The sequence below is a fragment of the Histidinibacterium aquaticum genome (assembly GCF_008710275.1).
GTDB lineage: Bacteria > Pseudomonadota > Alphaproteobacteria > Rhodobacterales > Rhodobacteraceae > Oceanicola > Oceanicola aquaticus.
Genome location: NZ_VYQE01000002.1, coordinates 297,522 through 353,513, shown reverse-complemented (window position 1 = coordinate 353,513; position 55,992 = coordinate 297,522). Strand labels below are relative to the sequence as shown.

Sequence of the window (55,992 nt, the reverse complement as noted above, 5' to 3'; positions counted from 1 at the left end):
TGCGAGCCGGTGGCCGAAGACGCCCCCTCCGACGAACCAGACAGGGAGACGACGCCATGAAGATGACCCGACGCGAGGCATTGAAGGCCCAGGCGGTCGCAACCGCCGCCACGGCCGCGGGCATTCCCTTTTCGGCCGAGGCCCAGAACCTTGTGACCGACCGCGACCTGACCGAGCTCAAGTGGTCCAAGGCGCCCTGCCGGTTCTGCGGCACCGGCTGTTCGGTGATGGTCGCAACCAAGGACAACCGGGTCGTCGCGACCCACGGCGACGCCAAGGCGGAGGTCAACCGCGGCCTGAACTGCGTGAAGGGTTATTTCCTCTCCAAGATCATGTACGGACGGGACCGCCTGACCCGGCCCCTCCTGCGCAAGCGCGACGGCGTGTTCGCCAAGGACGGCGAGTTCGAGGAAGTCAGCTGGGACGAGGCTTTCGACGTGATGGCCGAAAGGTTCAAGGCCGCGTTGGCCGCCAAGGGCGGCGACGGCGTCGGCATGTTCGGATCGGGCCAGTGGACCGTCTGGGAAGGCTACGCGGCTTCCAAGCTGATGAAGGCCGGCTTCCGCTCCAACAACATCGACCCGAACGCGCGTCACTGCATGGCCTCGGCCGTGGCCGGCTTCATGCGGACCTTCGGCATCGACGAGCCCATGGGCTGCTACGACGATTTCGAACACGCGGACGCCTTCGTCCTCTGGGGAGCGAACATGGCGGAGATGCACCCCATCCTCTGGACGCGGCTCACCGATCGGCGGCTGTCGCATCCTCACGTCCAGGTCGCCGTGCTCTCGACCTTCGAGAACCGCAGCTTCGGCCTCGCCGACATTCCGATGGTCTTCACACCGCACACGGACCTCGCGATCCTGAACTACATCGCGAACCACATCATCCAGACGGGGCGCGTGAACGAGGACTTCCTGCGCGACAACGTCCGGTTCCTCCGCGGTCAGACCGACATCGGCTACGGTCTCCGCCCCGACCACCCGCTCGAGGTTGCGGCCTCGCACGCCGATGCCGCCGGCGCGTCCGAAGAGATCGACTTCGATACCTTTGCCGAGTTCGTCTCGGACTACACGCTCGACTATGTCAGCGAGCTCACGGGCGTATCGCCCTCCAAGCTGGAAGCCCTGGCCGAACTCTACGCCGATCCGGAGACGAAGGTCATGTCGCTCTGGACGATGGGGTTCAACCAGCACACGCGCGGCGTCTGGTGCAACAACCTCGTCTACAACATCCACCTGCTGACCGGGAAAATCTCGACCCCCGGGAACTCGCCCTTTTCCCTGACGGGTCAGCCCTCCGCCTGCGGCACGGCGCGCGAGGTGGGCACGTTCGCCCATCGGCTGCCGGCCGATCTCGTGGTCACCGACCCCGAGCACCGCGCCACGGCAGAGCGCATCTGGAAACTGCCCGAGGGGACGGTGCCCGAAAAGGTCGGCGCGCATGCCGTCCTGCAAAACCGGCAGCTGAAGGACGGGATCATCAACGCCTACTGGGTGCAGGTGAACAACAACATGCAGGCCGCGCCCAACATGATGGAGGAAACGCTCCCCGGATACCGGAACCCGGAGAATTTCATCGTCGTCTCAGACGCCTATCCGACGGTCACCTGCGAGGCCGCCGACCTTATCCTTCCCACCGCCATGTGGGTCGAGAAGGAGGGCGCCTATGGCAACGCCGAGCGCCGCACCCAGTTCTGGCACCAGCTGGTGGACGCACCGGGCGAGGCGCGCTCCGACCTGTGGCAGCTCATGGAGTTCTCGAAGCGCTTCACCACCGACGAGGTCTGGCCCGCCGAGCTTCTGGATGCCAACCCCGAGTATCGCGGCAAGACGCTCTACGAGGTCCTCTACGAGAACGGGCAGGTGAATGCCTACCCGCTCGATGACACCTCCGATGACTATGCCAACGATGAGGCGCGGCACTTCGGTTTCTACGTCCAGAAGGGACTCTTCGAGGAGTATGCCCGGTTCGGTCGCGATCATGGTCACGATCTGGCGCCCTTCGACCGGTACCACGAGGAGCGCGGATTGCGCTGGCCGGTGGTTGACGGCGAGGAGACACGCTGGCGCTACAATCGCGACTACGATCCATACGTGAGCGAGGACCGCCAGATCGAGTTCTACGGCAAGCCCGAGGGCCGCGCGAACATCTTCCAGCTCCCCTACGAGCCACCGGCGGAAAGCCCTGACGACGAGTATCCCTTCTGGCTCTCGACGGGGCGCGTCTTGGAGCACTGGCATTCCGGCTCCATGACCCAGCGCGTACCGGAGCTGCACAAGGCGGTGCCCAACGCGCTCGTCTACATGCACCCTCTCGACGCGCGCGAACTGGGGTTCAATCGCGGCTCCGAGGTCCGCATCGTCTCGCGCCGCGGATCGATCCGCAGCCGGGTGGAGACCGCCGGCCGCAATCGTGTCCCGCGCGGGCTGATTTTCGTGCCCTGGTTTGATGCGACGCAGCTCATCAACAAGGTGACGCTGGACGCCACGGACCCGATCTCGAAGCAGACCGACTTCAAGAAATGCGCCGTCCGTCTGGAGGCCGTGTGATGCGTATCTCCAATGCACCGCTCCACGCCGCGCTGATCGTCGTCATGACGGCGGGCGCCGCGCTCACCCAGACCGGTGGTGGCGGCGTCGCCACACTTCGCGGCGCGCCTCTCGACCAGAACGCCGAAGCGCCGGCGATGCGGCCGCAGGTCAACACCGACATACGGCAGGTCCGCAACTATCCCGAGCAGCCTCCGGTCATTCCGCATGCGATCGAGGGCTACCAGGTCGATATCAACGCGAACCGCTGTCTGACCTGTCACGCCCGCACGCGCATCGGGGACAGCCAGGCGCCCATGGTCTCGGTTACGCACTACGTGGACCGGGAGGGTCAGGCGCTCGCCCAGGTCTCGCCGCGTCGGTACTTCTGCACCCAATGCCACGTGCCGCAGCATCCCGACGAGCCGGGCGTCGAGAACGTGTTCATCGATATCGATACGCTCCTGTCGCAGGAGTTCGAGGGCGCCGGCGACTGAGGGGGCAGACATGTGGAAACTGATCAAACGCATCTGGACCGCGATGCGCCGGCCGAGCGCCTATTTCTCGCTCGGATTCCTGACGCTCGGCGGCTTCATCTGCGGCATCCTCTTCTGGGGCGGCTTCAACACCGCGCTCGAGGCGACGAACACCGAGCAGTTCTGCATCGGCTGTCACGAGATGGAGGCGAACGTCTATGCCGATCTCCAGACGACCGTGCACTGGAACAACTCCTCGGGCGTCCGGGCGGGATGCCCCGACTGCCATGTGCCGCATGACTGGGTGAACAAGATCGGGCGCAAGGTCGCCGCGTCAAAGGAGGTCTGGGGCTGGCTTTTCGGCACGATCGACACCGAAGAGGAGTTCGAGGCCCATCGTCTGACCATGGCGCGCCGGGAGTGGGCGCGGTTCCGGGCCAACGACAGCCTCGAATGCCGCAACTGCCATTCCTACGAGGCGATGGACTTCGCCGAGCAGAGCCAGCGCGCGGCCGACCAGCACGAAAGGTTTCTCGCGACGGGCGAACGCACCTGCATCGACTGCCACGCAGGTATCGCTCACAGGCTGCCGGACATGAGCGAGCAGGCCATGGGAACGACGCCCGAGCGGGTGGCCGGCCGGCTGCGAGAGGTCTCAGCCTATCATCCGGACCGTCAGGAACTTGATGCCTATCTGTCCGCCAGACAGTAGCGCGAAGGAGCGGGCAGCCGGATAGCATCGACGAGAACCAGACCTTGGGCCATGTGAAGATGCGGCGCGACGCATCGAAAGCGGGTCATATCCTGGCATCTCGGACGCGGCCTCGCGACACGAGTTGGCATTTTCACTGTCGGCTATGGGCCGGGAGCGGCAAAGCAACAGGCGGGGCGGCTACCTACTACGATCCACCACGAGCCCGCCTGGGGACTTTGGGCTGCCGCTTGGGGGTGCCCGCCTTGCTCCGGGTTATTCCTGCCCCTTTGCCGGATGCGGCTGCCGCCGCGCGAGCGCGGTTCTTCTTGCTGCTCGGCTTGCCCTTGGGCGGGGGCGAACCCTTGGGTTTGCGCTTTGGTTCGGCGGCGATGTGGGGCTCGACAGGAGCCCGGTCGACCGCGTCCTTGCGGCCATGGCTCGGCCGGTGCTCTCGCGCTCGATCGGGCGTCGTCGCCTGAGCAGGCTCCTGCCCGGCTGGCACAGGCGCCTCAGGGCGATGCGATTTGGCGCTGGCGGTCTTGCGTCCGACGGTATCTCGCTCGAGCGCCGATCCCTTGGTCGCGAGGTCTGGTGGCGCAGCGAGTCGGGTGAGCTGCGCGCCCTTTTCCAGCACCATGCTCTCACCGACGGTCGCCAGGAAACCTGCGACTGCCTCGTCGCGGATCTGCACGAAACTCTGGTCTTTCTGAACCCGAATTGCGCCGACGTCGTCTCTCGACAGGCCGCCCGCCTTGCAGAGCATCGGCAGCAGGCGTCGCGGCTCGGCGCCCGCGTCGCGACCGCCCGACACGGCAAACCACGTCGCAGGGCCGAAATCCTTGACGGGTTCAGGCTTTGCCCCCAGCTCGGCCAGCTCCTCCGGCGGGGCACGCAACGTGTGCAGCAGGCGCAGGTAGCCGGCGGCGATCTGCTCGGGCGAAAATGCATCGAGAAGCCGCTTTGCGCTCTCCTGCTCTTCCTCGGTTGCCGGCTCCTGCCAGGCGGGATCGGAAAACAGCCGCTCTTCATCCATCGCGCGGACCTCGGCGGCTGACGGAGCGCTGCCCCACTCGGCCCTGACCTTGGCCCACCCCAGCAAGCGCTCGGCCTTCTTGCGCGTGCGCGGCGTGACCATCAGCACGCTCACGCCCTTGCGCCCGGCCCGGCCCGTGCGCCCGGATCGGTGCAGCAGGCTTTCCTGATTGGATGGCAGCTCGGCATGAACGACGAGATCGAGCCTCGGCAGGTCGATGCCGCGCGCCGCCACGTCGGTCGCGACGCAGACCTGCGCGCGCCCGTCGCGCATGGACTGCAATGCGTGGGTGCGTTCGGCCTGCGACAGCTCGCCCGACAGCGCGACCGCGTTGAACCCGCGGTTCGACAGACGTGCGGCCAGCCGGTTGACCATGGCGCGTGTGTTGGCAAAGACCAGAGCATTGGGAGCTTCGTGAAACCGCAACGTATTGATCACCGCGTTGTCGACATCCCGTTCGGCCACCATCGATGCGCGGTATTCGATATCGTCGTGCTGTGGAGTTTCGGACTTCGCCACGATCCGTTCGGCGTCGTTCTGGTAGCCTTTCGCGAGAGCGGCGATGGCCGGCGGAACGGTCGCCGAGAACAGCAGGGTCTGCCGTTCGGAGGGCAACTCGTTCAGGATGAATTCAAGCTCCTCGCGGAATCCGAGGTCGAGCATCTCGTCGGCCTCGTCGAGCACGACGGCGCGCACGGCGGAGAGGTCGATGGAGCCGCGACTGATGTGGTCGCGCAGCCGTCCCGGCGTGGCGGCAACGATATGTGCCCCGCGTTCCAGCGCGCGGCGTTCGTCGCGCATGTCCATGCCGCCGACGCAGGAGGCCAGGACGGCCCCCGCTTTGGCATAGAGCCACCCGAGCTCTCGTTTGACCTGCAAGGCCAACTCACGCGTCGGGGCAATGACCACGGCAAGAGGCGTGGCGCCCGGCGCGAAGGCATCATCGTCATCCAGAAGCGTGGGCGCGATGGCAAGGCCGAAGCCCAGCGTCTTGCCCGAGCCGGTTTGCGCCGAAACCAGCAGGTCTCGACCCTTCAAAGCAGGGTCGAGTACCGACGTCTGAACAGGTGTCAACGTGGTGTAGCCACGGTCATCGAGGGCCGCGCGAAGTGCAGGGTGCATGGGGGAGCTTTACTCTCGGGAACTGCTCGGGGCCATCCGGGCCGGCGAGCGGGCAGATTTCGCGCCGGCAAGGGCGCCCAACTCGGTCCACTTAGGGCAATCGCGAACGCTTGTATAGGTTCGAGAACGGCCAGGTGCACGCTCTGGCGGGCATGTGCGGGCAATGGTCTAGTATGGGCAGGTGCGGCCTTAGCTGTGTCGAACCGGCAATTATCCATGCCGCCAAGGGCCTGGAATCGCAGTCACTTCTGGGGCGTCGCCCCAAATCCACCCCAAGATTCGGTGAGGGCTTGCGTAAGATTATGGGAGCATCTAAGAAAATCTGGCGCGGGTGTAGCTCAATGGTAGAGCAGAAGCTTCCCAAGCTTACGACGAGGGTTCGATTCCCTTCACCCGCTCCAGTCTCTCCTGCCTTTCCGTAACGGCCCCGATCCTCGCCGCATTCCGGTCAAACGACGGCTTGCCGACCGACGCGGGAGGCGGCACATCTGCGGCATGTTGCGCCTCTCCCAGTCCCCGACCGACCCCGCCTTCGTCGCCGACCCCTACCCGTTCTACGACCGAGCCCGGGAGGGCGGCGATCTCTTCTACTGGGAGGATTACGGCCGCATCTGCGCCGTCTCCCATCGCGCGGTCACGGCCCTGCTGAAGGACCGGCGGCTGGGCCGCGAGGTGCCGGCCGAGCAGGCCACCGAGATCCCGCCGCGCCTGCAGCCCTTCTACGACATCGAGGCGCACTCGATGCTCGAGCTGGAGCCGCCGCGCCACACCCGCCTGCGGGGGCTCGTGCTGCGGGCCTTCACCTCCCGCCGGATCGCGGGGATGGAGACCGAGATCGAGGCGCTCTGCCACCGCCTGATCGACGACTTCCCGGAGGGCCCTGTCGACCTGCTCGACGCCTATGCCCGGCCGATCCCCATCGTCGTCATCTGCCGCCTGCTGGGCGTGCCGGAAGAGCGGGCCGAGGACCTTCTCGCCTGGTCCAACGCCATGGTCGCCATGTACCAGGCCCGCCGCACGCCGCAGATCGAGGAGGCCGCCGTCGCCGCCTCTCGCGACTTCCGCGCCTTCGTGGTCGAGACCATCGAGGCCCGCCGCAGCCGCCCCGGCCCCGACCTGCTGACCGATCTCATCGCTGCGGAATCGGAGGGCGCGAAGCTCACGACCGACGAACTGGTGACCACCGTAATCCTGCTGCTCAACGCGGGACACGAGGCGACCGTCCACTCCATGGGCAACGCGGCCAAGCTGCTGATGGAACAGGGAAATCCGCCCGTCGACGAAGTCACGGTCGAGGAATGCCTGCGGCTCGACCCGCCGCTGCATCTCTTCGACCGCTGGGTCTACGAGGAGATGGAAGCCTTCGGACAGACCCTCCGCCGCGGCGACCGTGTGGCCTGCCTTCTCGCCGCCGCCAACCGCGACCCGGCGGCCTACGAGGATCCGGCGGCTTTCCGGCCCGGTCGCACCGGCCCGCAGGGTGCGAGCTTCGGCGGCGGCATCCACTTCTGCGTCGGCGCCCCGCTCGCGCGGCTGGAACTGCTCATCGGCCTGAGGGTGCTCTTCGAGCGCCTGCCCGGCCTCCAGCCCTCGGAGCCGCCGCAGTACGCCGACGTCTACCACTTCCGCGGCCTGACCCGGCTGATGGCTCAGCGCACGAGCGGGTAGCGCGCCAACTCCTCGTGCCAGGCCCCGTCGCCGGTCAGCACGGATTCGTAGAGCGCGAAGCTCCCCGCCGACCAGGGATCGAGCCTGAACCGCGCCTCGGCCTCGAGGAACCGGCGCAGCCGCTCCAGGTCGGGGCCCATCACCTTATACCGGAACCGGGCGAGCGTGACGTGCGGCTTGAACCGCCGCCGCTCCAGCACGATCCCGGCCCGCCGGGCCGCGCTTGCCACCCGGGCCTGCAACTCGTCCAGCGCTTCGGTCCGGGGCACGTCGGCCACCAGCACCGCCGGATGCTGCGCGCCGAAGGTCGAGAGCCCGCGCAGCTCGACCTCGAAATCCGGCGCACGCAGCGCCGAAAGCCCGTCGTGCATCTCGGCGACCCGCTCTTCCTCGAGGTCCTCGCCGAGGAAGGCCAGCGTGATGTGAAAGGTCTCCGGATCGGTCGGCTTTCCGACCGGCATCCGTTCCTGGAGCCGCTCCAGCACCGCCTCCGCCTCGGGAGGCACGTCGATCGCGACGAAGGCCCTCACCGGCCCTCGTAGACCGGCGCCCGCTTTTCGAGGAAGGCCACCACGCCCTCGCGGAAGTCGCGGGTCTGGCCGCAGGCGCCCTGGGCCTTGGCCTCCACCGCCAGCTGCTCTTCGAGCGTGCGCTCGGACGAGCCGCGCATGGCCTCCTTGAGGTGCCGGTAGGCCACCGTGGGCCCCTGCGCCAGCTGCGCCGCGCGGGCCTGCCAGTGCGCGGCGAAGCCCTCGGCCGGGGCCGTCTCGTAGATCATGCCCCAGTCGCGGGCCTGCGCGGCCTCGATCCGGTCGGCGAAGAGCGCGGCGCCCATGGCCCGCGCCAGGCCCACCTGCCGCGGCAGCAGCCAGGTGCCGCCCGCGTCGGGGACCAGGCCGATCCGGGTGAAGGCCTGCACGAAATAGGCCTCCTCCGAGGCGATCGCCACGTCCGCCAGGAGCGCGAGGTTCGCCCCCGCCCCCGCCGCAGGGCCGTTGACCGCGGCGATGGTCGGCACGGGGCAGTCGACCACGGCCTTGAGCATCGGCACGTACTCGTCGCGCAGGACCCGCTCGAGATCGAGATCGTTGGCGCGCCCGTCGCCAAGGTCCTGGCCCGAGCAGAACGACCGCCCCGCGCCGGTCAGGACCGCCACCCGCGCCTCGCCGCCCGCGCGCTTGAGCGCATGGGTCAGCTCGGCCCGCATCTGGGCATTGAGCGCGTTCATCTTGTCCGGGCGGTTGAGCGTCACGACAGCGATGTCGTTCGACAGCTCGTAGGCAATCGCCTTGTACTCCATCGCGGTCCCTTTCCTCACTCGCGCGGCCAACTTGGGCGAGCCGCGCGAGAATCGGAAGGGGGACACTGCGTCACGCGAGGATCCGTGCGATGAGCGCCCGCTCCGTAGGCCCCGGCTTCTGCTCGACGCGCCGGTATTCCGAGCCGTCGAGCCTGCGCCGCAGCATCTCGTGGTTGACCATTTCGCGCCGGATCCGGGCCGCGTCGCGGAAGGTGCAGAGCGCGTGGATCCGGTCCGAGATCTGCCGCTCGGTCATCGCCTCGCGGGCGGGCAGTTGCGCCCAGATCGGCCAGAGACAGAGCATCTGGACAGAGTACTTCGCCGGCCAGGCGGTGAAGTGCCCATCGGCGTCGAACCAGGCCGCCGCGCGGTCCACCGCACGCCGGTCGGGCTCGGGCTCGCGCGGGGCGGCGCTCAGGGCCTGGAAGTTCGGGTATCCCGCCGCCCGGGCGACAGCGTTCAGCATGGACTGGTGCCCGGTCTCGCCCGGCAGCTGCGCGCGCAGCGCCTTCGCGAAGAGGCTGATATCGGGGATGGTCAGGGGAATGGCCTGACGGGTCATGGCATGTCTCCCGCCGTCATCGCTGTCCCCTCGACGGGGCCGGATGGCCGCCCTTGTCCGTGGATGCGGCGAAAGCTGCACGACAACTCTCTCGTCTGGCAGGTTCAGCATCCCTTGCGGGTGGCGGCGCCTCGGTGAACTGCGGACCGTGGCGCTGCTTTAGCGCCGGGCGGCCGCCCTGGCAAGTCAGTCGCCGGTAAGCTCGCGCAGCCGGGCCTCTTCCTCGTCCGAGAGCCCCTCGGGCGGCGCGGCCCGTCCGCGTCCCCGGATCGCCGCCCAGGCGATACCGAGGCCGAGGATGAAGAGCACCGGAGCCGACCACCAGAGGACGAGGTTGGCCCCCTCGCGCGGCGGCGAGAGCAGGACGAACTCGCCGTAACGCTCAACGATGTAGTCCACGACCTCGGCGTCGCTGTCGCCCTCCACCAGCCGTTCGCGCACGAGCAAACGCAGGTCGCGGGAGACCGGCGCGTTCGATTCGTCGATGCTCTCGTTCTGGCAGACCGGGCAGCGCAGCCCCTGGCTGATCTCGCGGGCCCGCGCCTCGAGCGCGGGATCGTCGAGCATCTCGTCGGGCTGCACCGCCCAGAGCGGCGCGGCCAGCAGGCAGAGGATCAGAAGGAGCCGCTTCATTCGGCGGGCACCTGTCGCACGGAGCGGGTCTTGGCGGCGGCCACGCCGATCCGCAGGCGGCGGTCGGACAGCGAAATCAGCCCGCCCAGCGCCATGAGGATCGCCCCGCCCCAGATCCAGTTGGCGAAGGGCTTGATGTAGACGCGCACCGCCCAGCCGCCGTTATCCTGCTCGTCGCCGATCACGACATAGAGGTCGCGCAGCACGCCGTTGTCGATCGCGGCCTCGGTCGTGGGCATGGCCGCGACCGGGTAGACCCGTTTCTCCGGGTAGAGCAGCGCGACCTGCCGGCCATCCCGCATCATCTCGATCTCGGCCATCGTGGTGCGATAGTTCGGGCCCCGCCCCTCCTGCACGTCGTTCAGCGTCACCTCGTAGGCACCGACCTCGTAGGTCTCGCCCTCCTGCGCGACGCGGATGTCCTCCTGTTGCCAGGCAAGCATGGCGGCGATCCCGAAGATCGTCACGCCGAGCCCGGCATGGGCGACGGTCTTGCCCCAGTCGCCGCGCGGCAGACGCGTGAGCCGCCCGAAGCGCTGGCCGAGAGGCCCGCGCCCGGTCCGCGACCAGAGGTCCGCGAAGGCGCCGCCCACGACCCAGACGCCGAGCGCCACGCCCACCGGTCCTAGCGCCGACCGCCCGGTCTGCAGCGCGAAGGCCAGCGCACCGAGCGCCACGGCCAGCACGGCCACGGGCCAGAGCGGCTGCGCCGCCCGTCCCAGCTTGCCGCGCTTCCAGGCCACCATGGCCCCCACTGGGAGCACCAGCGCGATGGCTACGAAGAAGGGCGAAAAGGCCGCGTCGAAGAAGGGCGCCCCGACCGAAAGCGTCCGGCCCAGCACCATCTCAGCGAAGAGCGGCCAGATCGTGCCCACGAAGACCACGAAGGCCGAGACCGCCAGCAGGACGTTGTTCAGCACCAGCGCCGATTCCCGGCTGACGGTGGAGAAGGCCCCGGTCGCCCGCATCGTGTTCGCCCGCGCCGCGTAGAGCGTCAGCGCCCCGCCCACGAACACGCCGAGGATCGCGAGGATGAAGACCCCCCGCTCGGGATCGTTGGCAAAGGCATGGACGCTCGTCAGCACGCCAGAGCGCACGATGAAGGTTCCGAGTAGCGAAAAGCCGAAGGCCAGGATCGCCAGCAGGATCGTCCAGCTCTTCAGCGCCTCGCGCTTTTCCACGACGATCGCCGAGTGCAGCAGCGCCGCCGCGATGAGCCAGGGCATGAAGCTCGCGTTTTCCACCGGGTCCCAGAACCAGAAGCCGCCCCAACCGAGCTCGTAGTAGGCCCACCAGGACCCCAGCGCGATGCCGACCGTCAGGAACAGCCAGGCCGCCAGCGTCCAGGGCCGCACCCAGCGGCCCCAGGCGGCGTCCACGCGCCCTTCGATCAGGGCCGCCACGGCAAAGGAGAAGGCCATGCTCAGCCCGACGTAGCCCAGGTAGAGAAACGGCGGATGGAAGGCGAGGCCCGGATCCTGCAGCAGCGGGTTGAGGTCCTGCCCGTCGAGCGGCGGCACGGCCAGCCGCAGGAAGGGATTCGAGGTGAAGAGGATGAACGCGTAGAAGGCCACCGAGATCGCCGCCTGCACCGCCAGCACCCGCGCCTTGAACGAGGGCCGGAGCCCGCCGCCGAACCACGAGGCGAAGGCCCCGAAGAGCACCAGGATCAGCAGCCACAGGAGCATCGAGCCCTCGTGGTTCCCCCAGACGCCGGTGATCTTGTAGAGCATCGGCTTGGCCGAGTGCGAGTTCTCGAAGACCAGCCGCAGCGAGAAGTCCGAGGTGACGAAGGCCCAGGTGAGCGCCGCGAATGAGAAGCCCACGAGGATCACCTGCGAGGTGGCCGCCGGGTCGGCCACGGCCATCCAGCCGCGCCAGCCCTTCTCCGCGCCCCAGAACGGCACCACCATCTGCACAAGGGCGATGGCGAAGCCGAGGACCAGCGCGAAATGTCCGAGTTCGGTAATCATGCCCTCTCCTTAACCGATCGGGACGCCTCCCGACACTCAAAAGCCGTTGAGAGACCGGGACGAAACGCCCTACCCGACCAGCACCAGCCCGCCGCCCAGCATCCAGGCCAGGGCGGCGAGCAGGATCGAGCCGATCACGAGCCGAACCAGCCACTTGAGCGTGTCCTCGATATGCCCCAGCCGACGCTCAACGTTCTCGCGGTGGACGTCCTCCACCGCCGAGCGCGTCTCGAGCGCGGCGACCCGGGCCTCGAGCGCGGGGTGCCGCTCATCCATGCTCCCGCCTCCAGTCCTCGAGCGCGGGGTTCGCGGGCGCGGGCGGAGCGGCCATCCGCTCCAGCCGCTCCACGTTGCGCGCCACCGTCCCGGCCCGCGCCATGGTCTCGGCCACCGAGCGCTGGAAGTCCTGACCCTTCGCCTGGTGGCGCGCGCCGAAGTAAAAGCTGACGATCGCCCCCATGAGCCACCAGAGCGGCTCGGGCACCAGCTGGATCCCCTCCATCCGGCTCGCGAACCAGATCGGATCGACCATCGCCGCCCCGAAGAGCCCCAGCGTGCCGAAGGCGAGCAGCGGCCGAGGCAGCCTGTTCAGCCCGTCGATCAGCCGGTCGAAGAGCCCGGCCCGCGGCCGCGCGAACTCCTCGGCGAGCTGCGCCAGCGCCGCGTCCTTCATCCCCGCCTCACGCCGGGCCGCGGCCTCGGCGTTCTCGCGGAAGATGCCCGCGGTCTCGGCCACGACGTTGCGCCCGTCGCCGAAGACCCAGTCCAGTCCCCTGCCCATCAGCCCCATGCCGCGACCCTTTCGCGGTGCTCGGCGGCACTGAGGTGATAGCGCGGCGAGATGAACTCCTCGGCCCGGCGGATCCAGCCGCCCTTGCCGCCGTCGCGCGCGCGCGCGTACTTGCGGCTCGCCGGGCGGCGGTCGGCCAGGTCGTAGTAATAGCTGCGCCGGGCGATGCCGTAGGCATCCACCAGGTGATCCGGCGCCGCCTCCATGGCCTGCTCCGCCACCCTCAGCGTCTCCGGCCCGATGAGCCCGTCCACCGCGCAGTCGAAGCGCATCTGCCGGAAGAGCCGCTGCAGGATGCGGACGGCATTGGCGCCGGCGTTCACCTGCATGTCGAAGACCGAGGGCTGCAACGCTGCGGGAAGTCCGTCGATCCGCGGCCGCCGGAAGTAGTGCTCGAGGAAAATCCCCACGGCCTCCTCCCGCGAGAGCCGCCGCACGTCCCGCGCGTCGATCCTGCCGTCGCCCGACAGGTCGAGCCCGAGCCGCCGCATGGTCCCCAGGGTGACACCGTGCTTCGTCGCCCCCCCGGGATCGTCGGGGTCGTTCACGTAGCCGCCCTCGCGGTCCACGATCTCCACGGCCATCCGTCGTATCTCGTCCATCTCGGCCCCCACCTTGAAAACGCGAGGGAGCGAGACTGCCGCGGCGTGGTTAATTGGTGGTTACCGGCGCGTCCGCAGGCGTTGCGTCCTCCGCCTCCGGCTCGCGGTAGACGCCCTGTTCGCGCAGCGCGTCGGTGACCTCCTTGGGCATGTAGGTCTCGTCGTGCTTGGCGAGGATCTCGGTCGCCTCGAAGGTCCCGTTCACGTAGCGGCCCTGGCCCACCATGCCCTGGTTCTCCGCGAAGAGGTCGGGAAGGATTCCGGTATAGGTCACCGGGATCGAGGCGCCGCCGTCGGTCACGGAGAACCGAACCGTCTCGCCCGCGCCGCGCACCAGGGTGCCGCTCTCGACGAGCCCGCCGATGCGGAAGGTCTCGTTGGGCGCGGGCGGCGCCTCGGCCACCTCGGAGGGCGAGCGGAAGAAATTGATCCCGTCCCGCATGGCGTAGCCGATCAGCCCGGTCGAGATCGCGAGCGCCACGAAGGCCAGCACGATGACTTGGATCCGGCGTTTCTTCTTCAGCGACTTCATGGCTCTTCGCCCCTCTCTTCATCTAGCCCCCAAATACCCTCGGGGGGGCCGAAGGCGGGGGGCAGAGCCCCCCTCCGCCGCCGGTCCTACGGAAAGACCGGCGCCAGTCTCAGTCCTGCGCCCTCTTCCAGGCCCAGCATCAGGTTGGCGTTCTGCATCGCCTGCCCCGACGAGCCCTTCGTGAGGTTGTCCAGCGCCGCGATCACGATCGCCCGTCCCGGGATCCGGTCCGCGACCACGCCGATATGACAGTAGTTCGATCCCCGGATATGCCGAATCGACGGGTGCTCGCCTTGAGGCAGGACAAGGACGAACTCCTCTTCCGCGTATCTCTCGCTCAGCGCCCGGTGAATCGCTTCGGCCTCGCCGTCCACGTAGATCGTGGCGAGGATGCCCCGGTTGGCGGGCAGCAGGTGCGGCGTGAACTGCACCTTCACCTCGCGCCCGGCGATGGCCGAGAACTCCTGGTCGAACTCGCCGAGGTGCCGGTGCACCCCGCCCACGGCGTAGCCATGCGCCCCTTCGGAGAGCTCCGCGTGCAGCAGGTTCTCCTTGAGCGAGCGTCCCGCGCCGGAGACCGCGGCCTTGAGGTCGATCACGATGCGGTCGAGGTCGATGACCCCGGCCTCGATCAGCGGGCGCAGGGCGTACTGCCCCGTGGCCGCGTTGCAGCCCGTGCCGGCCACCAGCCGGGCGCCCGCGATCTCGTCACGGTAGAACTCGGTCAGCCCGTAAACGGCCTCGCTCTGCAGGTCGGGGGCAGAGTGGTCCTTGCCGTACCAGGTCTTGTAGGCCTGCAGATCCCGCAGCCGGAAGTCGGCGGAGAGGTCCACGACCTTCACGTCGCGCGGCAGCTCCCGGATCACGCTCTGCGAGGTGGCGTGGGGCAGCGCGCAGAACACCAGGTCGATGCCCTCGAAGCTCACCTCCTCGATGGTGGTCAGCCGCGGCAGGTCCAGGTGGCGCAGGTGCGGAAAGACCTCCGCCATCGACATCCCGGCCTTCGAGTTGCCCGAAAGCGCCGCGATCTCCATCGAGGGATGGGTCGCGATCAGCCGCACGAGTTCCGCGCCGGTGTAGCCCGAGGCTCCGAGAATGGCGATCTTCTGGCTCATGCGCTCTCCTTCGTCCCTGCCGATCTAGGTCCCCGGCCCGCGCCGCGCAATCGCTGCGACGAAATGGTCAACAGTCCGGGGATCGAGCAAGGTTTTCTTTGCTTTTCCGTAACTTGTCCCGGCGTCCAAATTTGGACACCGGCGCTCAGGCCGCCTCGAAGCTCACTTTCCGGCGCATGAACTGCGTCGCCCGGTTCGAGACCTTCTTGGGATCTCCCGTGGTCAGAAAGCCCCCCTCCTGCCCCGGCCCCAGCATCTGCGGGTGCCGCTCCAGGTAGTCGGCGAGGCTATCGGCCACCAGTTCCGCCTGGCTGAAGACCCGCACTTCCGGTCCCAGCGCGTCCTGGAAGATCTCCGCCATGAGCGGGTAGTGGGTGCAGCCCAGCACCGCGGCGTCCGGCGTCGGCATCTTCCGCTTGAGCGCGTCGACATGGCTGCGGACCAGCGCCTCGGCGAGGATCGTGTCCCCCTCCTCGATCGCGTCCACCACGCCGCCGCAGGCCTGTGCCTCCACGTCGACGCCGATGGCGCGGAAGGCGAGTTCCCGCTGGAAGGCCCGGGACGAGACCGTCGCCGGCGTCGCGAAGAGCGCGACATGCTTCACGGCCACCTCGCGCGGCGGGGAGTTGTCGCCCCATTCCCGCTCGGTCAGCGCCTCGATCAGCGGCACGAAGACCCCCAGCACCCGCTTGCCCTTCGGCACCCAGGATTCCTGCATCCGCCGCAGCGCCGCCGCCGAAGCGGTGTTGCAGGCCAGGATCACGAGGTCGCAGCCCGCGTCGAAGAGGCGCGAGACCCCGGTGGTCGTCAGTCCATAGATATCGTCCGCCGCGCGCACGCCGTAGGGTGCGTGCGCCGAGTCGGCGTAGTACTGGAACGGCACCTCGGGCAGACGCTTCTGCACAGCCTCCAGAACCGTCAGCCCGCCCAACCCGCTATCGAAGATCCCGACCGCCATCGCGTTCCCTGCCCTTCTTCCTGGCCTTCTCCCTCGACCTGTACTTCTCCCCGAAGTCGAAGCCCAGAGTCTCCGTGGCGAAGGGCCGGGGCGAGAGCGCGTAGGTCCGGGCGCGCAGGTACTCCATGCAGGCCTTGCTGTCCCCCCGCCGCGCGATAAGCTCCTCCTTCGGGATCGGATCGCCGATCACGACCCGCACGGGAGTCCCGGCGCGGCGGCGGAACTCGCGGATCAGCATGCCCATCCGGAGCGTCGTGTGAAGGTGGCTCGCGATCTGGAACAGCCGCGAATTGGCGCCGTCGAAGAAGATCGGGACAACCGTCGCGTCGGAGCGCGCGGCCATTTTCGCGGTGAAGGTCCGCCAGGAGGGATCCATCGCCCGGCCAAAGGGCTTGGGCGCGGTCGAGACCGTCCCGCCCGGGAAGATGCCGATGGCGCCCCCTGCCCCGAGATAGCGCAGCGCCTCGGCCCGGGTCTCGAGGTTGAGCTTCGCGGCCTCCTTGGTCTCCTCGAAGGAGATCGGCAGGATCACACGTTCGAGGTCCGGAGACCTGCGGAACACCTGGTGCGCCAGCACGCGGAAGTCGCCGCCGCGCCGTTCCGAGAGAATGCGGCCCATCACCAGCCCGTCGAGAACGCCGTAGGGATGGTTCGCCACGACGAGCAGCGGCCCCTCCGCCGGGATGCTCTCCAGCGAACCCCCGACGACCTCGAGCGTGATCCCGTAGCGGTCGGTGATGACCTGCCAGAAGTCTCGTCCCCCGGCGACCTCCTGGTCGTAGCCGCGTGCCTTGCGGATCAGGGATAGGCGGCCGGTGGCATTCTCCATCATCCGGATCACGGCGCGGCCGCCCCGTGTGACGGCCGAGGTGGCGTAGCTGATGTCGCGGGCGACGTGGCGGTCGCGCATGTCGTCTGGCCTTTCTGCGCCGCGGCGGCGGTCCGGTGACGACGGCAGACTATCCTCACCCGCAGCGCCACGAAAGAGCCTGCGGATGCCGCCGGACCGGGCATTCGCCCGCAGTTTCACCATTTTTCATCTGTCCGGGGTGCTCTTTAATTTGTCACGGCCGCCTTCCCCGGTCTATGAGGAGCGCCATTGGAGGGCGGCTGCGATCATGGACTGGGACAAACTGCGGATTTTTCACGCCGTCGCGGACGCGGGCAGCCTCACGGCGGCCGGCGACACGCTGCATCTCAGCCAGTCCGCGGTCTCCCGCCAGATCCGCGCGCTGGAGGAGAGCCTGAACACGGTCCTCTTCCACCGCCACGCCCGCGGCCTGATCCTGACCGAGCAGGGCGAGCTACTGTTCGACGCCACGCGCTCGATGAACAAGCGGCTGGAGGCCGCGGCTGCCCGGATACGCGACAGCGAGGAAGAGGTCTTCGGCGAGCTCAAGGTCACGACGACCATCGCCTTCGGCCTGCTCTGGCTCGCGCCGCGGTTGACCAAGCTCTACGAGCGGTATCCCGACCTCAAGATCGACCTGATGCTGGAGGAGCGCGTGCTCGACCTGCCCATGCGGGAGGCCGACGTCGCGATCCGCATGAAGGAACCGAGCCAGGCCGACCTCATCCGCAAACGCCTGATGTCGGTGCACATGCGGCTCTACGCGAGCAAGACGTACCTCGAGGACAAGGGCGAGATCGCCTCGATCGAGGATCTTCGCAAACTGCGACTCGTCTGCCAGAATCCCGGCAGCACGCAGGTCGCGGCCTCCGCCTCGCTCACCCGTGAGTTGTTGAGCCACGATCTGCAGTCCCTGCTCACGATCAACAACTACTTCGGCGTGCTCCAGGCGGTGAACAACCACCTCGGCGTCGGCATCCTCCCCGACTACGTGGTCGAGGACTTTCCCGAATTGGTCCGCGTCCTGCCCGAGATCGAAAGCGCCGAAGTCCCTGTTTTCCTGGCTTTTCCCGAGGAGCTGCGCCAGTCCAAGCGGGTCGCGGCCTTCCGCGACTTCGTCCAGGAAGAGATCATCGCCCACCGCCGAAAGCTGCGCGACGCGGCCCTCGCATGAGGGCGTTCCAGGTCTCTCGACGCTGAGACATGTCCGCAACGCATGGCGGGAATGTCGCCCTGCGGTAGCAAATGAACTTGATCGTTCACATCGTGCCGCTTAATTGATCAATCGAAGCGGATGACACGAGAGTGACATCATCTTCATACCTCCCTGTTGGACTTCGCCGGGCCTTTGGCCCGGCTTTTTTTATGCTGGGAACCGGGGGCGGTTGCCCAGTGGGCGGTCGTGTGGCTGTCTTGCGGGCGCGCCACTCCGGTCAGGCCTCGAATTCCAATCTGCAATCCCGGGCAGGAAATCGAATGGGACGGCGCGCCACTATTTAACACCGGAGCAGTGTCTCTTTTTCCAACCAATGGCTGACGCTATCCAAATCGGTATTTCGCGAATACAACCACTCCAATTCGGATGCGGCACCGACGGACTTGGAGACGGGGTTACTTGACCGGAATCTCTGGCGGGTCGAGCAACTCCAGCGGATCCGATGACCGGTCGGCGCGTTTAAGCGGCGGACGGGGCAGCGATGCACCTGACCCTTGCTCGTCAGGCCCGCGGTCACACTGAAACGGCAATTCGGACAAGTGATGCCCGAGTTTCGGGAACCCGCCCCGGCCTCGGTGGCCGCACAGCAACTCCGCGCGCGAAACGTCTATTCCAGCGACTCATTCCTTCCCGGGCGGATACTGGACGTCGATGATCGGGCAACTCGGACTGCGCAACATCCGCGCCCAGGTCCAGGTCTAGCCCGAGGGGACCTGGTTGCAGATGACCGCCGATGCCTTCTCCAGCCACTTCGACTGACCCCCCGGGGCCGGGCTGCCGACGCGCGGTCCGGCCCCCGCTTTCCCCCGACCGGGTGTCGCGCTATGGAAGCGCGCGAACGGACCGGGACCCCCGAATGCAAGAGCCAGAGATCACCGACGACCTGATCGCCGCGCACGGCATCAAGCCCGACGAATACGCCGAGATCCTGCGGATCCTGAACCGCCCGCCGAGCTTCACCGAGCTCGGCATCTTCTCGGCCATGTGGAACGAGCACTGTTCCTACAAGTCCTCCAAGAAGTGGCTGCGGACCCTGCCCACAAGCGGTCCGCAGGTCATCTGCGGCCCCGGCGAGAACGCTGGCGTCGTGGACATCGGCGACGGGCAGGCCGTGGTCTTCAAGATGGAGAGCCACAACCACCCCTCCTACATCGAGCCCTACCAGGGCGCGGCGACCGGCATGGGCGGCATCTTGCGGGACGTCTTCACCATGGGCGCGCGTCCGATAGCGGCGATGAACTCGCTGAGCTTCGGGTCGGTCGACCATCCCAAGACGCGCCAGCTGGTCCATGGCGTGGTCGAGGGGATCGGCGGCTACGGCAACTGCTTCGGCGTGCCGACCGTCGGCGGCGAGGTGCGGTTCCACCCGGCCTACGACGGAAATTGCCTGGTCAACGCCTTCGCCGCGGGCCTCGCGGACGCGGATTCGATTTTCTACTCGGCCGCCTCCGGCGTGGGCCGGCCCGTGGTCTACCTCGGCGCGAAGACGGGCCGAGACGGCGTGGGCGGCGCGACCATGGCCTCGGCCGAGTTCGACGAGAGCATCGAGGAGAAGCGCCCGACCGTCCAGGTCGGCGACCCCTTCACCGAGAAGCGGCTGATGGAGGCCTGCCTCGAGCTCATGGCCACCGGCGCCGTCGTCTCGATCCAGGACATGGGCGCCGCCGGCCTCACCTGCTCGGCCGTCGAGATGGGTGACAAGGGCGGCCTCGGCATCCGGCTGGACCTGGAGCGAGTCCCGGTGCGCGAAGAGAACATGAGCGCCTACGAGATGATGCTGAGCGAGAGTCAGGAGCGGATGCTCATGGTGCTCGACCCCGCGAAGGAGGCCGAGGCGCGAGCGGTCTTCGACAAGTGGGACCTCGATTTCGCCGTGGTGGGCGAGACGATTCCCGAGGACCGGTTCCTGATCCTTCACGAGGGCGAGGTGAAGGCGGACCTGCCGCTGCGCGCGCTGTCTGGCAACGCGCCGGAATACGACCGGCCCTGGGAGCCTCAGTCGATGATGCCGGAGGCGCCCGAGGTGCCCGAGATCGATCCGATCGAGGGGCTGAAGTCGCTGATCTCCTCGCCGAACTACGCGGCGAAGTCCTGGGTCTACGAGCAATACGACCACATGGTCATGGCCGACACGCTGCAGGCGCCAGGGCTCGGGGCGGGCATCGTCCGGGTCCACGGCACCGGCAAGGCGCTCGCCTTCACCTCCGACGTCACCCCGCGCTACGTTGCGGCGAACCCCAAGGAAGGCGGACGGCAGGCGGTTGCCGAAGCCTACCGCAACCTCACGGCGGTGGGCGCCCTGCCGCTGGCCGCCACGGACAACCTTAACTTCGGCAACCCCGAGAAGCCCGAGATCATGGGCCAGTTCGTGGGCGCCATCGAGGGCATCGGGCAGGCCTGCGAGGCGCTCGGCATGCCGATCGTCTCGGGCAATGTCTCGCTCTACAACGAGACCGACGGGCGGGCGATCCTGCCCACGCCGACCATCGGCGCAGTGGGCCTCATCGCCGACGCGGAACGGGCGATCACCGGGCTGGTGCGCGAGGGGCATTTCCTGCTGCTGGTGGGTGAGACCGAGGGCCACATGGGCCAGTCCGCCCTGCTCGCCGAGCATTTCGGCCGGGAGGAAGGCGACGCGCCGGCGGTGGACCTGGTGGCCGAGAAACGCAACGGCGACTTCATCCGCGCGCAGGCCGAACACATCCGCGCCTGCACCGACGTCTCGGACGGGGGCCTCGCACTCGCGGCCTTCGAGATGGCCGATGCGGGTGGCGTCGGGATCGTGCTCGACGTGACGGATACCGCGACGCTCTTCGGCGAGGATCAGGGCCGGTACCTCGTGGCCTGCAACTTCGACCAGGCGGAGTACCTGATGCTGGCCGCCGGCCGGGCGGGCGTGCCGATGGCGACGGTGGGCCGGGTCACCGGCGACCGGGTCCGCATCGGCGGCTCCGAGGCGCCGCTCGAGGAGCTCTCGGCGATCTACCGGGGAAGTTTCGAAGAGGCCTTCGGCTGAGAGGCCGGGGCCGAGGTGTTGCGGCGCCCCGGCGCCGCGCCTAGATTCCGCAGACAGACGAACGAGGAGAGGTCGCGCATGGCCATCACCGCCCACGAGATCGAGACGCTGCTCCGCGAGAGCTTTCCCGACGCCCGGATCAACGTCCAGGGTGACGATGGCGCGCATTTCGCGGCGGAGGTCATCGACGAGAGCTTCCGCGGCAAGAACCGGGTGCAGCAGCAGCGCGCGGTCTACTCCGCCCTGAAGGGCAAGATGGACGGCAGCCAGGGCGAGTTGCACGCGCTGGCCCTGACCACTCGCGCGCCCGACTGACCAACCGACCCAGAGACACCCAGGACCGGCCCCGCCGGGACAGAGAACGGAGACAGGCATGACCGCGACCGTCGAAGACCAGATCAAGGACACCGTCACCCAGAACGACGTGGTGCTCTTCATGAAGGGCACCAAGACCATGCCGCAGTGCGGGTTCTCCTCCCGCGTGGCGGGCGTGCTCAACTTCATGGGCGTCGAGTACCAGGACGTGAACGTGCTGGCCGACGAGGGCATCCGCCAGGGGATCAAGGACTATTCCGACTGGCCGACGATCCCGCAGCTCTACGTGAAGGGCGAGTTCGTGGGCGGCTGCGACATCATCACCGAGATGACGCTCTCGGGCGAGCTCGACCAGCTCTTCGAGCAGAACGGCGTCACCTACGACAAGGATGCCGCCGACAAGATCCGCGAAGCCAACGCCTGATCGGGCTGTGACGGCGCTTCGAAGCGCCGTCACGCGGGGCTTGCCCCGCGTGCAAGGGCTTTCGAAAGCCCTTGCTCCCTGACCGCCGGGCGCTCTGACGGGTCGACGTGGTCCGAAGGGCTTTCGAAAGCCCCTCATGACCCCCGGAATTATTTGGACGCAGTGCCCTTTTCCTCGATTTCGTCTGCCAGCGCCTCGGCGCGGGCGGCGAGTTCGGCCAGGGTCTCGGTCACTTCCTGGGGCACCACGGGCACCTCGATCCGCTCGGGCTCGGGCGGGGGCCGGTCCTGCATCTCGTCGAGGCGTGCGCGCATCTCGCCCAGGGCCCTGTCGCCCTCGCGCAGACGCTCTTCCAGTCCGGCGGCCTTGTCGGCCAGCATCAGGCCCGCCATCAGAAGCATCCGGGATTCCGGCAGGCGTCCGACCTGGTCGGAGAGCGCCGAGGCTTCCAGGTCCAGCATTTGGGCGGCATTGCGCAGGTAGGCCTCTTCGCCCTCCTGGCAGGCGACCTCGAAGGAGCGGCCCCCGATGGTGATCTCGACCTGGGGCATCAGGCCTCCTCCCCTTTCAGCGGACGCAGCTCTGCCAGCACGGCCTCGACCTCGGCCGCGTCGGCGCCGCGGAGGGCGCGCAGGGCGTCGAGTTCGGCCAGCATGGCCTTGTTGACCAGGTGGGGCTCCGCCACGTCGCGGGCTGCGGCCTCGCGCAGGGCCTCGGAGCTCTCGACGAGCTCCGCGTTCACCTGGCGCAGCTTCTGCATTTCCTCGTCGAGGGCCGCCAGACGGGCGCGGCCGGAGGAGACCTGGCTCTCCAGACGGGCGATGGTCTGGTCCTGGCGATCCTTGAGCTTGACCACCCGCTCTTCGAGCTGGGCGTTGGCGGCCTGCTCCTCTTCGAGGCGGGCGCGCAGGGCGGTGACCTCGGCCTCGAGTTCGGAGGTGTCGGTCGTAGCCTCGACCTCTGCGGCGGGGGCTGCGGGGCCGAGCCCCTCGACCCCGGCGCGAATGCGGTCGAGCGCCTGGGCGATCCGCCCCTCAAGCGCCGTGACGTCGTCCATCTGCCCGCTCCTGTGTCTGCCCTTGCCCCGGTCTTTTTCGGCGGGGCTGCGCTCGAATCGCGCCCCTTGCGGGAAGGGTATGCGATCCCCCCTGCCCCGGCAAATGCGCGGCCCCGCGCGCTTGAATTCGACCCCTCGGCTGGTAAAGACGCGGGGAACCGTAGTTTCCTTGCCGAAAGGACCGCCCCTTGGATCTCGCTGCCCTGCGCGACGCGCATCCCGACCACTGGAAGATGGCGACCGCCATCCGCACCCTGACGCTCGACGCCGTGATCGCCGCCCAGTCCGGGCACTCCGGCATGCCGATGGGCATGGCCGATATCGCGACGGTCCTGTGGCGCAACCACCTGAAATTCGACCCCAAGGAGCCGCACTGGCCCGACCGGGACCGGTTCATCGTCTCGAACGGCCACGGCTCGATGCTGCTCTACTCGCTGCTGCACCTCACGGGCTACGAGCAGATGACACTCGAGGAGCTGAAGAACTTCCGCCAGTGGGGCTCGCGCACGCCGGGCCATCCCGAGCATGGCCATGCCGAGGGTATCGACACCACCACCGGCCCGCTGGGCCAGGGCTTCGCCAACTCGGTGGGCTTCGCCATCGCCGAGGAGCATCTGCGCGCGCGCTTCGGCAAGAAGCTCGTCGACCACCGCACCTGGGTCTTCGCCGGTGACGGCTGCCTCATGGAAGGCGTCAGCCAGGAGGCGCTGGCGCTCGCCGGCCACCAGAAGCTGGGCAAGCTCACGGTGTTCTTCGACGACAACAAGATCACCATCGACGGCGACCTCAGCCTCGCCGACAGCACCGACCAGATGAAGCGGTTCGAGGCCTCGGGCTGGCACGTCCAGACCATCGACGGCCACGATCCCGAGGCGATCGACGCCGCGATCGAGGCGGCGAAGGCCGACCCGCGCCCCTCGGTCATCGACTGCAAGACGCATATCGCCCTCGGGCATGCCGCGCAGGACACCGGCAAGGGGCACGGGGCGCTGACCGACGAGGACGCCGCGAAGGCCGCCAAGGAGGCCTACGGCTGGTCCTACGGGCCCTTCGAGATCCCCGCCGACATCAAGTCGGACTGGGAGGCGCTCGGCGCCCGCGGTGCCGAGGAGCGCAAGGCCTGGCAGGAGCGGGTCGACGCGATGGCCGCGGGGAAGCGCGCCAAGTTCGACCAGGCGATGCTGGGCACGGTGCCCAAGAAGCTGACCTCGACCATCCGCGCACTGAAGAAGCAGATGAGCGAGACCGCGCCCAAGCTCGCCACCCGCGCCGCCAGCCAGAAGGCGCTGGAAGTCATCAACCCGGTGATGCCCGAGACGCTGGGCGGCTCGGCCGACCTGACCGGCTCGAACAACACCAAGACCGAGGGGCTCGAAGTCTTCTCCCCCGAGAACCGCGGCGGGCGCTACGTGCACTTCGGCATCCGCGAGCACGGCATGGCCGCCGCGATGAACGGCATGGCGCTGCACGGCGGCGTGCGGCCCTACGGCGGCACGTTCCTGGTCTTCTCGGACTACGCCCGCGCCTCCATGCGGCTCTCGGCGCTGATGTCGATGCCGGTGGTCTACGTGATGACCCACGACAGCATCGGCCTCGGCGAGGACGGCCCGACCCACCAGCCGGTCGAGCAGCTCGCCGCGCTGCGCGCCATCCCGAACATGCTGGTCCTGCGCCCCGCCGACCCGGTGGAGGTCGCAGAGGCCTGGGAAATCGCGCTGGAGCGGACCGACGGGCCCACGGTGCTGGCGCTCTCGCGCCAGGGGGTGCCGACAGTGCGCGAGCAGCACAAGAGCAAGAACCTTTCCGCCCAGGGCGCCTACGTGCTGGCCGACGCCGAGGCCAAGCGCCAGGCGATCCTGATGGCCACCGGCTCCGAGGTCGCCATCGCGCTCGAGGCGCGGCGGCAGCTCGAGGCCGAGGGGATCGGTGTGCGCGTGGTCTCCGTGCCCTCCATGGAGCTCTTCGCCCAGCAGGAGGAGAGCTACCGCCGCCGGGTGCTGCCGGGCGGCGCGGTGCGGGTGGCCATCGAGGCCGCCGTGCGCCAGCCCTGGGACCGCTGGCTCAGCGGCGAGCGTGGCCGCGAGGCCAAGGCGGGCTTCATCGGCATGGACCAGTTCGGCGCCTCGGCCCCCCAGGAGGTGCTCTACAAGGCCTTCGGCATCACCGCCGAGGCGACGGTCGCCGAGGTCAAGCGGCTCCTCGGCTGAAGGGATGCGATCCAGCGGTCTGCGCTGACGCGCAGCCATGATCAGCCTGAGGCGCGCCCGCGGGCGCGCCTCAGGCGCATTTGGGGGCTCTGCCCCCGTCGCCGCGGGACGCGGCGCCTCCCCCGCGGTATTTCAGGCTAGATGAAAGGTCAGAGGCGCCAGCGCCCGGGACCCAGGGCCGAGAGCGCGAGGCAGCCGCCGGCGATGGCCCAGTTCTTGACGAAGATGGTCATCTGCCAGGGCTCGTCGGGCTGGAAGTGGAAGAGGCTGGTCACGGCGCAGTAGGCGGCCAGGGCGAGCGCGGTAGCCGGAACGAGGCGGCCGGCAAGGAGCAGGAGGCCGGCGGCGAGGTTGAAGGCGAGCGCGGGCCAGAGAAGCCACGGCGGCCAGCCGCGCAGGGCGAGCAGGTCGCTCGCCGGTCCGGGGTCCGCGACCTTCTGCGCGGCGCCGCCGAGGAAGAGCAGCGCGATGAGCAGCCGGGCCGTGAAGGCGGCGGCGTCTTTCCAGGTCATGGTCCCTCCTGAGGTTCGCGGGTGACACTAGCGCGCGAAGGGGACGGGGCGACGGGACGCGGGCTTGTCGCGGCATGGCGGCAGTGACAGCCTCGCCCGCATGTTACGCTCGGCGACATTCTGGACGGCGTCCCTCCTCCTGATGGCCATCGCCGCGGATCTCTATTTCCGGGAGGGCACGACGCTGATCTTCCTGTCGCGCGAAGGGCTCGACCTGATCCGCTACATCGCCTTCTGGCGATAGTCCCTCCGGGGGCCGATCGGTTGACTACGCCGCCCAATTGCGGAAGGTGGCGCCCGACGGGCCCGGTCGCTGCCGGGCCACCCAGCATCATCGGAGGACGCACGCCATGGCAGTCAAGGTCGCAATCAACGGCTTCGGCCGGATCGGACGGAACGTGCTGCGCTCGATCATCGAGTCGGGGCGCACCGACATCGAGGTCGTCGCGATCAACGATCTCGGCCCGGTCGAGACCAACGCCCACCTGATCCGCTACGACAGCGTCCACGGCCGCTTCCCGGGCGAGGTGAAGACCACCGAGGACACCATCGACGTGGGCCGCGGTCCGATGCGGGTGACCGCCATCAAGAACCCCGCCGACCTGCCCTGGTCGGACGTGGACGTCGTGCTGGAGTGCACCGGCATCTTCACCTCCAAGGAGGCCTGCCAGGCGCACCTCGAGAACGGCTCCAAGCGGGTCCTGATCTCGGCCCCCGGCAAGGACGCCGACGCCACGGTCTGCTACGGCGTGAACCACGAGACGCTGACCTCCGACCACATCGTCGTCTCCAACGCCTCCTGTACCACCAACTGCCTCTCGCCGGTGGCCAAGGTCCTGCACGAGACCGTCGGGATCACCCGGGGCTTCATGACGACGATCCACTCCTACACCGGCGACCAGCCCACGCTGGATACGCTGCACAAGGACCTCTACCGGGCCCGCGCCGCGGCGCTCAGCATGATCCCGACCTCGACCGGCGCGGCCAAGGCCGTGGGCCTCGTCCTGCCCGACCTCAACGGCAAGCTCGACGGCGTGGCGATCCGGGTGCCGACGCCCAACGTCTCGGTCGTCGACCTGACCTTCGAGGCCTCGCGCGAGACCAGCGTCGAGGAGATCAACGACGCAATCCGCAAGGCCGCGGACGGCGAGCTGAAGGGCATCCTCGGCTACACCGACGAGAAGCTGGTCTCGACGGACTTCAACCATGATCCGCATTCCTCGGTCTTCCACACCGACCAGACGAAGGTCATGGAGGGCACCATGTGCCGGATCCTCACCTGGTACGACAACGAGTGGGGCTTCTCGAACCGGATGTCCGACGTCGCCGTCGCCATGGGCAAGCTGATCTGAGACCTTCGCCAGACACGTGATACTCGAACGCCCCGGCGACATCGCCGGGGCGTTATTCGTCAGTGGAGGCGGATGTCGCCGAGCCTCAGGCCACCCTTCGGGAGGGCCGGCAGGCGGGACGTGTCGAGCTCGGGGGGCGGGTCCGGCCCCCGCCAGGCGAGGCGTTCGGTGAATATCTCGAGGAAGGCGATCATCAGCCGCTCGGCGATCCATTCCCCCGCGCAGCGATGGCCTGTGCCGAAATCGCCGCCGCCCTGGGCGACGAAATCGAACGGCCCGGGGTCGCGGCCGTCGAACCGCGAGGGGTCGAAGCGGTCGGCCTCGGCCCAGGCGGAGCGATGACGGTTGGTGCCCTGAACCTCGAGCAGGAGCCGGTCGCCGGCGCGGACCTCGCCACCGAGGGCTCTGGTGTCCCTCCGCGCGACTCCGCCGATGACCGGGAAGAAGGGATAGAGCCGCCGAACCTCCAGCGCGTACCGGCGCCGCTCGGCCTCGTCGGCGGGCCGTCCGCCCTCGACCGTCAGCGCATGCAGCAGGAACAGCCACCAGACGGCGACGGCCACGGTGGGCCGGATGATGTTGAGCAGCTCCACCGCCGCCACCTCTTTGGGCAGTTCCGCGCCCTGGGGGTCGCGCCAGTCCGCGATGACGGCGAGCGCCGTGCCGGGAGGGGCCGTCCGCCGGCCCGAGCGGTGGTCGGACACGAGCCGTGCCGCCCAGCGGTCGCACCGACGGCGGGTCCGGGCCGTGTGCCAGTAGCGCGGCCCGACGGAGGCTGCGCCCGAGAATAGTCGCGTGAGGTCGGCGGAGGTGCGGTCCAGGTCCGAGTCGTCGAGCGGGACGCCGCACCAGTCGAGCGTGGCCCGCGTCAGACTGCGTTCGAGGGCCGGCAGCATCTCGACGCTTTCCTGGCGCTGCCAGTCCTCGGCATCTGTGAGGAGCGAGGCGGTCGCCTTTTCGACCAGCGCGGACATGTTGTCCGGCGTCATGAGCGAGAGCAGCATGGCCTTCCGCGCCCGATGCGGCGCACCGTCGAGTTGCTGCACACCGCCCTTGCCGAAAAGCACGCCCGCCACGCGCGGAGGTACGGCGCCGTCACGGGTCACGAGATCCTCGTCATAGAGCAGCCGGGCGGCCTCTGGCCCGCGCATGCAGACCGTCGGCGCGAGCATCAGGCGGGTCCGCACCGCGTCGCCCCCCGTCTCGTCGCAGTGCTGACTGATGAAGCGGTAAGGATCGCGACGGAACGCGAGGGTGGCATCCGGGAGTCCGGCGGGAGAAATCACGTCCATATTTCAGTGCCCTCACTGCTGTTCCTCCTGGTCAACGCGGGGTCGAGCGGGCGGTTTCGGCCATGCAGTGACGACAAGCCAGTTACCGCAAACAGTCAGTTGTGCTGCACCGCAGCGTGACTAATTCTGGGCCATGGGAGACATAGACCAGCTCGAGAGGATACGAGCCATGACCATGTTCAGCACCGTCCGCACCGCCATCGCCAAGCGTGCGCAATACAACCGGACCGTCCGCGAGCTCCGCTCCGTCCCCGCCGGTCTCGCCGTCGAGGATTTGGGGTTCTTCCCCGGCGACGCGAACCGGATCGCCCGCGACCTCGTCTACGGCCGCTGAGGCCTCAGGGCCTCACTGGCAGATCCGGTAGTTGCCCCGGCGCTCGGCCACGTCAAAGTGGAAGTGGTCGTCATGCGCCGGGTCCGTGCCCGGCCCGAGAACCGTCGTGTAGAAGAGGCATCCCGCCGCGCGGGTCGCCCTTTGCACGGCTTCCAGCAGATCGGCGTCGCCGTTCCGGTTCTGGATCGGCAGGGGATCGGCTCCCTCGAGCTCGATGGCCGAAATGTCGATGGCGTTGCCGAAGGAATGCTCCGAGGGCTGTTCCTGCGGATCGCCGACGCGCCGCCGGCACACGTAGCTCGACGCGTTGGTCAGGCCGGTGACCTCCGGGCTGTCCGGCAGTTCGGCCACCGAGGGCCGAACGTGGTCGCGCGTCCAGCGGGCGAGCGCCAGGGCGGTCTCGCAGCGCATGGTGCCCGCGGGCTCCAGCGTGACGCCCGGCAGGACCTCGGTGAGTTCGATGGGACGGAGGATGCCGCAGTCGCGGTCGTCTTCCTCGGTCACCATCTCGATTTCCTCGAAGCTGGCGCCGATCTCCTCGAGCTCCTCGAGGCAGGCGGCGTGTTCAGGGTAGCTCGAGGCCACGGCCCGGAAGACGGGCTCAGCCTCGGGAACGGCCTCTTCGGCCTCTGTCGGGGTGGCCCCGGGCATGGTCTCCAACTCCCCTTCCTCTTCGCCTTCGGCCTCCGCCGCGGGGGTTTCATCCGTCAAGGAGTCGGGGCGCGCGGGTGGGATCGGCGAGCTGTCCGGCGCGGCCTCGGTCTGAGCCAGGGCAGACGTGGCGAGAAGCGAGAAGATGATCGCAAGTCTGGTCATTGGGTAAACACCACCGGCACGCCGGGCTCGACCATTTCGGCGAGCGCCAGCGCGTCCCAATTGGTCATGCGCACGCAACCATGGCTGCGCGCCTGGAACAGCGAGGATGGATCTGACGTGCCGTGGATGCCGTAGGTCGGCTTCGACAGGTCGATCCAGACGAGACCGACCGGGCCGTTGGGGCCGGGCGGCAGGGTGAGCGGCTCGGTGTTGTCCATCTGGGTGAAGTTCTCGTCAGGCTTGTAGGAATAGGTCGGCTCGGTCGCGATCGCGACAACGTCGTGCGTGCCCGAGGGTGAGGGCAGCTGATCCGAGCCGACGGTGACCGGGTAGTTGGCGACCATGGTCCCTGCGTCGTTGAAGGCCGCGAGCCGGCCCACGTCCTTGCGGACCTCGATCCGGGTCACGTCGTGGGCCTGGCCCGAGCCGGGCGTGGTCACGGTGATCACTTCGCCCGGGGTGAAGCTCGCCTCGGGGTTCAGCGCGACGAGGAAGTCCTGGTCCATGTGGAAGGCCTCGGCGATCTTCTCCTCGACGCTGGTGAAGCCGAGCCAATCCATCTCCGCCAGGTCCGAGTAGTCCTGCGGCAGCGGCTCGGAGAGGTTCTGGGTGTCCTCCTCGGACACCGTGTAGTCGCCGAGCACCGTCGCATGGTTTCCGCCACCGAGCGCGCGCCACACCTCGGCATCCATCGCCCCGTCCTGCGGCAGGCCTTCGCGGGCCTCGAAGGCCCGGATCGCGGAGCGGGACATCGGTCCGCGGTAGCCGTCGACGATGCCGGGCGAGATCCCGGCCCGGTCCAGCAGGACCTGGGCGACGACCGTGATGCCGGACTGCCCTTCCGGCAGCGGCCCGGAGTCATAGGTCGCGGAGGTAATATCCTGGGGCGTGGGCTGCGCTGCGGCGGAGAGCGGCAGGCACAGCAGTGCGGCAAGGCCGGAGGTAAGACGTTTCATGCCCGGAGAACGGCCCCCGGTCGGCGGCGGTTCCGCTCACTCGAACTTGGCGCGAAGGGCCCGGTCCACGGCGGAAGGGACGAACTTGGAGACGTCGCCCCCGAGCCGGGCGATCTCCTTGACGAGCTTGGAGGCGATGGCCTGGTGCTGCGCCTCGGCCATCAGGAAAACGGTCTCGACGCTGTCGTCCAGCTGCCGGTTCATGCCGACCATCTGGTATTCGTACTCGAAGTCCGCGACGGCCCGCAGGCCGCGGATGATCAGGCCTGCGCCGACGTCATGGGCGCAGTCGATCAGAAGGTTCTCGAAGGGATGAGGCACGATCTCGGTGCCCGTCTCGGCGCTGAGCGCACGGCATTCCGTCTCGATCATCGCGACGCGCTCCTCGAGCGAGAAGAGCGGCCCCTTGTCGCGATTGATGGCGACGCCGATCACGAGCCGGTCCACCAGGACGCAGGCCCGACGGATGATGTCGACGTGGCCGTGCGTCACCGGATCGAAGGTGCCGGGATAAAGACCGATGCGCATGGACCGCTCCTGTCGTCACGTGCTGCGGCGCACGCAACGATATTGCGGCCCGGGATGCAAGGGCGGCGGGGCGTCAGTGCCCCATGATCATCCCCTCGAGGGCATCCTTCTCCATCGAGAGCTCCGCGAGCCGCGCCTTGACCACGTCGCCGATGGAGATGAGCCCCACCATGGTCTCGCCCTCCATCACCGGCAGGTGACGGAAGCGGCCCGTGGTCATCATCTCGAGAACCTGGTCGGCGCTGTCCTTCGGCGTGCAGGTCACGAGCTTGGAGGTCATCATTGCATCGACGGCATCGCTCAGGCAGGTGGAGCCGCGCCGCCCCATCTCGCGGACGATGTCGCGCTCGGACAGGATGCCCAGGGGCGCCGTGCCGTCGGACGAGATCACCACCGCGCCGACCTTGTGCTCGGCGAGGAACTTCACGGCCTCCTCCACCGTGGCCTCGGGCGGCATGGTGAGAACCTCTTCCGAGGGCTTGGACTTCAGGATCTTCGAGACGAGCATCGGCACCTCCTCTGCCTGCTGCAATGACCCAGCGTCGGCGGGCGCTGCCACACCTGTCAAGTGAAACGGACCGGAGGAGGCGGCAAGCCGCTTCGAGGCGGCTTGGCCCAATCGGCTTCGAAGCCGACTGGACCGGATCTCGAAACCGCGGGGCAAGGCATTTCGAAATGCCGTTCCCCTGCCCCGCTTCCGTCTCGCGCCGCCCGGCGCTATTGAGGAGGCAATCAAGGAGACCCCCATGCACGACATCAAGCACTGGATCGACGGCGCCTACGCCGCCGGCACCTCGGACCGCCACTCGGAGGTCTTCAACCCCGCGACGGGCGAGGTGCAGGCCCGGGTTCCCCTGGCCACCGCCGCCGAGATCGACGCTGCGGTCGACCGCGCCGCCGAGGCGCAGGTCGGCTGGGCCGCCACCAACCCGCAGCGCCGCGCCCGGGTCATGATGAAGTTCGGCGCCCTGATCCAGCGAGACATGGACAAGCTCGCCGAGGCGATCAGCCGCGAGCACGGCAAGACCCTGCCCGACGCCAAGGGCGACGTTCAGCGCGGGCTCGAGGTCGTCGAGGTCTGCATGGGCGCGCCGCACATGCTCAAGGGCGAGGCCATGACCGACGGCGGGCCCGGAATCGACCTCTACTCCATGCGTCAGCCGCTGGGAGTTGTCGCGGGCATCACGCCCTTCAACTTCCCCGCCATGATCCCGCTATGGAAGATGGCCCCCGCCATCGTCAGCGGCAACGCGATGATCCTGAAGCCCTCGGAGCGGACGCCGACCTGTTCGCTGCTGCTGGCCGAGCTGCTCAAGGAAGCGGGCCTGCCAGACGGCGTGCTGCAGGTCGTGCACGGCGACAAGGAGGCGGTCGACGCCATCCTCGACAACGAGACCGTGCAGGCCGTGGGCTTCGTGGGCTCCACGCCTATCGCGCAGTACATCTACGGCCGCGCCGCGACCAACGGCAAGCGGGCCCAGTGCTTCGGCGGCGCCAAGAACCACATGATCATCATGCCCGACGCCGATCTCGACAAGGCGGCCGACGCCCTCGTCGGCTCTGGCTACGGCGCGGCCGGCGAGCGCTGCATGGCGATTTCCGTCGCCGTGCCCGTGGGCGAGGAGACTGCCGACCGCCTGACGGAGAAGCTCATCCCCCGGATCGAGAAGCTGAAGGTCGGCCCCTACACCGGCGGCGACGACGTTGACTACGGCCCGCTCATCACCGGAGCGGCCAAGGAGCGGGTCGAGGGGCTCATCTCCTCGGGCATCGACCAGGGCGCCGAAGCGCTCGCCGACGGCCGCGGCTTCTCGCTGCAGGGCTACGAGAACGGCTTCTTCCTCGGGCCGACCTTCTTCGACAGGGTCACCCCCGACATGGACATCTACCGCGAGGAGATCTTCGGACCCGTCCTCAGCCAGGTCCGCATGGGCTCCTACGAAGACGCGCTCGATCTGGTGATGAAGAACCAGTACGGCAACGGCACCGCGATCTTCACCCGCGACGGCGACGCGGCGCGCGACTTCGCGGCCCGGGTGAACGTCGGCATGGTGGGGATCAACTTCCCGATTCCCGTCCCGCTCAGCTACTTCACCTTCGGCGGCTGGAAGAAGTCGGCCTTCGGAGATCTCAACCAGTACGGACCGGACGCCTTCCGCTTCTACACCCGGACGAAGACGGTGACCGCACGCTGGTTCTCCGGAATCAAGGACGGCGGCGAGTTCCACTTCAAGGCGATGGACTGACCCGGACGCCTCTGCTTTCCTATTCCGGCGGAAGGCGGAGGCGTTAATGGAGAACCCGGAGTTCAGCCTGGGCATCGAGGAGGAATACCTCCTCGTCGACCGCGACAGCCTCGCCCTGCGCGAGGCGCCCGCCGGGCTGCTCGAGGCCTGCCAGGAAGAGCTGCAGGACCAGGTGAGCCCGGAGTACCTGCAGTGCCAGATCGAGGTCGGCACCCGGGTCTGCGCCACCATCGGCGAGGCCCGGGACGACCTGAAGCGGCTGCGCGAGTGCATCTCGCGCCACGCGGCGGACCACAACCTCTCGCCGATCGCGGCCTCCTGCCACCCGCTCGCGGACTGGAAGCAGCAGCACCACACCGACCGGGCGCGCTACAACCAGCTGCGTGACGACCTCGGCGGCGTGGTGCGGCGAATGCTGATCTGCGGGATGCACGTCCATGTCGGGCTGGGGTCCGACTCGCTCCGGGCCGATTTGCTCAACCAGATGGCCTACTTTCTGCCGCACCTGCTCGCGCTCTCCACCTCGTCGCCCTTCTGGCAGGGCGAGGATACGGGGCTCGCCAGTTACCGGCTCTCGGTCTTCGACAACCTGCCCCGTACCGGGCTGCCGCCGCGGATCGACGCCTGGGAGGAATACGAACGGTCGGTCGGCGCGCTGGTCGACCTGGGCGTGATCGAGGATGCCACCAAGATCTGGTGGGACCTGCGCCCCTCCTTCCGCTTCCCGACGCTGGAGAGCCGGATTTGCGATGTCTCTCCCCGGCTGAACCATGCGATCTCGCTCGCCGCCGCGACCCAGTGCATCGCCCGGATGCTCTGGCGGCTCAGGGCCAACAATCAGCGCTGGCGGCGCTACGAGAACTTCCTGATCTCCGAGAACCGCTGGAGGGCCCAGCGGTACGGCGTCGGTGGCGGTCTGATCGACTTCGGCCGCGGCGAGATCGTGCCGGTCCCCGCGCTGGTCGAGGAACTGATTGCCCTGGTGGGCGAGGACGCGGATGCGCTGGGGTGCGAGGCCGAACTCGAGGGGCTCAGGGAGATCCTTGAGGAGGGCACCTCGTCGGAGCGGCAGCGCGCCGTGCGCGAAGAGGCGGAAGCCTCAGGCAAGGACCGCGACGCGCAGATGCAGGCGGTCGTGCGGCACCTCATCGAGGAATACCACGCCGATCTCTAGGCCTCAGTCCGAGATCACCCGGTCGTAGAGGCGGCTCGATCCACCGAGCGCGGCTCTTAGCCATCCCACGCCGACACCCACCGAGCGGATGCCCCGCAAGCCGGTGTAGCTGCCCGCCACGGGCCAGAGCGCGACGCGAACAGCACCGCCCAGGCCCTTGGTCAGGAAGTGGAAGAGCGCCTTTCCACGGGCGCCCGCACCGGCCTTGCGGTACTTCAGGTGGTACTTCGCCATGGTCTGGTCGCGCGCGCGCCGGAAGCAGTACCCGGCGGAGAGCTTGTCCGCCGGAATCACCTCGCTCACCCGCGCGTCTGGCACCCAGCCGAGGCGGAAACCGGCGCGTTCGGCCCGGATCGAGAAATCGGTGTCGGAGCCCCCGGTCAGCCGCATCCCCTCGTCGAAGCGCAGCCCGTGATGCCGCAGGACATGCGCGGCGCAGAGCCAGTTGTTCGTGGCGAGGTGCAGAGTCGCCTGCCGGCCCTCCGTGCGCTTGGCCTCGCGCTCTCGCGCCATGCGGGTGAAGTAGTCGAAGACCGCCTGCTGATGGCGCGTGAGCGGGCCGGAAGGCGCGCGCTGGTCCACCGGGCCGCCCACGAGGTCGTAGCCCCCTGCCCGCGCGCCCTCCACGAGGCGCGCGATCCAGTCCGGCTCCGGCGTCTCATCGTCGTCGATGAAGGCCAGCCAGTTCGCCCCCGCGCCGAGCGCCGCCTCGACGGCGGCGTTCCGGGCCTGCGGGATGCCGAGACGCGGCTCATGCACGGCCTCCGCAGGCCGGCCGGTCCGGGCGGCGAACGCCTCGACGTCCTCACCGATGGTGAACTCCGGGTCGTTCTGGACGAAGACGAAGCGCAGAACTGCGTCCTCGGGAGGCGAGAGCTCTCCCAGCGACGCCAGCAACTGCCGGAACATGCGCGACCGGCCCCGCGTGGCCGCCGCGACGACAATGGTCTCGGGCTCATCCGTCATGCCTCAGCCCTAGCGCCCTGCGCGGCCCGGTGCACCTGGAAACAGCTCTCCCGCGGCATCGGCAGCCCGCCGCTCGGGCCGGGAACCCGCCCGGGACGGCGCGGTTTGCAACCGGACAAGTGAAGTGAGGATCAGCATGAAACGCTATCTGGCCGTGGCCCTGACCGCGGTGATCGCCCTCTCGCCCGCCCTTGCTGATGCCAAGCCCGGCAACAACGGGAATGGCAACGGAAACGGCAACTCCGCCAGCGCGCGCGGCAACGGGAACGGCCAGGGGAACGGGAACGGAAACCGGGCCTCCAGCCGACCCGAGGCACCGGGGAATTCGGGATCGGCCCGTGGCACTGGAAACGGCAGAGGTAACGGAAACGGAAACCGCGCGGATGCGACCGCGGCGGGCGCCGGCGCCTTCGCCAACCTCGGCGCGGTCTTCGACTGCCCGCCGGGCCTCGCCTTCCGGGACCCGCCCTGCGTGCCGCCGGGACAGGCGGACAAGGGCGTCACCTTCCAGGAATGGACCGGCGTGAGCGACGAAGAGCTCGACCGCCTCTTGGAGGAAGCCGCACTGGCCTTCGAGGAGACCGAGACCGTCGACGAAGAGGTCCAGGAAGACGCGGTCGATGAGCTCCTGCTGACCGAAGCCGAGATCGTCGACCTCTTCGATCTCGAACCCGCCCCTGCCGGCATGCGCTATGCCGTCATCGACGGGCAGCCGGTGACGCTGACCGAGGAAAACTACGCGATGCTTCAGCAAATTCGGCGGCTCGCCTCCGTGCCCGAGATCGCAGAGGACCTCGTGGTCGAACCGACAGTGTCGCTGACCGAGGAAGAGCTGATCGCGATTTATGACCTGCCCGAGAGGGCCGAGGGTCGGCGATACTCGGTCGTCGACGGCTCGGTGGTCGAGCTGTCGCAGGAGGGGTACGACCTGCTCCAGCTTTTGCGGCTCGTTTCCTCGGTCTGAGACAGACGGCGCAGGGCGCGCTCCGGTCGACCGCGCCCCTTACTCCGCCGCCACCCGGCGGCGGGGCTTGAGCATCGGGCCGAGGTACCGGCCGGTATGGCTGCTGGTCACCTCGGCGACCTCCTCGGGCGTGCCGGTCGCGACCAGCGTGCCGCCGCCATCCCCGCCCTCGGGGCCGATGTCGACGATGTGGTCGGCCGTCTTGATGACGTCGAGGTTGTGCTCGATCACCACCACCGTGTTCCCGGCATCGACCAGCTCGTGCAGCACTTCGAGCAGCTTCTTCACGTCCTCGAAATGCAGGCCCGTCGTCGGCTCGTCGAGGATGTAGAGGGTGCGCCCGGTGGATCGCTTCGCCAGCTCCTTCGACAATTTCACCCGCTGCGCCTCGCCACCCGAGAGGGTCGTCGCCTGCTGGCCGACCTTGATATAGCCAAGACCCACGCGCATCAGCGCGTCCATCTTCTCGCGGATCGAGGGCACCGCCTTGAAGAACTCCTGGGCGTCTTCCACCGTCATTTCAAGGACATCGGCGATGCTCTTGCCCTTGAAGCGCACCTCAAGCGTCTCGCGGTTGTAGCGCGCGCCCTGGCAGGTTTCGCAGGTGACGTAGACATCCGGCAGGAAGTGCATCTCGATCTTGATGACCCCGTCCCCCTGGCAGGCCTCGCAGCGCCCACCCTTCACGTTGAAGCTGAAGCGGCCGGGCTTGTAGCCCCGCGCCTTGGCCTCGGGCAGGCCCGCGAACCAGTCGCGGATCGGGGTGAAGGCCCCGGTGTAGGTGGCCGGGTTCGAACGCGGAGTCCGCCCGATGGGCCGCTGGTCGATGTCGATGACCTTGTCCAGGTGCTCCAGCCCCTTGATCGTCTCGCAGGGCGCGGGCACCTGCCGCGCCCCGTTGAGCCGCATGGAGGCGGTCTTGAAGAGCGTCTCGATGGTCAGCGTCGACTTGCCCCCGCCGGAGACGCCGGTCACGCAGACGAACTTGCCCAGCGGGAAATCGACGGTCACGTCCTTGAGGTTATTGCCGTGCGCCTTGACCACGGTAAGAGCCTTGCCGTTGCCCTCGCGCCGCTCGGGGTTCACCGGGATTTCCCGCCGGCCGGCGAGGTAGTCGCCGGTGACGCTCTCGGGGTTCTGCTGGATCTCGTCGGGCGTCCCCTCGGCCACCACGTGGCCACCGTGGACGCCGGCGCCCGGTCCGATGTCGAAGACGTAGTCCGCCTCGCGTATCGCCTCCTCGTCGTGCTCGACGACGATGACCGTGTTGCCCTGGTCGCGCAGGTTCTTGAGCGTGGTCAGCAGCCGGTCGTTGTCGCGCTGGTGCAGGCCGATGGAGGGCTCATCGAGAACGTAGAGCACGCCGGTGAGGCCCGAGCCGATCTGGCTCGCCAGCCGGATCCGCTGGCTCTCGCCGCCCGAGAGCGTGCCGGCGGCCCGGCTCATCGTCAGGTACTCGAGACCGACGTTGTTCAGGAACCCCAGCCGCTCACGGATTTCCTTGAGAATGGCGCGGGCGATCTCGTTCTTCTGCTGGGTGAGGCTTTCCGGGACCGACTCGGTCCAGGCGTAGGCCTCCTTGATCGACATCTGCACGACCTCGCCGATGTGCAGGCCCGCGATCTTCACGGCGAGCGCCTCTTCCCGCAGGCGGTAGCCGTTGCAGGTGCCGCAGGGGCGGTTGTTCTGGTAGCGCTCGAATTCCTCGCGGATCCAGGCGCTGTCGGTCTCCCGGTACCGGCGCTCCATGTTCGGGATCACGCCCTCGAAGGGCCGCGAGACCTGGTAGACCCGCCCCCCCTCGTCGTAGCGGAACTGGATCTCCTCGTCGCCCGAGCCATACAGGAAGACCTGCTGCACGTGGGCCGGCAGGTCCTTCCAGGGCGTCTTGGAATCGAACTCGTAGTGCCGGGCAATGGCTTCGATGGTCTGCAGGAAATACGGCGACTTGCCCTTGCGCCAGGGCGCGATGGCCCCGTTGGCGAGGCTCAGCGCGGCATCCGGCACCATGAGCGCCGGGTCGAAATAGAGCTCGTGACCCAGCCCGTCGCAGGAGGGACAGGCGCCGAAGGGCGCGTTGAACGAGAACAGCCGCGGCTCGATCTCCGGGATCGTGAACCCGGAAACCGGACAGGCGAAGTTCTCGGAGAAGGTGATCCGCTCCGGCTCGCCCTCCCCCTCGTGCGGCGCCGTCTCCAGCACCGAGATCCCGTCGGCCAGGTCGAGCGCCGTGCGCAGGCTGTCCGCCAGCCGGGTCTCGACGCCTTCGCGCACCACGATGCGGTCGACGACGACGTCGATGTCGTGGCGGAATTTCTTGTCGAGCGTCGGCGGATCGTCGAGGTCGTAGAACTCCCCGTCGACCTTCACCCGCTGGAAGCCCTGCTTGCGCAGCTCCAGGAATTCCTTGCGGTACTCGCCCTTCCGGTCGCGCACGATGGGCGCGAGAAGATAGCCGCGCGTGCCCTCCTCGTAGCCCATGATACGGTCGACCATGTCCTGCACCTGCTGCGCCTCGATGGGCAGGCCGGTGGCCGGCGAATAGGGCGTGCCGACCCGCGCGAAGAGCAGGCGCATGTAGTCGTAGATCTCGGTCACCGTGCCGACGGTCGAGCGCGGGTTCTTCGAGGTCGTCTTCTGCTCGATCGAGATCGCGGGGGAGAGGCCGGAGATGTGATCGACGTCCGGCTTCTCCATCATGTCGAGGAACTGCCGGGCATAGGCCGAGAGCGACTCGACATAGCGGCGCTGGCCCTCGGCATAGATCGTGTCGAAGGCAAGCGACGACTTGCCGGAGCCGGAAAGTCCGGTCACGACGACAAGCTTGTCGCGGGGAATGTCGAGGTCGATGTTCTTGAGATTGTGCTCGCGCGCGCCGCGCACCTCGATCGACTTCAGCTCGGGCATGAAACACCTCTTTCGGCAGCAGGCCTCAGATAGGCCATGCGGCCCGAGGCGCAATGAGGTTTATAGAACATTACTAGAACAAACGGGAGAGAAAATCACACCTGCCCCGTCGGTGCCGCCTCCCGCAGCCGCATGAGCATCATATGGGCGGCCGCCCCGCCGAAGAGAACCGCCGCGAGACCGAGCGCGAAGCCGGGGTGGCCGAGGGCCGCGATGACGACAACCATCACCGGCGTCCCGATCGTGTTGCCGATGTTGCCGGTCTGGGCCATCGCGCCGTAGCCCGCCGCACGGTCCTCGGCGTCGGGGTTGAGCTCGGCGACCAGAGCGAAGCTCGCCCCCTGGGTCAGGCCGAGCCCCGAGGCGAGCAGCAGGCAGAAGAGCGGCCCACCCGGTGCGACGAGGAGCCCCAGCGCCGAGACGCCGCCGACGGCGAAGCCGAGGATCACCACCCAGACCGCCGAGACCTGCCGGAGCATAGCCGTGCCCAGCGTGAGGGAGACCGCGATGCTCATCAGCGGCATCGCGCCCACGATGGCCGCGCGCCAGCCGGGAGCGATGAAGGGCGGGATGAGCGTCAGCAGCGAGACGAAGCAGAAGGTGTAGAACAGCCACCCCACCCCCGCTGCGCCGATCCACGGGGAGCGGTAGATCTCGACATGTCGCGCGGCGAGCCCGCGCCAGTCCAGCGGCTCCGTCACCCGGGGTGCCGTACCCTTGGATAGAACCGCCCCGATCAGCAGCGCGCAGGCCGCCATCCAGATCGCATGGGCCACGAAGAGCGCCGGAAGCCCCAGCCGGTCGACAAGCGGCAGCCCCAGAAAGGCCAGGAGCGCGAAGGCCACACCGAAGAAGCTGCCCCAGAGGGTCATGACGAAGCCCGAGTGCCGCGGCGCCGTGATGGCCGAGATCAGCGTGGGCGCCGCCACGACGATGGCGAGATGGGACATCCCCTCGACGATGCGGCTCGCCAGCAGCAGCGGCATCGCGGGCAGCGTCGCCTGGAACAGCGAAAGCGCCGCCCCGGCCCAGAGCGCCCAGAGCAGCGCTCGCCGGTAGCGGAGCCGTCCGACGACGAGGCCCGCCACGACGCCAAGGATGATGCCGATGAAGCCCACCAGCGAGACGGCGAAGCCGAGGCTCGCACCCGCGGCGGGATAGGCCTCCGCCAGCGCGCCGAAGCCGACCGACGCCTTGCCGTACTGCGCCGCCGCCCCGAGCCCCGCGGCCCAGAGCAGAAGCACCGTTCCGAAGGGCGTCCGCGTCTCCATGGCTCGTGCCTAGACCGGCGGAGAGCCGCGCGCCAGTCCCGGCTTCACGGAGCCGTTGGATGACGGAGCCGCCGCGGCTGCTAGAATTGGACGGGCAGAAACGGGAGTATCCGGAATGATCCGCACCCTTGTTGCCGCCACCCTCGCCCTTTTCGTTGCCCTGCCCGCCGCCGCGCATCACGGCTGGCGCTGGACCGACGGGGGCAAGTTCGAACTGACGGGCGTCGTGACCCACGCGGACCTCGGCAATCCGCACGGCGTCCTGACCATCGAGGCCGAGGACGAGCTCTGGGCCGTTCAGGTCGGCCAGCCCTGGCGCAACGACCGCGCGGGCCTGACCGACGGGATGATGGCACCCGGGACCGAGATGACGATCCTCGGCGAGCGCTCCTCCGATCCCGGCGAGCTGCTGATGAAGGCCGAGGCCGTGACCATCGACGGCCAGACCTACGAGCTCTATCCCGAGCGGCTTTGACGGAGATCGCCGCCTGGCTCGAAGCCACGGCAGTCGCCCAGCACCTCAAGGTCTCGCGCTGGACCTATCCGCTGGTCAACGCGGGCCATATCCTCGGGCTGGCCCTGCTCGTCGGGGCCGTGCTGCCCATGGACCTCCGCCTGCTGCGGGGCCGGGACGGCACCGACCTGCGCCGCTACGCGGCAGCGGGGCTCGCGATGGCGGTGGTCTTCGGTTTCCTGCTCTTCGCGACCCAGGCGGGCGACTACCTCGGCAACCGCGCCTTCCTCGTGAAGATGGCCCTGCTCGCGCTGGCTCTCGTGAACATCGCCGCCCATCTGCGGCTCTCCGCGCTCTCCCCTGGCCGGCAGCGCGCAGCGGCGCTCGCCTCGCTCCTCCTTTGGCCCGCAGTCCTGATCGCGGGCCGGATGATTGCCTACGTCTGAACCGCCGGACAGGCGTTTTCCTTTGGCCACAGGGGCTTCACAGACCGGACCGGCTGGTGTTTCCTAGCGTCATCTGACGAGGGGGAATTCACATGCGCCATATCGCCATCATCTGCCTGACGCTCCTGCTGCTGCCCTTCGGCGCAGCGGCCCAGCAGTCCCGGCCCAACACGATCCTCGTGATGGACGGTTCCGGCTCGATGTGGGGGCAGATCGACGGCGTGAACAAGATCGTCATCGCGCGCGACGTGGTGAGCGAGATCCTCTCGACATTTCCCAATGACCAGAATCTCGGCCTGACCGTCTACGGGCATCGCACCCGGGGCGACTGCACCGATATCGAGACCGTGGTCGCGCCCGACGCCGGGACGGCCGGGCGCATCGTGGAGCAGGTCAACAACATCAACCCGCGCGGTCGCACCCCGATGACCGACGCCGTAATCGCGGCGGCGGAGGCCCTGCGCTTTACCGAGGAGAAGGCGACCGTCGTCCTCGTCTCCGACGGGATCGAGACCTGCAACCCCGACCCCTGCGCCGCGGCCCGCGCGCTGGAGGAGGCGGGAATCGATTTCACCGCCCATGTCATCGGCTTCGACGTGGCGGGAGAGGCAGAGGCCCTCGCCCAGATGCAGTGCATCGCGGAGGAGACCGGCGGCACCTTCGCGACCGCCCAGAACGCGAGCGAGCTGACCGATGCCCTCGCCGTGGTGGTCGAGCCCGAACCCGTCGTCGCCCCCGGCACCTTCGTCGCCGAGATGGCGGACGGCACCGTCATCGCCGATCCCGTCCTCTGGGACATCTCCTCCGACAGCGGCGCCCTCGCCGAGGGCGAACAGGGCAATCCGCTGGAGCGCGAGCTGCTGGAAGGAACCTACACCGCCGAGGCCTACTGGACCGTTGGCGAGACGGCGCAGGAGACGACCTTCACCGTCGCGGGCGACGCGCCGGTCACGGTGACGCTGACCTTCGAGGAGCCGCTGCCGACCGCCTCGGTCACGCATCCCGGCTCCGCCGTCGCCGGCTCCATGATCGAGGTGGCCTGGGACGGGCCCGACGCCGAGCGCGACTACATCGCGGTCTCCGTGCCCGACGACACCGGCTACGAGGAATACGTCTACACCGAGGAGGGTTCCCCCGCCGTCCTGAGGATGCCCTCGACCCCCGGCACCTACGAGGTGCGCTACGTCCTCTCGGAGGGCCGCCAGATCCTCGCCGCCTCGCCCATCGAGGTGACGGAGGTCACGGCCGCGGTCGAGGGCCCGGCAGAGGCGATGGCCGGCGAGACGATCCAGGTGGACTGGGAGGGACCGGATTACCCGCGCGACTACCTCGCGGTCTCCGCCCCTGACGACGACGGTTACGTCAACTACGTCTACACCGAGGAGGGCGCTCCGGGCGCGCTGGTCCTGCCGGCGGAGCCGGGCGAATACGAACTGCGCTATGTCATGTCGCAGGACCGCCGGATCATCGCCCGCGCGCCGATCACGGTCAGCCCGGTGAAGGCCGAACTCTCGGCCCCCGAAACGGCGATCGCCGGCGAGACGATCACCATCGGCTGGGAGGGTCCCGACTACGCCGGCGACTACCTCGGCGTCTCGGTCCCCGGCGAGGAGAATTACGTCAACTACGTCTACACCCGCGACGGCAACCCTGCCGAGCTGCTCATGCCCACGGCTCCCGGGACCTACGAGCTCCGCTACTACCTCAACCAGGACCGGCGTGTGATCGCGACGCGGCCCATCGATGTCACCGAGGTCGGCGCGGAGCTCACGGCGCCCGACAGCGCCCCGGCGGGGGAAACCATCGAGGTCGGCTGGTCCGGGCCGGACTACCAGGGCGACTACCTCGCGGTCTCCATCCCCGGCGAGGACGGGTCGGTGAACTACACCTACACCCGCGATGGCAATCCGGCAGAGATCGAGATGCCCGTTGAGCCCGGCACCTACGAGCTGCGCTACATCGTGAACCAGGACCGCACCGTGCTCGCGAGCCGGCCCATCGAGGTGACCGAGCTCAGCATCTCCGTCGAGGCCCCGCCAGAGGCCACCGTGGGCGCGACCATCCCAGTGGGCTGGACCGGCCCCGCCTACCAGAACGACTTCATCGCCGTCGCGGTGCCGGGCGAGAACCGCTCAGTGAACTACACCTACACGCGCGACGGCAACCCTGCGGAGCTCGAGATGCCGGTCGAACCGGGCACCTACGAGGTCCGCTACGTGCTCGGTCAGGGCAACGAGATCGCCGCCACATCCGAAATCACCGTCTCCGCGGCCGAGGTCGCGGTCTCGGGCCCCGCGAGCGCGGTTGCCGGGGACACGATCGAGGTCGAGTGGACCGGGCCCGCCTACCGCAACGACTTCGTCGCCGTGGCCGTCCCCGGCGAGAACCGCTCGGTGAACTACACCTACACCCGCGACGGCAATCCGGCCCAGCTCGAGATGCCCGTCGAGGCCGGCGAGTACGAGCTCCGCTACGTCTTCGGCCAGGGCAACCGGGTCGCCGTTTCGCAGCCGATCACCATCGAGACGGCGAAAGCCACGCTGGAGGTGCAGGACAGCGCGGTCGCGGGCGAAACGATCCAGGTCGGCTGGGAGGGACCGAGCTACCGCAACGACTTCATCGCGGTGGCCGAGCCCGGCGAGAACCGCTCGGTGAACTACACCTACACGCGCGATGGAAACCCGGCCGAACTCGAAATGCCGGTCGACGCGGGCGACTACGAGGTTCGCTACGTGCTGGGACAGGGTAACACCGTCATCCAGCGCGAGCCGATCACCATCGTCGCGGCCGAGGCCCAGCTCGTCGCCCCGCAGAGCGGACCGGCCGGGGGCACCCTGCCCGTCGGCTGGGACGGTCCGGGCTACCGCGACGACTTCATCGCCATCGCCGAGGTCGGGGCGGACCGCTCGATCGACTACGTCTACACCCGCGAGGGCAACCCGGTGATGCTGGAGCTTCCGGAGACACCCGGCACCTACGAGCTGCGCTATGCGCTGGGCCAGGGCAACAAGGTGATCTTCACCCTCCCCGTCACCGTCGAGTGACGGGGGTCAGCCGATCAGGGCCGTAAGGCCGACCCCGACCGCCACGGCGGTCAGGGCGTAGCCGATGGCCATGAGCAGGCCGTCGCGCAGGCTGAAGGCCAGGCCGAAGGTCGCGATAGCGGCCATCGGCGCCGTGCTGGCGAAGGGGATCAGCTCCAGCGGCGGCACCGTGAAGCAGAGCAACAGGCAGATCACCCCCGCCGTGCGGATCACCGATGTCCGCGTGAGCTGCGGCAGGCGGCCCGGAAACCACCGGTCGAGCCGCCGCGCGATGGGCTGAAGGCTGTCGGCGGCTTGCCGCATCCGGCTGGCCTTCACGGTGCGCTTCGAGAGCACGCCCGGCAGCCAGAGGTCCTCGCGGCCCCAGGCGATCTGGGCCGCGAAGATGGCGATGATCACGGCCAGAAGCGTAGGGACGCCGGGGATACCGCCGATGGGCGTGATCTCCACCAGCGCGGGCACGAAGAGAAACGGCCCGTAGCCGCGGTGATCGAGCGCATCGACCGTCTCGTCGACGGAGATCGAGCCGTCGCGTTCCGCCGCATGATGCAGGCTGTCGAGGATGTCTTCGATGGCGTGGCTGGGCGAGCTCATGCGGGCGCAACGGCGGCCCGTGTCACTCTGTTCCCGCCGCTGAAAAGGCGGGCGCCACGCCGGGCCCCGGCGGGCCGGCGTGGCGCAATCTCGCTCAGTAATGCAGGGCGCGGCCGTAGGCGTCGAGCACGCTCTCGTGCATCATCTCGCTCAGCGTCGGGTGCGGGAAGACCGACTCCATGAGGTCCTCTTCCGTCGTCTCCAGCGTCTTGCCGACGACGTAGCCCTGGATCAGCTCGGTCACCTCCGCGCCGACCATGTGGGCGCCCAGCAGCTCGCCGGTCTTCTTGTCGAACACCGTCTTTACCATGCCCTCGGGCTCGCCGAGCGCGATGGCCTTGCCGTTGCCGATGAAGGGAAAGTGGCCGACGTTGACCTCGTAGCCCTGGTCCTTGGCCTGCGCCTCGGTGAGGCCCACGCTCGCGATCTGCGGATGGCAGTAGGTGCAGCCGGGGATCGAGTTGGGCTTGATCGGGTGCACGTCATTCTTCCCGGCGATCAGCTCGGCCACCATCGTGCCCTCGTGGCTGGCCTTGTGCGCGAGCCAGGGTGCGCCCGCGATGTCGCCGATGGCGTAGAGACCCTCGACGCCGGTGCGGCAGTACTCGTCGGTCAGGACGTGGCTCTTCTCGATCTTCACGCCCGCTTCTTCGAGGCCGAGTCCCTCGACGTTGCCGACGATGCCCACGGCGGAGATCACCGTGTCGAACTCGTGCTTCTCGACCTTGCCGCCGGTCTCGATATGGGCGGTCACCTTGCCCTTGCCACGGTCCAGCTGCTTGACGATGGCCTTCTGCAGGATCGTCATGCCCTGCTTCTCGAACTGCTTCTTGGCGAACTTCGAGATTTCCTCGTCCTCGACGGGCAGGATGCGATCCATCACCTCGACCACCGTCGTGTCGGCGCCGAGCGTGTTGTAGAAGCTCGCAAACTCGATCCCGATGGCGCCCGAGCCGATGACCAGCAGCTTCTTGGGCATCCGCTTCGGCACTAGCGCGTCCTTGTAGGTCCAGACCAGCTCGTGGTCCGCCTCCAGCCCCGGAAGCTCCCGCGCGCGGGCGCCGGTGGCGACGACGATCGCGGGCGCGGTCAGTTCCTCTTCGCCCTTCTCCGTCTTGACCTTCACGGTGTTCTTCCCGGCCAGGCGGGCCTCGCCCATGATCGAGGTGACCTTGTTCTTCTTGAACAGGCTGCCGATCCCGGAGGTCAGCTGCTTGGCGACCTTGCGCGAACGCTGCACGACGGCCTCCAGATCATAGTCGACGCCGTCGGCCTTGAGCCCGAATTCCTTGGCCCGGTGCATCAGGTGAAAGACCTCGGCCGAACGCAGCATGGCCTTGGTGGGGATGCACCCCCAGTTGAGGCAGATGCCCCCCAGGTGCTCGCGCTCGACGCAGACCACCTTGAGGCCCAGCTGGGCCGCGCGGATCGCCGCGACGTAGCCGCCGGGTCCCGCGCCGATTACGATCATGTCATAGCTCGTGGCCATGAAGCCTCCTCCGGTTGGCGAATTGGTTTGACGTTAAACGATCGGGACCGGCCTTGCCAGAGACACACCGGCATGGCCGGACCGCGCCGCGTGCAAGTCTCTGGGATCTCAGGGCCTCGCCGGAAGACCGGGCGCATTCGACGCGGCGGCGGGCCCGGGAGCGCGGTCAGGCGCTCGGGGCCGCGTCGCCCTGCTCCGCCTGGAGCGCTCGGACGATCGCGCCGTAGCCGCCCTCGTCGAGGAAGCGCTGCTCGGCCTCTGTCGTTCGGCGGGCGAGCGCGGCGTTTCGGAACGGGAAGCGGCCGAAGCGGCGGATGATCTCCCTGTGGGCGCGGGCGTGCAGCAGGCTCTGGGTGTCCTCGGGCAGCCGCTCTGCGAAGAGGGCGACGGCCCGGTCCTGGTCGACGATGTTCTCGGAGTGCTCCAGCGGCAGGTAGACGAAGGGCCGGGCCCGGGCCTCCAGCCGCAGGTCCCACTCGCGGGATATCATCACCTTGGCCGCCGCGCGGGCGTTCTGGTCGGTCGCAAAGGCGCGGGCCTCGCCGCGGAACATGTTCCTCGGGAACTGGTCGGTGAGGATCAGGTAGGCCGGGCTCTCCTGCGGGGTTGTCAGCCAGAGCCCCAGCCCGCCCTCGGAGGCCTCTTTCCAGCGACCGCCGAAGCGCTCCCGGATGTCGTCGTCGAGCCCCTCGGGCGGCTCGAACCAGCCCTTCGGCCCGACCTCGTCGAGCCAGAAGTCGATAATCTCCTGCGGGTGGGTCATGCGTGCCTCGCGGTCTCCGGACGCGACTGCCCGCGCCCGGACCGAGCCTGCGCCGAGGCGCAGGCCCGTGCAAGGTCAGACCGGCACCGCCTGGCCCGGACCGGAGCCTGTGGGGCGGTCGCCGTCGTTGTCGGCGCTGCCCCGATCGCTCTCCGTGTCGACCTCTGCCTCATGCTCGGCATAGACCTCCTGGGCCATGTCGACCGCGTAGGGAGAGGCGTTCGCGAGGACCGGCGAATAGGGCACCGCTTCGCCCGCGTTGCTGACCGTCGGGCGGCGCGTCGTCCGGTAGAGGCCGTAGCCCGCGATGGCCGACATCAGCACGGCGATGAAACCCCAGTAGGCCTCCGGCCCGAAGCTGCGCATGAGCCAGCCGACCGTAACCGGTCCGGCGACCGCGCCGAGGCCGTTGATGAAGACGAAGCCGGCGGAGGCCGCCGCCATGTCTTCCCGCTCGAGATAGTCGTTCGCGTAGGCGATGAGCAGCGCGTAGAGCGGGTTGGTCGTCCCGCCGATGAGCGCCGCCGCAAGGACCAGCGTCCCGAAGGTCGGCGGCAGCAGGAAGCCCAGCACCGCGCCCACCGCGCTGACGGCCGCGACGCCGATGATGAGCATCCTCCGGTCGAGCCGGTCCGAAAGCCAGCCGATGGGATACTGCGCCACCACCGCCGCGATGTAGAAGACCGAGACGAAGACCGAGATCCGCCCGACCGAGAGGTCGACCTGCGTGGCATAGACCGCGGCCATGCCGAACTGCGCGGCGAAGGCGCCGCCGAGCAGGATCATGCCCACGGAGGCGAGAGGCGAGGCCTCGATCAGCAGCCGCAGGTTCAGCGGCTTGGTCGATTCGAAGGCCGGCGTGGGCGAGACCGACAGCAGGATGGGCGCGAAGGCCAGGCTCACCAGCACCGAGGGGATGATGAAGAGCACGTAGCCCCCCGCGTCGCCCAGCAGCAGCAGGTACTGCGCCACGACGATCCCGCCCATCTGCACGATCATGTAGAGCGAGAGCGCCTGCCCTCGGTTCTCGTTGCTGGCCGCGTTGTTCAGCCAGCTCTCCGCGGTGACGTAGACCCCGGAGAAGCAGAAGCCGATGATCACGCGGCCGATGATCCAGGCCGCGGGCGAGACCAGCGTGGGATAGAGGATCAGGATCGCCGAGATCGCCGAGCCGAGCGCCGCGAAGACGCGGACGTGACCCACGCGCCGGATCATGCCCGGCGACAGCTGCGATCCGCCGAGGAAGCCGAGGAAGTAGGCTGACATCACCAGTGACATCTCGAAGGTCCCGAACCCCTCGAGATCGCCGCGAACACCCAGAAGCGTTCCCTGAAGGCCGTTGCCGACCATGAGCATGAACATGCCCAGAAGCAGCGGCCAAGCGCTGCCTACAAGCGATAGCATATCGAACCTCTTGCCTATTCGCCGGCCGCCTTTGGCTGGCCGGACGTCTACTCGATCCGCGGGTTCGCTTCGCACCGGAGTGCGACATCCGCGTGTCGTTCTGCGCGCCACCTAGCCCCCGCCGGCGGCGGCCTCAACCGGGAAGCAGCAGTGACGCGTCGCCGTATGAGAAGAACCTGTAGCGCTCGGAGATTGCGTGCCGGTAAACGGCTCGAATGCGATCCACTCCCATGAGCGCGGAGACGAGCATCATCAGCGTCGACTTGGGCAGGTGGAAGTTCGTCATCAGCCCGTCCGCGACCCGGAAGCGGAAGCCGGGCGTTATGAAGATGTCCGTCTCCCCGCGCCAGGGTCCGAGTCCGTCGCCGGTCGCCGCGCTCTCGATCAGCCGCAGCGCCGTCGTGCCGACGGGGATAATCCGGCCCCCCTCCGCGCGAGTCGCCTCGATCTCGGCCGCCGCGCGTTCGGAGACCTCGCCCCACTCGGCATGCATCCGGTGCTCGCTGATGTCGTCGACCTTGACCGGCAGGAAGGTGCCCGCGCCGACGTGCAGCGTGACATGCGTGAACTGCACCCCGCGCACGGCGAGCGCCTCCATGAGCGGATCGTCGAAATGCAACGAGGCCGTGGGCGCCGCCACCGCCCCCGGACGCTCGGCCCAGATCGTCTGGTAGTCCTGCTTGTCGGCCTCGTCCGCCGGGCGCTTGGCGGCGATGTAGGGCGGCAGGGGCATGGCGCCGGCCTCTGCCAGCGCCGCGTCGAAATCCTCGCCCGCCAGGTTGAACCTCAGCCGCCCGACGCCCTCGTCGCGCCCCTCCAGCCGCGCCGAGAGACGGGGCGAAAAGATCACCTCCTCGCCGTCTCGCAGCTTCTTCAGCGGTTTGACCAGCGCCGACCAGGCGCCGTCCGCGCGCGGCTCCAGCAGCGTCGCCTCGATCCGCGCGCCCCCCTCTCCCTCCGGCCCCTCGCGGTAGCGGCGGCCGGAGAGCCGGGCCGGGATCACCTTGGTGTCGTTCAGCACCAGCCGGTCGCCGGGCCGCAGGATGTCGGGCAGCTCCGAGACCACCCGGTCCTCGATCGCGTCGCCCTGGGCCAGCAGCAGCCGGGCCGAGGAGCGTGGCCGCGCGGGCCGGGTCGCGATCAGCTCCTCCGGCAGGTCGAAGTCGAACTCGCTCAGCTTCACTGGCCCACCTCCGGCGCCGGGCGGCGGAAAATCTCGCGGAACATCCCCGGCGTGAGGGCAGAGAGCGGGTTCACGCGCACCTGCGGATCGCCCGGCGTGCCGCCGAGGGTGAAGTTGAACCCGATGAGCCCCTCGCCACGTCGGGTCAGCACCGATCCGATGCCGTTGAGAAGGTAGAAAGGAGAGATCACGCCCTGGAACTCCATCGCCTTGGTGGCCTGCGTATAGGTCCCGTCGAGCGAGAGGCCAAGCGAGGGACCGACGGCGCTCGCCTGGGTCACCGTGATGCGATCCGGCGTAAGCCGGAACCAGGCGTCGACCTCGGAAAAGGCCAGCCCCTGCCCGTCGAGCTGCTGCAGCAGACCCACCACCGAGATCGCGTCGAGCAGCGCCGCCATGGCCGGCGCGTCCTGGATGCGCAGATCGTCGATGCTCAGATGGCCATCGAAGGTGCCGGGGCTCCCGGTCGGCTGCAGCCGCAGGTCGAGACTGCCCTGCCGCGCGTTGGGCAGGAGGCCCCCGGCGCGGAGGACGCCGCCCCCGTCCTCCGAGGTCAGCCGCACCGCGGTCCGCCCCTCCGACGGCACGAGCGCCCCCTCGACGGACGGGCCGCCGTTCACACGGGCCCCGAACCGTCCGCCGAGACCGCCGTCCGGCCGGAAGCTGCCGACGAAATCGGTCAGCGCGAGGGTCTCCGTGATCTGCAGCCGGTCCAGCTCCGCCGTGATGGGGCCGCCCTGCCCGCTGCCACCTCCGCCGCCGAAGCGGGCGCGGCGCAAGTCGAGCGTGCCGCCATTGACCTCCACGCCGACGGGTTGTCCAGCGCCGCGCCCCCGCAGCACCAGCGGCACGTCGAGCCAGCCGCCCACGCTCAGCCGCGAGAACCGCGCCGCCTCGAAGCGCCCGCCCGTCTCGAGGTCGATCCGCCCCTCGGCCCGAAGGCCGGGCGCCTCTGCCGCGAGCCTGTCGACATGCGGCGTCTCGCCGAGCTGCCCGGCGATCTCGAGCCGCCCCGATGTGCCCGGCACCTTCTCCCAGCCGACCCAGGGCAGCCGCAGGCGCAGCCCCGTCAGGTCGGAGGTCAGCGTGAAGGCCGGCGGAGCGCCGCGCCGGAGCGTGAGGTCGAGCTGGCCCGTCCCCTGGCCCGCGACGACACCCTCCGGCAGACCGATCCCGAAAGCCTCGAGCGCCTCGGGCGAGAGCCGTACCTCCCCCGAGACGCGGGCGGGGCTGCCGGGCTCGAAGGTCTTGGAGAAGCTGCCTTCAACCGGCACACCAGACACCCGCACCGGACCGTCGACCGTCAGGCCGCCGGGGCTCGCGGAAAGCGTCACCCTCTCCGCCGTGAGGGTCCGGTTCGGCACCAGCTCGTCCGAGGTCACGTTCCGGAAGGTCGCCTCCATCTCGTAGCTCACCTGGTCCGGCGTCAGCCCGTCCCCGAGCGGCAGCACCACGCGGCCCGAGACCTCGGCCTCTCCCTCGGCCAGCGCGACCGGCAAGTTCGCGCGGGAGAGCAAGGTCAAAGGCGGCCGGTCCACCACCGAAAGCAGCGCCGGGAGCGGTCCCGCGACCTTTAGCGCGAATTCGGCCGGGGTCCTCGGCAGCCCCATGACCGGGATCACCATGCTCGAGCCCGCGAGGTCGAGCGTGCCGCCCTCCGGCGCCTCCACCTCGCCCGCGTCGAGGGTCAGGGCGAAGCTGCGGTCGAGGATCTGGACGAAGCCCTCGGCGCCGGTGAGCTCCGGCATCCGCTGGAGGAACCGGACGGAGCCCTCGGAGATCTCGAAGTCCGCGGCCACGATCGGCGCAGCGCCAGCTTCGCTTCGCAGGCTCACCGAGAGATCTGAGACCCGACCGGCGGTGACATTGCGCGCGAACCAGCCGCGCACGCCGGGACGCCAGCCTTCCGGCCAGAGGCCGAGGGCATCCGCGATGGTCATTCGCTCCGACGCGAGGTCGAGCGCCACCCGCCAGCCACTTTCCCCGGCCCGCGCCTCGCCGTTGGCTTGGAGCCTCGCACCGCCCGGAAGCGCGAGCGTGGCGGAGCCCAGGTCCAGCCGGAAGGGGTCGAAGCGCAGACGCAGGTCCGCCGCGCCCTCGGCCAGATCCAGCCGGTCCGCGTAGCGGCCGCCGGGGTTCACCGAGGCCCGTGCGATGTCGAACTGCCCCCAGATCTCGCCGGGCCGCCCGTTTTGCAGGTCCCGCAGGTACGCCCGGCCCGAGGCATGGATCTCGGCCTCCTCCGACGAGAGTTCGAGCAGGTCGACGGCGATCTCGTCGGTGGCGGGAGCATAGGAGAGATAGGCGCGCGCCCCGTCGAAGGGGATGGGTCGGGTCTCGTCGGAGGCCCGCACGACGCCTGCCCCGATCCGGAGGACCGCGTCCATCTCCCCCGGCCGGCCGTCCGCCCCGAGCGTGCCGCGCAGGTTGCCGGAGAGCGGCGCATCGATCACCCGGAGCCAGCTCAGGGCGGCGAACTGACCGGCGAGGTCCGCCGCCGGCGCCCCGTCGAGGTCGATGCCGAAGGCCGCAGCCCCGTCGCCGCGCGGCAGACTGACGTCGACCGCGAGCGTCGAGGGCACACCCCCGGCCTGCGGCACCTCGAGGTCCCCTGCGATCTCGAGCGCCTCGTCCGTCACGCTCAGCCGCATGTCGCCGTCCTCGACGGTCCACCGCCTGCCGCTCCGCGCATCCTCATAGGTCAGGGTCAGCGCCTCGGCCCGCACCTCCTCCAGCGCCGCGAGCGCCGGACGGTCGAGCGCATCGGCGAGCCCCCCGGCCCCCGGACCGCCGCCCGCCTCGAAGGAGACCTGCACGGCGCCGCTCTCGTCGCGCGCGAGCACGACCTCGGCCCCCGTCACCACGAGTTCCTGCAAGAGCAACTGTCGCTCCAGCAGCAGACCCCGCGGAGAGACCAGCGCGTCGATCCGCGGCACCCGGGCCACAACGCGGCCCTCGGCATCGCTCAGCACGGCCTCGGTCAGGGCCACGCGGGGGTGCAGGTCGGAGCCCAGCGTCACGGTAATGTCGCGGAAGTCGATCCCGCCGCCGAGCATCTCCTCCGCCCGGGCCTCCACGTCCTCGGTCACCCAGGAGGGGGCGGTGATCTCGCGGCCAGGCAGCGAGAGGGCGACGACCACCAGGAAGGCGACGGAAGCCCCGGCGAGCGCGATGGCGAGACGCCCCGCGGCGCGCCGCTTGCGCCCGCGCCGCTTCGCGCGATCCTTGCCCTCTCCCGTCCCGCTCATGTGCCTCCGCGTCGTCGCGCCTTTATTCTGCGCCGGGGCGGCCTAGAACGAAACGGGTCATCGGACAACGACTGCAGTGAGGGGAAAGACATGGCAGAGATCACGATCGAGGCAGGCGCGGAAGCGCCGGAATTCACCCTGCCGCGCGACGGCGGCGGCGAGGTCTCGCTCTCGGACCACGCGGGGGAGATCGTCGTGCTCTACTTCTACCCGCGCGACGACACCTCGGGCTGCACCAAGCAGGCCATCGCCTTTTCCGAGCACCTGGAGGCCTTCACCGAGGCCGGAGCGGTGATCCTCGGCGTCAGCAAGGACAGCGTGAGCAAGCACGACAAGTTCAGGGACAAGCACGGCCTGAAGGTCGCGCTGCTCTCCGACGAGGAGCACGACGTCTGCGAGCGCTACGGCGTCTGGAAGGAAAAGAGCATGTACGGCAAGACTTTCATGGGCATCGAGCGCACGACCGTCCTGATCGGCCGCGACGGACGCATCGTCCGCGTCTGGCCCAAGGTGAAGGTGCCGGGCCACGCCGAGGAGGTGCTGGAGGCCGTTCGCGCCCTCTGACCGTTTCCCGCAGACAACAGGCCGGCGCCCGGTGCGGCGCCGGACTTCCCGGCACGACGGGCTCTGGCTATGCCCGACCGCACGCCAGACCGCCGGAGCCGCCCATGCAGACCCTCGCAGAGATGGCCGTCGAGGTGCTCACCACCGCCGACGGCCGGGAGAAGACCGCCCTCTCCCGCCGCCATGCCGCCGCCTGGTTCGCCGCCCGCGAAGCCGGTGAGACGCCCCTCGTCGGCAGCGCCGAGCCCCCGCTCCGCCCCGCCCGCCCCGAGGCGCCGCAGCTGCTAGACCCGCGCGACGTCCCCAAGCGCAAGCCCGGGACCGAGGCCGGGCGCATCGCCATGCTGCACGCCGTCGCGCATATCGAGCTGAACGCCGTCGACCTGCATTGGGACATCATCGCGCGCTTCACCGACACGCCCATGCCGGCAGGATTCTACGACGACTGGGTCAAGTCCGCCGACGAGGAGAGCAAGCACTTCAACCTCGTTTGCGATTGCCTCGAGAGGCGCGACGCGCACTACGGCGCCCTGCCCGCCCATGCCGGCATGTGGCGCGCCGCCGAGGATACGGCGGAGGACCTACTGGGCCGCCTCGCCGTGGTGCCGATGGTGCTGGAGGCGCGCGGCCTCGACGTCACGCCCGGCATGATCGAGCTCTTCCGCAAGTCGGATGGTCCCGACGTCGTGGAGGCGCTGGAGACGATCTACGCTGAGGAGGTGCACCACGTCTCCTACGGGGCGAAGTGGTTCCACTTTCTCTGCGGGCGCCATGAAAAGGATCCGAAGGACGCCTTTCACGAGCTCGTCCGGCGGTATTTCAAAGGCGGAACCAAGCCGCCCTTCAACGAGGAAAAGCGCGCGGAGGCCGGTCTTCCGCCCGACTTCTACTGGCCGCTGGCCGAAGAACGGGCAGGTTAACCCCTCGTTTCGGCGAGATTTTGCCGATTTTGCCTCTCCGAGGTCAATTGCGGAACCTCGGGGGCCTGCCGCCTTGCCCCCCCTACCCCCGGTCGGTATCCCTCTCGCAACGCGGTCACAGGGAGGCAACGCGGCCGTGAACGGATTGGTTGGGGACAGGACTAGAGAGACGTGAGATCTCGAATGGCACAGCGGCTGCACGCCGCCCTCGAAAAGCGGCTTCCGGAACGTCGCCTCTTCATCAGATCGGACACAGAGACACGCTTCATCCGGCTCAAGCCGGGGATGCAGCTCGTCGGCTGGGGCACGGCGACCGTGCTCGTCGGCTGGTCCATCGTCGCGACGGCGATCCTGCTCATGGACAGTATCGGCGCCGGGAACTTTCGCGCCCAGGCCAAGCGGGACCAGATGATCTACGAGGAGCGTCTGAACGCTCTCTCGGTCGAACGTGACCAGCGCGCCTCCGAGGCGCTCGCGGCGCAGCAGCGCTTCGCGACCACGCTCGACCAGGTGAGCGTCATGCAGACGGAACTCCTGGAGGCCGAGACGCGGGCCCGTGAACTCGAGACGGGCATCGAGGTCATCCAGTCCACCCTCCGCCGCATCCGCGAGGAACGCGACTCGGCGCGGGAGCAGGCCACGACCCTCCAGGCCCGGCTCGAAGGCAGCGACGGCGGGCCGGACATGCAGTCCGACGAGGTGACGGGCACCGTCGACCTTCTCGCCTCGGCCCTGGCCGAAACCGCCGCCGAACGCGACCTGGTCGCCGCCGACGCCGAGTTCGCCCTCGAACATGCCGCCGAGATGGAGCTGGAGCTGCGGCTCCTGCAGGAGAAGAACGACGAGATCTTCCGCCAGCTCGAAGAGGCGATGACGATCTCGGTCGAGCCGCTGGACCGCATGTTCCGCGAGGCCGGGCTCAACCCCTCCGACCTCATCAGCGAAGTGCGGCGCGGCTATTCCGGCACCGGCGGCCCGCTCACGCCTCTCAGCTTCTCGACGCGCGGCGGCGGGCTCGATCCCGACGCGGCCCGCGCCAACGAGATCCTCGACGGCCTGGACCGCATCAACCTCTACCGCATCGCGGCCGAGCGTGCCCCCTTCGACATGCCGGTGCGCAACAACTTCCGCTTCACCAGCGGTTTCGGAATGCGCTGGGGCCGGATGCACGAGGGCACCGACTTCGCGGCGCCCATCGGCACGCCGATCTACGCCCCCGCCGACGGCGTGGTCACCCACGCCGGCTGGTCCTCGGGCTATGGCCGCCTCGTGAAGATCCAGCACGAGTTCGGGATCGAGACCCGCTACGCCCACCAGAGCAGAATCCGGGTGAGCGTCGGCGAAAGGGTCTCGCGTGGACAGCACATCGGTGATATTGGCAATTCCGGACGGTCGACCGGCCCCCACCTGCACTACGAGGTGCGCGTCGGCGGGCGACCCGTGAATCCCATGATCTACATACGGGCCGGACAAGATGTTTTCTAAGAGCAA

General features: G+C 68.8%; 51 protein-coding genes and 1 tRNA gene (1 of these 52 cut by a window edge). 22 read left to right on the top strand and 30 right to left on the bottom strand.

From position 1 onward, the window contains the following. The 4 genes in view from F3S47_RS07120 to F3S47_RS07105 are tightly spaced (at most 10 nt apart) and all read left to right on the top strand, a layout consistent with a single transcriptional unit that may run on beyond the window. On the top strand, positions 1-60 hold the 3' portion of the coding sequence (locus tag F3S47_RS07120; RefSeq protein ID WP_150444554.1) for a chaperone NapD. Its footprint begins 228 nt before the window's first position; the window shows 60 of its 288 coding nt (coding positions 229-288); its start codon lies beyond the left edge, outside the window; it ends in the stop codon at positions 58-60. Further along, positions 57-2,552 (top strand): nitrate reductase catalytic subunit NapA, encoded by a 2,496-nt coding sequence (gene napA, locus F3S47_RS07115; RefSeq protein WP_150444553.1) that lies wholly within the window; start codon positions 57-59, stop codon positions 2,550-2,552. The genes F3S47_RS07120 and napA overlap by 4 nt, the downstream gene beginning before the upstream one ends. Further along, on the top strand, positions 2,552-3,028 hold the full coding sequence (locus tag F3S47_RS07110) for a nitrate reductase cytochrome c-type subunit (RefSeq protein WP_223877749.1): 477 nt from the start codon (positions 2,552-2,554) through the stop codon (positions 3,026-3,028). The genes napA and F3S47_RS07110 overlap by 1 nt, the downstream gene beginning before the upstream one ends. A gap of 10 nt (positions 3,029-3,038) precedes the next feature. Then, positions 3,039-3,719, top strand: a complete 681-nt coding sequence (locus F3S47_RS07105) for a NapC/NirT family cytochrome c (RefSeq protein ID WP_150444551.1) — start codon at positions 3,039-3,041, stop codon at positions 3,717-3,719. 187 nt (positions 3,720-3,906) lie between these two features. Here F3S47_RS07105 and F3S47_RS07100 read toward each other — a convergent pair whose 3' ends face one another. After that, entirely contained in the window at positions 3,907-5,856 is a 1,950-nt protein-coding gene (locus tag F3S47_RS07100) for a DEAD/DEAH box helicase (RefSeq protein WP_150444550.1), read from the bottom strand. A gap of 327 nt (positions 5,857-6,183) precedes the next feature. Here F3S47_RS07100 and F3S47_RS07095 point away from each other — a divergent pair. Together F3S47_RS07095 and F3S47_RS07090 are read left to right on the top strand one after the other, a co-directional pair. Beyond that, positions 6,184-6,257: transfer RNA gene (locus F3S47_RS07095), tRNA-Gly, on the top strand. A 94-nt stretch (positions 6,258-6,351) separates the two neighbouring features. Further along, positions 6,352-7,524: a cytochrome P450 gene (locus F3S47_RS07090; RefSeq protein WP_150444549.1), complete on the top strand. Its 1,173-nt coding sequence runs from the start codon at positions 6,352-6,354 to the stop codon at positions 7,522-7,524. Here the strand turns inward: F3S47_RS07090 and thpR are convergent. The 12 genes from thpR to F3S47_RS07030 all read right to left on the bottom strand — a co-directional run bounded on the left by thpR (position 7,506) and on the right by F3S47_RS07030 (position 16,899). After that, entirely contained in the window at positions 7,506-8,054 is a 549-nt protein-coding gene (thpR, locus tag F3S47_RS07085; RefSeq protein WP_191090110.1) for an RNA 2',3'-cyclic phosphodiesterase, read from the bottom strand. The two genes, F3S47_RS07090 and thpR, sit on opposite strands and share 19 nt — an antisense overlap. Next, a complete protein-coding gene (locus F3S47_RS07080; RefSeq protein WP_150444547.1) occupies positions 8,051-8,824 on the bottom strand; it encodes an enoyl-CoA hydratase-related protein in 774 nt (257 codons plus the stop codon). Before F3S47_RS07080 ends, thpR begins: the two co-directional genes overlap by 4 nt. A 70-nt stretch (positions 8,825-8,894) precedes the next feature. Continuing rightward, positions 8,895-9,386, bottom strand: coding sequence for a DUF2087 domain-containing protein (locus F3S47_RS07075; RefSeq protein ID WP_150444546.1), 492 nt, complete (start codon positions 9,384-9,386; stop codon positions 8,895-8,897). A 186-nt stretch (positions 9,387-9,572) separates the two neighbouring features. After that, positions 9,573-10,019 (bottom strand): cytochrome c-type biogenesis protein, encoded by a 447-nt coding sequence (locus F3S47_RS07070; protein WP_150444545.1) that lies wholly within the window; start codon positions 10,017-10,019, stop codon positions 9,573-9,575. Beyond that, positions 10,016-11,992, bottom strand: a complete 1,977-nt coding sequence (locus tag F3S47_RS07065; RefSeq protein ID WP_150444544.1) for a heme lyase CcmF/NrfE family subunit — start codon at positions 11,990-11,992, stop codon at positions 10,016-10,018. The genes F3S47_RS07070 and F3S47_RS07065 overlap by 4 nt, the downstream gene beginning before the upstream one ends. Positions 11,993-12,061: 69 nt before the next feature. Further along, the gene (locus F3S47_RS07060) at positions 12,062-12,268 is read right to left on the bottom strand and encodes a hemolysin XhlA family protein (RefSeq protein ID WP_150444543.1); all 207 of its coding nucleotides are present in this window, start codon (positions 12,266-12,268) and stop codon (positions 12,062-12,064) included. Then, positions 12,261-12,782: a holin family protein gene (locus F3S47_RS07055; RefSeq protein WP_150444542.1), complete on the bottom strand. Its 522-nt coding sequence runs from the start codon at positions 12,780-12,782 to the stop codon at positions 12,261-12,263. Before F3S47_RS07055 ends, F3S47_RS07060 begins: the two co-directional genes overlap by 8 nt. Beyond that, on the bottom strand, positions 12,773-13,384 hold the full coding sequence (locus tag F3S47_RS07050) for a holin-associated N-acetylmuramidase (RefSeq protein WP_150444541.1): 612 nt from the start codon (positions 13,382-13,384) through the stop codon (positions 12,773-12,775). Before F3S47_RS07050 ends, F3S47_RS07055 begins: the two co-directional genes overlap by 10 nt. Positions 13,385-13,433: 49 nt before the next feature. Next, a complete protein-coding gene (gene ccmE, locus F3S47_RS07045) occupies positions 13,434-13,916 on the bottom strand; it encodes a cytochrome c maturation protein CcmE (protein WP_150444540.1) in 483 nt (160 codons plus the stop codon). An 86-nt stretch (positions 13,917-14,002) separates the two neighbouring features. Further along, complete coding sequence (gene argC / locus F3S47_RS07040; RefSeq protein WP_150444539.1) at positions 14,003-15,031, bottom strand: N-acetyl-gamma-glutamyl-phosphate reductase; 1,029 nt, start codon at positions 15,029-15,031, stop codon at positions 14,003-14,005. A gap of 145 nt (positions 15,032-15,176) precedes the next feature. Further along, positions 15,177-15,989, bottom strand: a complete 813-nt coding sequence (locus tag F3S47_RS07035; protein ID WP_150444538.1) for a glutamate racemase — start codon at positions 15,987-15,989, stop codon at positions 15,177-15,179. Continuing rightward, entirely contained in the window at positions 15,967-16,899 is a 933-nt protein-coding gene (locus tag F3S47_RS07030; protein WP_150444537.1) for a lysophospholipid acyltransferase family protein, read from the bottom strand. Before F3S47_RS07030 ends, F3S47_RS07035 begins: the two co-directional genes overlap by 23 nt. A 208-nt stretch (positions 16,900-17,107) precedes the next feature. On the opposite strand from F3S47_RS07030, the gene F3S47_RS07025 reads away from it, so the two are divergent. The 4 genes from F3S47_RS07025 (at position 17,108) to grxD (ending at position 21,810) form a co-directional block, all read left to right on the top strand. Further along, on the top strand, positions 17,108-18,013 hold the full coding sequence (locus F3S47_RS07025) for a LysR family transcriptional regulator (RefSeq protein ID WP_150444536.1): 906 nt from the start codon (positions 17,108-17,110) through the stop codon (positions 18,011-18,013). Positions 18,014-18,911: 898 nt separating this feature from the next. Then, on the top strand, positions 18,912-21,071 hold the full coding sequence (gene purL, locus F3S47_RS07020) for a phosphoribosylformylglycinamidine synthase subunit PurL (protein ID WP_150444535.1): 2,160 nt from the start codon (positions 18,912-18,914) through the stop codon (positions 21,069-21,071). 78 nt (positions 21,072-21,149) lie between these two features. Further along, positions 21,150-21,386: a BolA/IbaG family iron-sulfur metabolism protein gene (locus tag F3S47_RS07015; protein WP_150444534.1), complete on the top strand. Its 237-nt coding sequence runs from the start codon at positions 21,150-21,152 to the stop codon at positions 21,384-21,386. 58 nt (positions 21,387-21,444) lie between these two features. Beyond that, positions 21,445-21,810: a Grx4 family monothiol glutaredoxin gene (gene grxD / locus F3S47_RS07010; RefSeq protein WP_150444533.1), complete on the top strand. Its 366-nt coding sequence runs from the start codon at positions 21,445-21,447 to the stop codon at positions 21,808-21,810. A gap of 149 nt (positions 21,811-21,959) precedes the next feature. Here grxD and F3S47_RS07005 read toward each other — a convergent pair whose 3' ends face one another. Together F3S47_RS07005 and F3S47_RS07000 are read right to left on the bottom strand one after the other, a co-directional pair. Beyond that, on the bottom strand, positions 21,960-22,361 hold the full coding sequence (locus tag F3S47_RS07005; protein ID WP_150444532.1) for a cell division protein ZapA: 402 nt from the start codon (positions 22,359-22,361) through the stop codon (positions 21,960-21,962). Beyond that, entirely contained in the window at positions 22,361-22,867 is a 507-nt protein-coding gene (locus F3S47_RS07000) for a hypothetical protein (protein WP_150444531.1), read from the bottom strand. The genes F3S47_RS07005 and F3S47_RS07000 overlap by 1 nt, the downstream gene beginning before the upstream one ends. A gap of 188 nt (positions 22,868-23,055) precedes the next feature. Here F3S47_RS07000 and tkt point away from each other — a divergent pair, with 188 nt between their 5' ends. After that, on the top strand, positions 23,056-25,074 hold the full coding sequence (gene tkt, locus F3S47_RS06995; RefSeq protein ID WP_150444530.1) for a transketolase: 2,019 nt from the start codon (positions 23,056-23,058) through the stop codon (positions 25,072-25,074). Between the two features lie 149 nt (positions 25,075-25,223). On the opposite strand, the gene F3S47_RS06990 is transcribed toward tkt, so the two are convergent. Continuing rightward, positions 25,224-25,586 carry a DoxX family protein gene (locus F3S47_RS06990; RefSeq protein ID WP_150444529.1) on the bottom strand — a complete coding sequence of 121 codons (363 nt, stop codon included), beginning with the start codon at positions 25,584-25,586 and terminating at the stop codon, positions 25,224-25,226. 350 nt (positions 25,587-25,936) lie between these two features. On the opposite strand from F3S47_RS06990, the gene gap reads away from it, so the two are divergent. Further along, positions 25,937-26,938 (top strand): type I glyceraldehyde-3-phosphate dehydrogenase, encoded by a 1,002-nt coding sequence (gap, locus tag F3S47_RS06980; protein WP_150444527.1) that lies wholly within the window; start codon positions 25,937-25,939, stop codon positions 26,936-26,938. 59 nt (positions 26,939-26,997) lie between these two features. Here the strand turns inward: gap and F3S47_RS06975 are convergent, their stop codons facing one another. Continuing rightward, positions 26,998-28,230 carry a cytochrome P450 gene (locus tag F3S47_RS06975; RefSeq protein WP_150444526.1) on the bottom strand — a complete coding sequence of 411 codons (1,233 nt, stop codon included), beginning with the start codon at positions 28,228-28,230 and terminating at the stop codon, positions 26,998-27,000. Positions 28,231-28,399: 169 nt separating this feature from the next. On the opposite strand from F3S47_RS06975, the gene F3S47_RS19345 reads away from it, so the two are divergent. After that, on the top strand, positions 28,400-28,564 hold the full coding sequence (locus F3S47_RS19345) for a hypothetical protein (protein WP_191090141.1): 165 nt from the start codon (positions 28,400-28,402) through the stop codon (positions 28,562-28,564). A gap of 12 nt (positions 28,565-28,576) precedes the next feature. Here F3S47_RS19345 and F3S47_RS06970 read toward each other — a convergent pair whose 3' ends face one another. The 4 genes from F3S47_RS06970 to F3S47_RS06955 all read right to left on the bottom strand — a co-directional run bounded on the left by F3S47_RS06970 (position 28,577) and on the right by F3S47_RS06955 (position 31,372). Next, positions 28,577-29,380, bottom strand: coding sequence for an extensin-like domain-containing protein (locus F3S47_RS06970; RefSeq protein WP_150444525.1), 804 nt, complete (start codon positions 29,378-29,380; stop codon positions 28,577-28,579). Next, entirely contained in the window at positions 29,377-30,336 is a 960-nt protein-coding gene (locus F3S47_RS06965; protein ID WP_150444524.1) for a L,D-transpeptidase family protein, read from the bottom strand. Before F3S47_RS06965 ends, F3S47_RS06970 begins: the two co-directional genes overlap by 4 nt. Before the next feature lie 36 nt (positions 30,337-30,372). Further along, on the bottom strand, positions 30,373-30,864 hold the full coding sequence (gene coaD / locus F3S47_RS06960; RefSeq protein WP_150444523.1) for a pantetheine-phosphate adenylyltransferase: 492 nt from the start codon (positions 30,862-30,864) through the stop codon (positions 30,373-30,375). A gap of 73 nt (positions 30,865-30,937) precedes the next feature. After that, positions 30,938-31,372 (bottom strand): CBS domain-containing protein, encoded by a 435-nt coding sequence (locus F3S47_RS06955; protein ID WP_150444522.1) that lies wholly within the window; start codon positions 31,370-31,372, stop codon positions 30,938-30,940. A gap of 238 nt (positions 31,373-31,610) precedes the next feature. On the opposite strand from F3S47_RS06955, the gene F3S47_RS06950 reads away from it, so the two are divergent. Both F3S47_RS06950 and F3S47_RS06945 read left to right on the top strand, forming a co-directional pair. Then, the gene (locus F3S47_RS06950) at positions 31,611-33,110 is read left to right on the top strand and encodes a CoA-acylating methylmalonate-semialdehyde dehydrogenase (RefSeq protein ID WP_150444521.1); all 1,500 of its coding nucleotides are present in this window, start codon (positions 31,611-31,613) and stop codon (positions 33,108-33,110) included. A 46-nt stretch (positions 33,111-33,156) separates the two neighbouring features. Then, the gene (locus F3S47_RS06945) at positions 33,157-34,284 is read left to right on the top strand and encodes a carboxylate-amine ligase (RefSeq protein WP_150444520.1); all 1,128 of its coding nucleotides are present in this window, start codon (positions 33,157-33,159) and stop codon (positions 34,282-34,284) included. Between the two features lie 3 nt (positions 34,285-34,287). Here the strand turns inward: F3S47_RS06945 and F3S47_RS06940 are convergent, their stop codons facing one another. Continuing rightward, positions 34,288-35,250 carry a glycosyltransferase family 2 protein gene (locus tag F3S47_RS06940; protein ID WP_150444519.1) on the bottom strand — a complete coding sequence of 321 codons (963 nt, stop codon included), beginning with the start codon at positions 35,248-35,250 and terminating at the stop codon, positions 34,288-34,290. A gap of 136 nt (positions 35,251-35,386) precedes the next feature. Here F3S47_RS06940 and F3S47_RS06935 point away from each other — a divergent pair, with 136 nt between their 5' ends. Continuing rightward, complete coding sequence (locus F3S47_RS06935) at positions 35,387-36,214, top strand: hypothetical protein (protein WP_150444518.1); 828 nt, start codon at positions 35,387-35,389, stop codon at positions 36,212-36,214. A 39-nt stretch (positions 36,215-36,253) separates the two neighbouring features. Here F3S47_RS06935 and uvrA read toward each other — a convergent pair whose 3' ends face one another. After that, entirely contained in the window at positions 36,254-39,121 is a 2,868-nt protein-coding gene (gene uvrA / locus F3S47_RS06930; RefSeq protein WP_150444517.1) for an excinuclease ABC subunit UvrA, read from the bottom strand. A gap of 95 nt (positions 39,122-39,216) precedes the next feature. Continuing rightward, complete coding sequence (locus tag F3S47_RS06925) at positions 39,217-40,392, bottom strand: MFS transporter (protein WP_150444516.1); 1,176 nt, start codon at positions 40,390-40,392, stop codon at positions 39,217-39,219. A gap of 115 nt (positions 40,393-40,507) precedes the next feature. Here F3S47_RS06925 and F3S47_RS06920 point away from each other — a divergent pair, with 115 nt between their 5' ends. The 3 genes from F3S47_RS06920 to F3S47_RS06910 all read left to right on the top strand — a co-directional run bounded on the left by F3S47_RS06920 (position 40,508) and on the right by F3S47_RS06910 (position 44,336). After that, on the top strand, positions 40,508-40,867 hold the full coding sequence (locus F3S47_RS06920; RefSeq protein ID WP_150444515.1) for a DUF6152 family protein: 360 nt from the start codon (positions 40,508-40,510) through the stop codon (positions 40,865-40,867). After that, positions 40,864-41,292, top strand: a complete 429-nt coding sequence (locus F3S47_RS06915) for a hypothetical protein (protein WP_223877748.1) — start codon at positions 40,864-40,866, stop codon at positions 41,290-41,292. The genes F3S47_RS06920 and F3S47_RS06915 overlap by 4 nt, the downstream gene beginning before the upstream one ends. Before the next feature lie 92 nt (positions 41,293-41,384). Then, the gene (locus tag F3S47_RS06910) at positions 41,385-44,336 is read left to right on the top strand and encodes a VWA domain-containing protein (protein ID WP_150444514.1); all 2,952 of its coding nucleotides are present in this window, start codon (positions 41,385-41,387) and stop codon (positions 44,334-44,336) included. A 6-nt stretch (positions 44,337-44,342) separates the two neighbouring features. On the opposite strand, the gene F3S47_RS06905 is transcribed toward F3S47_RS06910, so the two are convergent. The 6 genes from F3S47_RS06905 to F3S47_RS06880 all read right to left on the bottom strand — a co-directional run bounded on the left by F3S47_RS06905 (position 44,343) and on the right by F3S47_RS06880 (position 53,017). Further along, positions 44,343-44,930, bottom strand: coding sequence for an exopolysaccharide biosynthesis protein (locus F3S47_RS06905; protein ID WP_150444513.1), 588 nt, complete (start codon positions 44,928-44,930; stop codon positions 44,343-44,345). A 94-nt stretch (positions 44,931-45,024) separates the two neighbouring features. Further along, positions 45,025-46,419 carry a dihydrolipoyl dehydrogenase gene (lpdA, locus tag F3S47_RS06900; RefSeq protein WP_150444512.1) on the bottom strand — a complete coding sequence of 465 codons (1,395 nt, stop codon included), beginning with the start codon at positions 46,417-46,419 and terminating at the stop codon, positions 45,025-45,027. A 166-nt stretch (positions 46,420-46,585) separates the two neighbouring features. Next, complete coding sequence (locus F3S47_RS06895; protein WP_150444511.1) at positions 46,586-47,182, bottom strand: DUF924 family protein; 597 nt, start codon at positions 47,180-47,182, stop codon at positions 46,586-46,588. A 75-nt stretch (positions 47,183-47,257) separates the two neighbouring features. Next, the gene (locus F3S47_RS06890) at positions 47,258-48,586 is read right to left on the bottom strand and encodes an MFS transporter (protein ID WP_150444510.1); all 1,329 of its coding nucleotides are present in this window, start codon (positions 48,584-48,586) and stop codon (positions 47,258-47,260) included. 133 nt (positions 48,587-48,719) lie between these two features. Beyond that, positions 48,720-49,769 carry a tRNA preQ1(34) S-adenosylmethionine ribosyltransferase-isomerase QueA gene (queA, locus tag F3S47_RS06885; protein ID WP_150444509.1) on the bottom strand — a complete coding sequence of 350 codons (1,050 nt, stop codon included), beginning with the start codon at positions 49,767-49,769 and terminating at the stop codon, positions 48,720-48,722. Then, on the bottom strand, positions 49,766-53,017 hold the full coding sequence (locus F3S47_RS06880; RefSeq protein ID WP_150444508.1) for a YhdP family protein: 3,252 nt from the start codon (positions 53,015-53,017) through the stop codon (positions 49,766-49,768). Before F3S47_RS06880 ends, queA begins: the two co-directional genes overlap by 4 nt. Before the next feature lie 90 nt (positions 53,018-53,107). Between F3S47_RS06880 and bcp the strand changes: the two genes are divergently transcribed. The 3 genes from bcp to F3S47_RS06865 all read left to right on the top strand — a co-directional run bounded on the left by bcp (position 53,108) and on the right by F3S47_RS06865 (position 55,986). Further along, the gene (gene bcp, locus F3S47_RS06875) at positions 53,108-53,581 is read left to right on the top strand and encodes a thioredoxin-dependent thiol peroxidase (protein WP_150444507.1); all 474 of its coding nucleotides are present in this window, start codon (positions 53,108-53,110) and stop codon (positions 53,579-53,581) included. A 104-nt stretch (positions 53,582-53,685) separates the two neighbouring features. Then, positions 53,686-54,501, top strand: a complete 816-nt coding sequence (locus F3S47_RS06870) for a ferritin-like domain-containing protein (RefSeq protein WP_150444506.1) — start codon at positions 53,686-53,688, stop codon at positions 54,499-54,501. 183 nt (positions 54,502-54,684) lie between these two features. Continuing rightward, positions 54,685-55,986 (top strand): M23 family metallopeptidase, encoded by a 1,302-nt coding sequence (locus tag F3S47_RS06865; RefSeq protein ID WP_150444505.1) that lies wholly within the window; start codon positions 54,685-54,687, stop codon positions 55,984-55,986. Positions 55,987-55,992 lie beyond the last annotated feature (6 nt).

Bases quoted from the DNA above. Each gene is read 5' to 3' on its own strand.
- F3S47_RS07070 (WP_150444545.1), bottom strand. From the start codon at position 10,019: ATGAAGCGGCTCCTTCTGATCCTCTGCCTGCTGGCCGCGCCGCTCTGG.
- F3S47_RS07075 (WP_150444546.1), bottom strand. From the start codon at position 9,386: ATGACCCGTCAGGCCATTCCCCTGACCATCCCCGATATCAGCCTCTTC.
- F3S47_RS07000 (WP_150444531.1), bottom strand. From the start codon at position 22,867: ATGGACGACGTCACGGCGCTTGAGGGGCGGATCGCCCAGGCGCTCGAC.
- F3S47_RS06945 (WP_150444520.1), top strand. From the start codon at position 33,157: ATGGAGAACCCGGAGTTCAGCCTGGGCATCGAGGAGGAATACCTCCTC.
- F3S47_RS06965 (WP_150444524.1), bottom strand. From the start codon at position 30,336: ATGAAACGTCTTACCTCCGGCCTTGCCGCACTGCTGTGCCTGCCGCTC.
- F3S47_RS06955 (WP_150444522.1), bottom strand. From the start codon at position 31,372: ATGCTCGTCTCGAAGATCCTGAAGTCCAAGCCCTCGGAAGAGGTTCTC.
- F3S47_RS07015 (WP_150444534.1), top strand. From the start codon at position 21,150: ATGGCCATCACCGCCCACGAGATCGAGACGCTGCTCCGCGAGAGCTTT.
- F3S47_RS06975 (WP_150444526.1), bottom strand. From the start codon at position 28,230: ATGGACGTGATTTCTCCCGCCGGACTCCCGGATGCCACCCTCGCGTTC.
- F3S47_RS06895 (WP_150444511.1), bottom strand. From the start codon at position 47,182: ATGACCCACCCGCAGGAGATTATCGACTTCTGGCTCGACGAGGTCGGG.
- F3S47_RS07005 (WP_150444532.1), bottom strand. From the start codon at position 22,361: ATGCCCCAGGTCGAGATCACCATCGGGGGCCGCTCCTTCGAGGTCGCC.
- F3S47_RS07055 (WP_150444542.1), bottom strand. From the start codon at position 12,782: ATGGGGCTGATGGGCAGGGGACTGGACTGGGTCTTCGGCGACGGGCGC.
- F3S47_RS06920 (WP_150444515.1), top strand. From the start codon at position 40,508: ATGATCCGCACCCTTGTTGCCGCCACCCTCGCCCTTTTCGTTGCCCTG.
- F3S47_RS07030 (WP_150444537.1), bottom strand. From the start codon at position 16,899: ATGCGCGACCGCCACGTCGCCCGCGACATCAGCTACGCCACCTCGGCC.
- F3S47_RS06865 (WP_150444505.1), top strand. From the start codon at position 54,685: ATGGCACAGCGGCTGCACGCCGCCCTCGAAAAGCGGCTTCCGGAACGT.
- F3S47_RS06925 (WP_150444516.1), bottom strand. From the start codon at position 40,392: ATGGAGACGCGGACGCCCTTCGGAACGGTGCTTCTGCTCTGGGCCGCG.
- uvrA (WP_150444517.1), bottom strand. From the start codon at position 39,121: ATGCCCGAGCTGAAGTCGATCGAGGTGCGCGGCGCGCGCGAGCACAAT.
- F3S47_RS07080 (WP_150444547.1), bottom strand. From the start codon at position 8,824: ATGGAGTACAAGGCGATTGCCTACGAGCTGTCGAACGACATCGCTGTC.
- F3S47_RS07035 (WP_150444538.1), bottom strand. From the start codon at position 15,989: ATGGCGGTCGGGATCTTCGATAGCGGGTTGGGCGGGCTGACGGTTCTG.
- bcp (WP_150444507.1), top strand. From the start codon at position 53,108: ATGGCAGAGATCACGATCGAGGCAGGCGCGGAAGCGCCGGAATTCACC.
- F3S47_RS06935 (WP_150444518.1), top strand. From the start codon at position 35,387: ATGAAACGCTATCTGGCCGTGGCCCTGACCGCGGTGATCGCCCTCTCG.
- F3S47_RS19345 (WP_191090141.1), top strand. From the start codon at position 28,400: ATGACCATGTTCAGCACCGTCCGCACCGCCATCGCCAAGCGTGCGCAA.
- gap (WP_150444527.1), top strand. From the start codon at position 25,937: ATGGCAGTCAAGGTCGCAATCAACGGCTTCGGCCGGATCGGACGGAAC.
- F3S47_RS07100 (WP_150444550.1), bottom strand. From the start codon at position 5,856: ATGCACCCTGCACTTCGCGCGGCCCTCGATGACCGTGGCTACACCACG.
- F3S47_RS07110 (WP_223877749.1), top strand. From the start codon at position 2,552: ATGCGTATCTCCAATGCACCGCTCCACGCCGCGCTGATCGTCGTCATG.
- ccmE (WP_150444540.1), bottom strand. From the start codon at position 13,916: ATGAAGTCGCTGAAGAAGAAACGCCGGATCCAAGTCATCGTGCTGGCC.
- purL (WP_150444535.1), top strand. From the start codon at position 18,912: ATGCAAGAGCCAGAGATCACCGACGACCTGATCGCCGCGCACGGCATC.
- argC (WP_150444539.1), bottom strand. From the start codon at position 15,031: ATGAGCCAGAAGATCGCCATTCTCGGAGCCTCGGGCTACACCGGCGCG.
- lpdA (WP_150444512.1), bottom strand. From the start codon at position 46,419: ATGGCCACGAGCTATGACATGATCGTAATCGGCGCGGGACCCGGCGGC.
- F3S47_RS06950 (WP_150444521.1), top strand. From the start codon at position 31,611: ATGCACGACATCAAGCACTGGATCGACGGCGCCTACGCCGCCGGCACC.
- F3S47_RS06940 (WP_150444519.1), bottom strand. From the start codon at position 35,250: ATGACGGATGAGCCCGAGACCATTGTCGTCGCGGCGGCCACGCGGGGC.
- F3S47_RS06880 (WP_150444508.1), bottom strand. From the start codon at position 53,017: ATGAGCGGGACGGGAGAGGGCAAGGATCGCGCGAAGCGGCGCGGGCGC.
- F3S47_RS06990 (WP_150444529.1), bottom strand. From the start codon at position 25,586: ATGACCTGGAAAGACGCCGCCGCCTTCACGGCCCGGCTGCTCATCGCG.
- F3S47_RS07050 (WP_150444541.1), bottom strand. From the start codon at position 13,384: ATGGACGAGATACGACGGATGGCCGTGGAGATCGTGGACCGCGAGGGC.
- F3S47_RS06910 (WP_150444514.1), top strand. From the start codon at position 41,385: ATGCGCCATATCGCCATCATCTGCCTGACGCTCCTGCTGCTGCCCTTC.
- F3S47_RS06970 (WP_150444525.1), bottom strand. From the start codon at position 29,380: ATGACCAGACTTGCGATCATCTTCTCGCTTCTCGCCACGTCTGCCCTG.
- napA (WP_150444553.1), top strand. From the start codon at position 57: ATGAAGATGACCCGACGCGAGGCATTGAAGGCCCAGGCGGTCGCAACC.
- F3S47_RS06890 (WP_150444510.1), bottom strand. From the start codon at position 48,586: ATGCTATCGCTTGTAGGCAGCGCTTGGCCGCTGCTTCTGGGCATGTTC.
- F3S47_RS06905 (WP_150444513.1), bottom strand. From the start codon at position 44,930: ATGAGCTCGCCCAGCCACGCCATCGAAGACATCCTCGACAGCCTGCAT.
- coaD (WP_150444523.1), bottom strand. From the start codon at position 30,864: ATGCGCATCGGTCTTTATCCCGGCACCTTCGATCCGGTGACGCACGGC.
- F3S47_RS07065 (WP_150444544.1), bottom strand. From the start codon at position 11,992: ATGATTACCGAACTCGGACATTTCGCGCTGGTCCTCGGCTTCGCCATC.
- F3S47_RS06870 (WP_150444506.1), top strand. From the start codon at position 53,686: ATGCAGACCCTCGCAGAGATGGCCGTCGAGGTGCTCACCACCGCCGAC.
- F3S47_RS07060 (WP_150444543.1), bottom strand. From the start codon at position 12,268: ATGGATGAGCGGCACCCCGCGCTCGAGGCCCGGGTCGCCGCGCTCGAG.
- F3S47_RS07025 (WP_150444536.1), top strand. From the start codon at position 17,108: ATGGACTGGGACAAACTGCGGATTTTTCACGCCGTCGCGGACGCGGGC.
- F3S47_RS07090 (WP_150444549.1), top strand. From the start codon at position 6,352: ATGTTGCGCCTCTCCCAGTCCCCGACCGACCCCGCCTTCGTCGCCGAC.
- F3S47_RS07105 (WP_150444551.1), top strand. From the start codon at position 3,039: ATGTGGAAACTGATCAAACGCATCTGGACCGCGATGCGCCGGCCGAGC.
- grxD (WP_150444533.1), top strand. From the start codon at position 21,445: ATGACCGCGACCGTCGAAGACCAGATCAAGGACACCGTCACCCAGAAC.